This window comes from Acinetobacter sp. WC-743 (assembly GCF_000335555.1).
Taxonomy (GTDB): domain Bacteria; phylum Pseudomonadota; class Gammaproteobacteria; order Pseudomonadales; family Moraxellaceae; genus Acinetobacter; species Acinetobacter bereziniae.
Map to the genome: position 1 here is coordinate 1 of NZ_AMFQ01000075.1, position 57671 is coordinate 57671.

At 35.0% G+C, this 57671-nt stretch carries 55 protein-coding genes and 1 pseudogene (1 of these 56 running past the window's edge); 20 read left to right on the forward strand and 36 right to left on the reverse strand.

Going from position 1 to position 57671, the window contains the following annotated elements; all coding sequences use genetic code 11:
• Positions 1–196: 196 nt before the first annotated feature.
• Both ACINWC743_RS09680 and ACINWC743_RS09685 read left to right on the forward strand, forming a co-directional pair.
• The gene (locus tag ACINWC743_RS09680; RefSeq protein ID WP_009585344.1) at positions 197–967 is read left to right on the forward strand and encodes a hypothetical protein; all 771 of its coding nucleotides are present in this window, start codon (positions 197–199) and stop codon (positions 965–967) included.
• A 569-nt stretch (positions 968–1536) separates the two neighbouring features.
• Entirely contained in the window at positions 1537–1770 is a 234-nt protein-coding gene (locus ACINWC743_RS09685; RefSeq protein WP_004830796.1) for a DUF2171 domain-containing protein, read from the forward strand.
• Between the two features lie 149 nt (positions 1771–1919).
• Here ACINWC743_RS09685 and ACINWC743_RS09690 read toward each other — a convergent pair whose 3' ends face one another.
• Positions 1920–2885, reverse strand: coding sequence for a DMT family transporter (locus ACINWC743_RS09690; protein WP_009585315.1), 966 nt, complete (start codon positions 2883–2885; stop codon positions 1920–1922).
• Positions 2886–3033: 148 nt separating this feature from the next.
• Positions 3034–3804, reverse strand: coding sequence for an alpha/beta fold hydrolase (locus ACINWC743_RS09695; RefSeq protein ID WP_004830798.1), 771 nt, complete (start codon positions 3802–3804; stop codon positions 3034–3036).
• Positions 3805–4141: 337 nt separating this feature from the next.
• Here ACINWC743_RS09695 and ACINWC743_RS09700 point away from each other — a divergent pair, with 337 nt between their 5' ends.
• Complete coding sequence (locus tag ACINWC743_RS09700) at positions 4142–5347, forward strand: aromatic amino acid transaminase (RefSeq protein WP_009585333.1); 1206 nt, start codon at positions 4142–4144, stop codon at positions 5345–5347.
• A gap of 331 nt (positions 5348–5678) precedes the next feature.
• A complete protein-coding gene (locus ACINWC743_RS09705) occupies positions 5679–7247 on the forward strand; it encodes an ATP-binding cassette domain-containing protein (protein ID WP_009585323.1) in 1569 nt (522 codons plus the stop codon).
• Between the two features lie 143 nt (positions 7248–7390).
• Here the strand turns inward: ACINWC743_RS09705 and ACINWC743_RS09710 are convergent, their stop codons facing one another.
• The 7 genes from ACINWC743_RS09710 to ACINWC743_RS09740 form a co-directional block, all read right to left on the reverse strand.
• Entirely contained in the window at positions 7391–7816 is a 426-nt protein-coding gene (locus ACINWC743_RS09710; protein WP_009585309.1) for a VOC family protein, read from the reverse strand.
• 31 nt (positions 7817–7847) lie between these two features.
• A complete protein-coding gene (locus ACINWC743_RS09715; protein ID WP_009585296.1) occupies positions 7848–8594 on the reverse strand; it encodes a helix-turn-helix domain-containing protein in 747 nt (248 codons plus the stop codon).
• 531 nt (positions 8595–9125) lie between these two features.
• A complete protein-coding gene (locus ACINWC743_RS09720) occupies positions 9126–10385 on the reverse strand; it encodes a hypothetical protein (protein ID WP_009585348.1) in 1260 nt (419 codons plus the stop codon).
• Positions 10386–10423: 38 nt separating this feature from the next.
• Positions 10424–11368, reverse strand: a complete 945-nt coding sequence (locus ACINWC743_RS09725; protein ID WP_009585302.1) for a hypothetical protein — start codon at positions 11366–11368, stop codon at positions 10424–10426.
• Positions 11369–11524: 156 nt separating this feature from the next.
• Complete coding sequence (locus ACINWC743_RS09730; protein WP_228129105.1) at positions 11525–12850, reverse strand: serine hydrolase; 1326 nt, start codon at positions 12848–12850, stop codon at positions 11525–11527.
• A 1024-nt stretch (positions 12851–13874) separates the two neighbouring features.
• The gene (locus ACINWC743_RS09735; RefSeq protein ID WP_009585291.1) at positions 13875–14183 is read right to left on the reverse strand and encodes an I78 family peptidase inhibitor; all 309 of its coding nucleotides are present in this window, start codon (positions 14181–14183) and stop codon (positions 13875–13877) included.
• Positions 14184–14345: 162 nt separating this feature from the next.
• Entirely contained in the window at positions 14346–15455 is a 1110-nt protein-coding gene (locus ACINWC743_RS09740; RefSeq protein ID WP_005028868.1) for an S-(hydroxymethyl)glutathione dehydrogenase/class III alcohol dehydrogenase, read from the reverse strand.
• Positions 15456–15645: 190 nt separating this feature from the next.
• On the opposite strand from ACINWC743_RS09740, the gene ACINWC743_RS09745 reads away from it, so the two are divergent.
• Positions 15646–17124 carry a phospholipase D family protein gene (locus tag ACINWC743_RS09745; RefSeq protein ID WP_009585299.1) on the forward strand — a complete coding sequence of 493 codons (1479 nt, stop codon included), beginning with the start codon at positions 15646–15648 and terminating at the stop codon, positions 17122–17124.
• Between the two features lie 53 nt (positions 17125–17177).
• Here ACINWC743_RS09745 and ACINWC743_RS09750 read toward each other — a convergent pair whose 3' ends face one another.
• The gene (locus ACINWC743_RS09750; protein ID WP_009585335.1) at positions 17178–17828 is read right to left on the reverse strand and encodes a class I SAM-dependent methyltransferase; all 651 of its coding nucleotides are present in this window, start codon (positions 17826–17828) and stop codon (positions 17178–17180) included.
• A 200-nt stretch (positions 17829–18028) separates the two neighbouring features.
• A complete protein-coding gene (locus ACINWC743_RS09755) occupies positions 18029–19429 on the reverse strand; it encodes a PLP-dependent aminotransferase family protein (protein ID WP_009585316.1) in 1401 nt (466 codons plus the stop codon).
• Positions 19430–19585: 156 nt separating this feature from the next.
• On the opposite strand from ACINWC743_RS09755, the gene ACINWC743_RS09760 reads away from it, so the two are divergent.
• Complete coding sequence (locus ACINWC743_RS09760; protein ID WP_004830818.1) at positions 19586–20449, forward strand: DMT family transporter; 864 nt, start codon at positions 19586–19588, stop codon at positions 20447–20449.
• A 184-nt stretch (positions 20450–20633) separates the two neighbouring features.
• On the opposite strand, the gene ACINWC743_RS09765 is transcribed toward ACINWC743_RS09760, so the two are convergent.
• The 3 genes from ACINWC743_RS09765 to ACINWC743_RS09775 all read right to left on the reverse strand — a co-directional run bounded on the left by ACINWC743_RS09765 (position 20634) and on the right by ACINWC743_RS09775 (position 22591).
• Positions 20634–21224 (reverse strand): uracil-DNA glycosylase family protein, encoded by a 591-nt coding sequence (locus ACINWC743_RS09765; RefSeq protein ID WP_009585325.1) that lies wholly within the window; start codon positions 21222–21224, stop codon positions 20634–20636.
• Positions 21225–21286: 62 nt separating this feature from the next.
• Complete coding sequence (locus tag ACINWC743_RS09770) at positions 21287–21790, reverse strand: hypothetical protein (protein ID WP_009585358.1); 504 nt, start codon at positions 21788–21790, stop codon at positions 21287–21289.
• Between the two features lie 99 nt (positions 21791–21889).
• Positions 21890–22591 (reverse strand): hypothetical protein, encoded by a 702-nt coding sequence (locus ACINWC743_RS09775; RefSeq protein WP_035300883.1) that lies wholly within the window; start codon positions 22589–22591, stop codon positions 21890–21892.
• A gap of 331 nt (positions 22592–22922) precedes the next feature.
• Between ACINWC743_RS09775 and ACINWC743_RS09780 the strand changes: the two genes are divergently transcribed.
• A complete protein-coding gene (locus ACINWC743_RS09780; RefSeq protein ID WP_009585301.1) occupies positions 22923–23273 on the forward strand; it encodes a hypothetical protein in 351 nt (116 codons plus the stop codon).
• A gap of 13 nt (positions 23274–23286) precedes the next feature.
• On the opposite strand, the gene ACINWC743_RS09785 is transcribed toward ACINWC743_RS09780, so the two are convergent.
• From ACINWC743_RS09785 to ACINWC743_RS09805, 5 genes are all read right to left on the reverse strand, one after another.
• Entirely contained in the window at positions 23287–24012 is a 726-nt protein-coding gene (locus ACINWC743_RS09785) for an SGNH/GDSL hydrolase family protein (protein ID WP_009585311.1), read from the reverse strand.
• 203 nt (positions 24013–24215) lie between these two features.
• Positions 24216–24959 carry an SDR family oxidoreductase gene (locus ACINWC743_RS09790; RefSeq protein ID WP_009585328.1) on the reverse strand — a complete coding sequence of 248 codons (744 nt, stop codon included), beginning with the start codon at positions 24957–24959 and terminating at the stop codon, positions 24216–24218.
• Positions 24960–25000: 41 nt separating this feature from the next.
• Positions 25001–25699 (reverse strand): histidine phosphatase family protein, encoded by a 699-nt coding sequence (locus tag ACINWC743_RS09795; RefSeq protein ID WP_009585306.1) that lies wholly within the window; start codon positions 25697–25699, stop codon positions 25001–25003.
• Entirely contained in the window at positions 25696–26817 is a 1122-nt protein-coding gene (locus tag ACINWC743_RS09800; RefSeq protein WP_005028897.1) for a phosphotransferase family protein, read from the reverse strand. Before ACINWC743_RS09800 ends, ACINWC743_RS09795 begins: the two co-directional genes overlap by 4 nt.
• A gap of 132 nt (positions 26818–26949) precedes the next feature.
• Positions 26950–28188, reverse strand: a complete 1239-nt coding sequence (locus ACINWC743_RS09805) for an acyl-CoA dehydrogenase family protein (protein ID WP_009585334.1) — start codon at positions 28186–28188, stop codon at positions 26950–26952.
• A gap of 107 nt (positions 28189–28295) precedes the next feature.
• On the opposite strand from ACINWC743_RS09805, the gene ACINWC743_RS09810 reads away from it, so the two are divergent.
• Together ACINWC743_RS09810 and ACINWC743_RS09815 are read left to right on the forward strand one after the other, a co-directional pair.
• On the forward strand, positions 28296–29213 hold the full coding sequence (locus tag ACINWC743_RS09810; protein ID WP_009585340.1) for a LysR family transcriptional regulator: 918 nt from the start codon (positions 28296–28298) through the stop codon (positions 29211–29213).
• Between the two features lie 387 nt (positions 29214–29600).
• Positions 29601–30362, forward strand: coding sequence for a DUF805 domain-containing protein (locus ACINWC743_RS09815; RefSeq protein WP_009585332.1), 762 nt, complete (start codon positions 29601–29603; stop codon positions 30360–30362).
• Between the two features lie 423 nt (positions 30363–30785).
• Here the strand turns inward: ACINWC743_RS09815 and ACINWC743_RS24605 are convergent, their stop codons facing one another.
• From ACINWC743_RS24605 to ACINWC743_RS09840, 5 genes are all read right to left on the reverse strand, one after another.
• The gene (locus tag ACINWC743_RS24605) at positions 30786–30893 is read right to left on the reverse strand and encodes a DUF2474 domain-containing protein (RefSeq protein ID WP_085944238.1); all 108 of its coding nucleotides are present in this window, start codon (positions 30891–30893) and stop codon (positions 30786–30788) included.
• A gap of 101 nt (positions 30894–30994) precedes the next feature.
• Positions 30995–31999 carry a cytochrome d ubiquinol oxidase subunit II gene (gene cydB, locus ACINWC743_RS09820; RefSeq protein ID WP_004830849.1) on the reverse strand — a complete coding sequence of 335 codons (1005 nt, stop codon included), beginning with the start codon at positions 31997–31999 and terminating at the stop codon, positions 30995–30997.
• Entirely contained in the window at positions 31999–33435 is a 1437-nt protein-coding gene (locus ACINWC743_RS09825; protein WP_004830850.1) for a cytochrome ubiquinol oxidase subunit I, read from the reverse strand. The genes cydB and ACINWC743_RS09825 overlap by 1 nt, the downstream gene beginning before the upstream one ends.
• Before the next feature lie 283 nt (positions 33436–33718).
• A complete protein-coding gene (locus ACINWC743_RS09835; protein WP_009585349.1) occupies positions 33719–34156 on the reverse strand; it encodes a DUF2946 domain-containing protein in 438 nt (145 codons plus the stop codon).
• A 293-nt stretch (positions 34157–34449) separates the two neighbouring features.
• Entirely contained in the window at positions 34450–35427 is a 978-nt protein-coding gene (locus ACINWC743_RS09840; RefSeq protein ID WP_009585297.1) for a GlxA family transcriptional regulator, read from the reverse strand.
• 126 nt (positions 35428–35553) lie between these two features.
• Here ACINWC743_RS09840 and ACINWC743_RS09845 point away from each other — a divergent pair, with 126 nt between their 5' ends.
• Entirely contained in the window at positions 35554–37341 is a 1788-nt protein-coding gene (locus ACINWC743_RS09845) for an acyl-CoA dehydrogenase (RefSeq protein WP_009585313.1), read from the forward strand.
• 67 nt (positions 37342–37408) lie between these two features.
• Here ACINWC743_RS09845 and ACINWC743_RS09850 read toward each other — a convergent pair whose 3' ends face one another.
• Both ACINWC743_RS09850 and ACINWC743_RS09855 read right to left on the reverse strand, forming a co-directional pair.
• Positions 37409–38011, reverse strand: coding sequence for a nitroreductase family protein (locus tag ACINWC743_RS09850; protein ID WP_009585314.1), 603 nt, complete (start codon positions 38009–38011; stop codon positions 37409–37411).
• A 547-nt stretch (positions 38012–38558) separates the two neighbouring features.
• On the reverse strand, positions 38559–39050 hold the full coding sequence (locus ACINWC743_RS09855) for a hypothetical protein (protein ID WP_009585345.1): 492 nt from the start codon (positions 39048–39050) through the stop codon (positions 38559–38561).
• Positions 39051–39261: 211 nt separating this feature from the next.
• Here ACINWC743_RS09855 and ACINWC743_RS09860 point away from each other — a divergent pair, with 211 nt between their 5' ends.
• Complete coding sequence (locus tag ACINWC743_RS09860) at positions 39262–39402, forward strand: hypothetical protein (protein WP_009585336.1); 141 nt, start codon at positions 39262–39264, stop codon at positions 39400–39402.
• A gap of 228 nt (positions 39403–39630) precedes the next feature.
• Here ACINWC743_RS09860 and ACINWC743_RS09865 read toward each other — a convergent pair whose 3' ends face one another.
• Positions 39631–40095: a hypothetical protein gene (locus ACINWC743_RS09865; protein ID WP_009585288.1), complete on the reverse strand. Its 465-nt coding sequence runs from the start codon at positions 40093–40095 to the stop codon at positions 39631–39633.
• Positions 40096–40495: 400 nt separating this feature from the next.
• Here ACINWC743_RS09865 and ACINWC743_RS09870 point away from each other — a divergent pair, with 400 nt between their 5' ends.
• Positions 40496–40939: a BLUF domain-containing protein gene (locus tag ACINWC743_RS09870; RefSeq protein ID WP_004830862.1), complete on the forward strand. Its 444-nt coding sequence runs from the start codon at positions 40496–40498 to the stop codon at positions 40937–40939.
• A gap of 63 nt (positions 40940–41002) precedes the next feature.
• Here the strand turns inward: ACINWC743_RS09870 and ACINWC743_RS09875 are convergent, their stop codons facing one another.
• The gene (locus ACINWC743_RS09875; RefSeq protein ID WP_035300886.1) at positions 41003–41284 is read right to left on the reverse strand and encodes a hypothetical protein; all 282 of its coding nucleotides are present in this window, start codon (positions 41282–41284) and stop codon (positions 41003–41005) included.
• A gap of 235 nt (positions 41285–41519) precedes the next feature.
• Between ACINWC743_RS09875 and ACINWC743_RS24475 the strand changes: the two genes are divergently transcribed.
• Complete coding sequence (locus ACINWC743_RS24475; protein WP_004830864.1) at positions 41520–41666, forward strand: hypothetical protein; 147 nt, start codon at positions 41520–41522, stop codon at positions 41664–41666.
• Between the two features lie 122 nt (positions 41667–41788).
• On the opposite strand, the gene fumC is transcribed toward ACINWC743_RS24475, so the two are convergent.
• Both fumC and ACINWC743_RS09885 read right to left on the reverse strand, forming a co-directional pair.
• Positions 41789–43183: a class II fumarate hydratase gene (fumC, locus tag ACINWC743_RS09880; RefSeq protein ID WP_035300888.1), complete on the reverse strand. Its 1395-nt coding sequence runs from the start codon at positions 43181–43183 to the stop codon at positions 41789–41791.
• Positions 43184–43345: 162 nt separating this feature from the next.
• The gene (locus ACINWC743_RS09885) at positions 43346–44350 is read right to left on the reverse strand and encodes an NAD-dependent epimerase/dehydratase family protein (RefSeq protein ID WP_005028938.1); all 1005 of its coding nucleotides are present in this window, start codon (positions 44348–44350) and stop codon (positions 43346–43348) included.
• Between the two features lie 474 nt (positions 44351–44824).
• Here ACINWC743_RS09885 and ACINWC743_RS09890 point away from each other — a divergent pair, with 474 nt between their 5' ends.
• The 4 genes from ACINWC743_RS09890 to ACINWC743_RS23540 all read left to right on the forward strand — a co-directional run bounded on the left by ACINWC743_RS09890 (position 44825) and on the right by ACINWC743_RS23540 (position 48220).
• On the forward strand, positions 44825–45469 hold the full coding sequence (locus ACINWC743_RS09890; RefSeq protein WP_005028939.1) for an SOS response-associated peptidase: 645 nt from the start codon (positions 44825–44827) through the stop codon (positions 45467–45469).
• Positions 45470–45562: 93 nt separating this feature from the next.
• The gene (locus ACINWC743_RS09895; RefSeq protein ID WP_009585322.1) at positions 45563–46180 is read left to right on the forward strand and encodes a LexA family protein; all 618 of its coding nucleotides are present in this window, start codon (positions 45563–45565) and stop codon (positions 46178–46180) included.
• The gene (locus ACINWC743_RS09900; protein ID WP_009585351.1) at positions 46177–47472 is read left to right on the forward strand and encodes a Y-family DNA polymerase; all 1296 of its coding nucleotides are present in this window, start codon (positions 46177–46179) and stop codon (positions 47470–47472) included. Before ACINWC743_RS09895 ends, ACINWC743_RS09900 begins: the two co-directional genes overlap by 4 nt.
• A gap of 76 nt (positions 47473–47548) precedes the next feature.
• Positions 47549–48220 carry a hypothetical protein gene (locus ACINWC743_RS23540; RefSeq protein ID WP_009585292.1) on the forward strand — a complete coding sequence of 224 codons (672 nt, stop codon included), beginning with the start codon at positions 47549–47551 and terminating at the stop codon, positions 48218–48220.
• 139 nt (positions 48221–48359) lie between these two features.
• Here the strand turns inward: ACINWC743_RS23540 and ACINWC743_RS09910 are convergent, their stop codons facing one another.
• Positions 48360–48704: a hypothetical protein gene (locus tag ACINWC743_RS09910; RefSeq protein WP_085947558.1), complete on the reverse strand. Its 345-nt coding sequence runs from the start codon at positions 48702–48704 to the stop codon at positions 48360–48362.
• 473 nt (positions 48705–49177) lie between these two features.
• On the opposite strand from ACINWC743_RS09910, the gene ACINWC743_RS09915 reads away from it, so the two are divergent.
• Entirely contained in the window at positions 49178–49621 is a 444-nt protein-coding gene (locus ACINWC743_RS09915; protein ID WP_009585312.1) for a BLUF domain-containing protein, read from the forward strand.
• A 574-nt stretch (positions 49622–50195) separates the two neighbouring features.
• On the opposite strand, the pseudogene ACINWC743_RS24835 reads toward ACINWC743_RS09915, so the two are convergent.
• Positions 50196–50291 (reverse strand): annotated as a pseudogene (locus ACINWC743_RS24835) (IS5/IS1182 family transposase); the annotation flags it as partial.
• A 219-nt stretch (positions 50292–50510) separates the two neighbouring features.
• Between ACINWC743_RS24835 and ACINWC743_RS09925 the strand changes: the two are divergent.
• Together ACINWC743_RS09925 and ACINWC743_RS09930 are read left to right on the forward strand one after the other, a co-directional pair.
• Entirely contained in the window at positions 50511–50921 is a 411-nt protein-coding gene (locus ACINWC743_RS09925) for a hypothetical protein (RefSeq protein ID WP_009585308.1), read from the forward strand.
• Between the two features lie 352 nt (positions 50922–51273).
• Positions 51274–51753 carry a hypothetical protein gene (locus tag ACINWC743_RS09930; protein WP_009585304.1) on the forward strand — a complete coding sequence of 160 codons (480 nt, stop codon included), beginning with the start codon at positions 51274–51276 and terminating at the stop codon, positions 51751–51753.
• 130 nt (positions 51754–51883) lie between these two features.
• Here ACINWC743_RS09930 and ACINWC743_RS09935 read toward each other — a convergent pair whose 3' ends face one another.
• The 4 genes from ACINWC743_RS09935 to ACINWC743_RS25295 all read right to left on the reverse strand — a co-directional run.
• Positions 51884–52675: a TIGR02594 family protein gene (locus tag ACINWC743_RS09935; RefSeq protein ID WP_009585356.1), complete on the reverse strand. Its 792-nt coding sequence runs from the start codon at positions 52673–52675 to the stop codon at positions 51884–51886.
• Positions 52672–53043 (reverse strand): hypothetical protein, encoded by a 372-nt coding sequence (locus ACINWC743_RS09940; RefSeq protein WP_035300912.1) that lies wholly within the window; start codon positions 53041–53043, stop codon positions 52672–52674. The genes ACINWC743_RS09935 and ACINWC743_RS09940 overlap by 4 nt, the downstream gene beginning before the upstream one ends.
• Positions 53044–53106: 63 nt before the next feature.
• Positions 53107–53877 (reverse strand): hypothetical protein, encoded by a 771-nt coding sequence (locus ACINWC743_RS09945; RefSeq protein WP_009585305.1) that lies wholly within the window; start codon positions 53875–53877, stop codon positions 53107–53109.
• Between the two features lie 295 nt (positions 53878–54172).
• Positions 54173–57671 carry the 3' portion of a phage tail protein gene (locus ACINWC743_RS25295; RefSeq protein ID WP_035300891.1) on the reverse strand. The gene runs 2951 nt beyond the window's last position, so only the last 3499 of its 6450 coding nucleotides appear in the window; its start codon lies beyond the right edge, outside the window; the stop codon is at positions 54173–54175.

Sequence of the window (57671 nt, forward strand, 5' to 3'; positions counted from 1 at the left end):
CTGCGGTGTAAGTCTTCTGTTTCTTGCTCATGGTAAACTCCTGATGAGTGTCTATAGTTTACCAAGTTAAAACCTCCTGTTTTCTCAGCACACATCAGTCGATGTCAAAGTAAATGGAAAAATTTTAGAAAAGCCGAAAAATTATGAGTGGGAATTAAAAAATAGAATATTTAACCAGTGTTTAATGATCTCAGATGTGGATAGAAAAGAAGTATTTGATTTAGATCTCCTTGCTAAAAATGATTCAGAAGTTCAAGCATTTGTACAAAAATGGTGGTCAGATAAAATCAAAATTGAAGATGAAACTAAAATTGGAGATCCAAACCAGCTATACGTTCCAGTGAATGAATATCATAAAACAGATACAGCAGAGGGAGAAGTCACTTATTTAGTTGAGGATAATAGTGAGAAATTTAAAGCAGAATTATTAAAGTTATATGAGAGAAAAAACTTTAAATTATTCCCCATAGATTCATTGTATGAATCTCATAGATATGTCTTTTTTGCACCGATCGCAATGAGATATGAGCCTATTTATCAGATGGTTTATGATCCTGTTCTAAAGAAAAATGTTATGAGAATAGTTAAACTAGGATCAGTCATTGAAGGTTCTGCGAGTTTTGAGGCTGATACTCGACTTTTTAAACGAGAACCAGACTTATATCCTGTATATAAAAATAAAGATGCAGAATGGGGAAAATCTGTCGTTATATTTGCTGATGCCCCACCCTACATGGATGTGATAGCACATGAATTAAGTCATACCTTAGGCTTATTACATACATTTCACGATAATGAAATGAGATTTCATCAAGGTTTTACAGACAATGTTATGGATTATTCAAATACAGATGATAAACGTGTTTCAAGATTTAATACTTATCAAACAATTTTTAGAAAAATTCAAGCAGATCAAATTAAGACACATCTATTCACACCTTCCAAACTATTTAAAAAATCGTCTTAATAGAGTTAAAAAATCCATTTAGTACAAACTATTGAATACTCAATAGAATTGATAAGTTTATTATTTTATGACTGGTAGTTTAGTCATTTTATTGATTATCTACCAGTATCATCCAAATGTTCAACCTTTTAAGTGAAGTTTATAAGTTCATGTGATGACGTTTAAATTCGTGTCTAATTGATTTAGTAATTGAAGATTAAAAAATTAGCCCCCATGCTTAGCCTGTCGTTTGTTATCGTTCTTAGTCGTGTATCAGTACGTTATTTTATCAATTTATTTTCTTACTCACAGCAGAAGCACATTTTAATGATTCAATTCAAATGAAGTTTAGTTTTGTGAAAACTACGATAAAAGTGTTAAAAACTACAAAAAATAGTCAATAAAAACAATTAACTATCAAGAATTAAATACTGCAATCTTTTTTATTTCAAGACATTACCATGTAGCAATCTTAAAGCCTTAAGTAAATGTTTAGGTGGTCTTGTAGTGTTTCCTTTTCATTCCAAGACTCTCTAAGATCTTTAGGCTATGGTGAATACTCAAATCACATTTCAATAGGAAAGAATGAAATGACTTCTATCAATGTTGAGAGTATTAAAAATCATGCTGATGTTATCGCTGCGTGCGGAACTAAAGTTGGTGAGGTAGATCATCTGGTAGGTACAGATCAAATTAAGCTGACCAAACATGGAGATGGACACCATCATCTGATCCCAACCTCATGGGTGGGACAAATCCAAGATCAAAAAGTTATTCTGACCAAAGACTCTCAAGAAGTAAAAGATACTTGGATAGAGGTTTAGGAAAAAATCTATACCCGTTTTATTTTAATTTAAACTGAATCTAATGATTACGAACAGCCCTCTTTTGAGGGCTGTTCTATTGAAGAAACCAAATCATTTTTAAAACTTATTGTCCGACAATAATTCGATATCTTTTGATTTGGAAAATATCAATTTAATCCTATTCTATTTTGATTCGCTGATTTGTCCGTCGAATAGCGTGTGTCGTGCCAGTTTAAAGGTTTTTTATTGGTCATTAAAACACCAATAAAACTCATTGCGCCGCCGACCAACATTACTACTGTTATTGGTTCATTAAGAAGTAAAAATGCCAGTAGTACTGCAAATAAAGGCACTAAATTGTTAAAAATAATTGTTCTGGATGTACCTATTTTTGCAATGCCTTGTGCATACCATACAAATGCCAACACTGTACCTAAAGCGCCTAAATAAAGGACACTCAAATAAATACTGGCATGGAACGTAAAACTTTGCCATTGTCGAAGATACGGGATAAAGCTCATAGATAAGAAAAATAGCCCCCAAAGTGTTGAATAGGTTGTAATGATCAGTGGTGATAAACCCGCAATTTTTTTACAAAGCAATGTATATGCAACCCAACTGAGTACAGCACAACTCATCATTAATTCACCCGTTCCAAAAGAAGTGTTTAACTGAGAAAAAAGATGACCTTTGGTCACAACCAGTAAAGTTCCAAAAAATGCGAGAACCACACCAAAATAGTTAAATTTCGAGAGTTCTTCTTTAAAAAAAATTCGTGCTGCAATTATGGTCAATATCGGTGAGAGACTAACAAATAATGCGGTTCGCCCTGCTTGCATATGCGATAACGCACCAAAGAAAAAAATATTATAGGCAAATACCCCAGTGAGTCCCATACATGCAGTAAGTAAATGCTGTTTAAGGTTTATTGTCTTAAATGACCCTTCTACTTTTATCAAAATTATCATCAGTAAAATAGAGGCAACGATAAAACGCATCAACGCTGCGATTTGGACAGGCATTTCAAAGGCAATCACACGCCCTGCAATAAAAGTTCCACCCCATAGCATCGCTACACAGGTCAGTTTCAAATAAATGGTAAAATCCGCCCAGACGATTCTTTTTGTGTTCATGTGCAATGTTCAGTTCAAAATATGTATTTTTAAAATATTAGAACTAATAATACATCATGACATAATGAGCATTTACTCATAACACTAAGCACAATAATTCAAAAATATTGATTTATGAAGTGATGCGGAAATTCGAAATTTTATCTGATTATTTCTCTATAAAGGTAGAAATCAATTGATTTACTTCAGCGGGTTTTTCGGCATGCAACCAGTGACCAACCTGTTGAATGATTTCAACTTGGCTGTGGCTAAATTGTGATTCAATTGCATCAAAATGCTCTGGTTTTGAAATATAGGGAGAATTCCCACCTTTGATAAATAATGCTGGAACTGTATTTACCGACTGATTTTGCCAGTCCAAAATATCAGCATAATGGTTAAATAATGCGTGCACATTGAATAGCCACTTCCCTTTATTAAAAGATTTCAATAAAAATTGAATGACCATTTCTTCTTTTAAATATTGGCGCATAAGCTCAGTGGCTTCTTTTCGAGACTCTAATTGCGCATTTTCAACAGCAAATAATGCTTTAAAAATTTGATCATGGTGATTTTCTTGATATGCATAAGGTGTCATATCTAGCACCACCATCTTCAACATACGATCCTGTGCAAGATCCGCCAGTTTCATTGCAATTTTACCGCCCATGGAGTGCCCAACAACAACAAAAGTTTCAATCTTGAGATGGTCGAGTGTTTCCAAAACATCAGATGCCATGAGCGTATAATTCATTTCAACAGAGTGTTCAGAATGCCCGTGGTTACGCACATCGAGTTGCAATATATTAAATTTTTCTTGAAAGGCACGTGCAATAATCCCTAAATTACTTAAACTACCAAACAAGCCATGGATCAAAACAAGTGTTTGTTGATTTTCCGATGTAGATTGGGCTTGATCGTATTGATAATTGAGTAACATTAAGAATCTTCCAAAATTAAAATTGCTTTCACGCTATGATGACAAGAAGCTAAATCTAGGACAATAGTTTTATCATTCAGGTCACAATAATGCGACTTAAAGGCAAGCCATATTTTAAAATATTTTGTGCCTAGCATTAACCACCATATATTACTTATTTTCTACTTAGCTTCTGCTTTAATCGCAAATTCAGTCGTAAATATAGTCAAATAAGACTGAACTTCATCTAAAGTTGAATAAATAATAAAAAATAAACTTCATTCTGCTGTTGAGTCGGACTTCGAATTACCTATATTATCAAACACGAATATCTTCGTTTGATTTAGGACTTGAGACCATGTTTCAACATGTAGATCCTTATGCAGGTGATCCAATTCTTTCTTTAATGGAAGCCTTTGGTAAGGATGAACGGACACATAAAGTAAATTTAAGTATTGGTCTTTATTATAATGAGGACACGATTGTTCCTCAGTTAAATGCTGTAAAAGCAGCGTTGAAGAATATTGAACCAAGCAATGATAAGGTAAAGCTTTATTTACCAATGGATGGTTCAAAGTCTTATAACGAAGCGACCCAAAAATTAGTGTTAGGCGAAAACAGTCAAGCGCGTAAAGATGGTCGTGCTGTGACTATTCAGACACTGGGCGGTTCTGGTGCGCTCAAAGTGGGTGCTGATTTTCTCAAAAAATATTTCCCTGAATCTGATGTTTGGGTCAGCCAACCGACTTGGGAAAACCATATTGCAATTTTCAATGGCGCAGGAATCAATTCGCATTTCTATCGCTACTTTGATGCTGCAAGCAATGGTGTTGATATTGAGGGCATGTTGGAAGATTTAAAACAAATTCCAGCCAAAGGTATCGTTCTACTGCATCCATGTTGCCATAACCCAACTGGGGCAGATTTAACACCTGCTGAATGGGATCGTGTTATTGAAGTCTTAAAAGCACGTGATCTTATCCCCTTCCTTGATATTGCTTATCAAGGTTTTGGGCAAGGCTTAGAAGAAGATGCTTATGCTATTCGTGCTTTAGATCAATCTGGTTTAAATTTTATTGTCAGCAATTCATTCTCTAAAATTTTCTCACTGTACGGTGAGCGTATTGGTGGTTTGACATTCATATGTGATGATCAAGCAACAGCACAAAAAGTTTTAGGTCAGTTAAAAGCAACTGTACGTCGTATTTACTCAAGCCCACCTACAACTGGTGCGTTAGTTGTCGATAATGTATTGAACGACGCAACGCTGACTGAACAATGGCATGCAGAACTAAAAGAAATGCGTGAACGTATTATTCAAATGCGCGAACTGTTAAAAGCAAAATTATCTGCTGCTCTGCCTGATCGCAACTTTGATTATCTGACTGCCCAACAAGGTATGTTTAGTTATACAGGTTTAACTGCTGAACAAGTGGATATTTTGAAAGATCAATATGCCATTTACTTGGTTCGTAGCGGTCGTATGTGCGCTGCTGGTTTAAACTTGAAAAATATTGACTATGTGGCAAGCTCTGTTGCAGAAGTCATTAAGGCAACCTCTTGATTTAATAAAGAGTGGTTTGAATCTAAAAAAATCCCTGGTTGTTAAAAGCTAGGGATTTTTTAAGTTATCCAATATCATCCATAAACATGGATTGACATCTGGTTTGAATTTTATAAAATAGATATTCTCATCTCATCTTTTAAAGAGTAAAGCCAATGAAGTAAGTCATTTTCTCATCATTATTTTTAACTTTTGATGTGCAAAATAGATTTTACTCAAGGCAAAACTTATCTTTTGGTTCTGATACCACACTAACGATAAATAGAATAACCCTGTTATTTATAGCTTTATTTCATCCTATTTTGTGCATCCTCTATATGAGGGTTCTCCCATGCAACAGGCATGTATTATTTCAAATCTGAGTTTGGCATTCCCCACTCAAGATATGTTTAATCAATTGAATTTGGTGCTTTATTCAGGGCAAAGTTCAGCTTTGATTGGACGAAATGGTTTAGGTAAATCATTACTTTTTCAGATTTTGCATTTGCAACAATATTCAAATCTAGCGTATAGCGGTCAAATAACGTGGCATATCCAGCATGACTATTTAGCACAATTGCAACGGTTAGAAGCAGAAACCATTGCTCAAGGATTGGAGGTTGAATACTTACATCGTGCATTTCAACGGATTGAGGAAAATACTGCCAATTTTGAAGATTATGACTTGGTTGAGAATGCTTGGGATCTGCCACAAAAATGGCAACAGATTTTACATAACGCACAGTTACCGATGGATTTAAATTATCCAATTCAACAACTGAGTGAAGGACAAAAAACCAAATTAGCCTTGTGTCGTTTATTCTTAAAGCAAGATCATTATTTGCTGTTAGATGAACCGAGTAATCATTTAGATATTCAATCTAGACAATGGCTTATGGAGTCTATTTTGGCTCACCCTGCTGGTGTATGTCTGATCAGTCATGACCGTCAATTGCTTGATCAGGTTCAACATATTTATGCATTAACCGAATTGGGATTACAGCACATCCGTGGAAATTATACGGACTACATTCTACAACATCAGCAACAGATCAATGCTTTAACTCAGTCGATTCAACAAGATAAACGTGAATTAAAACAGTTAAAGCAACAACAACACGAAAGCTTAATGAAAGCCCAAAAACGGCAACGTAAAGGAGCACAGCTACGAGACTCAAACTCTCAAGCTAAAATTCTACTCGACTTTAAAAAGGAGCAAGCTGGACAAAGTTTTGGAAAATTACGCACGCAACAACTTCGTCAAATGGATGATTCACAACATGATTTACAAGATAAACAAAGCAAACTAGAGAAAATTAAGCCTCAAAGATTTGAATTTCAACTGCATAGCGCGCGTCAAGGTGAAATATTGAGAATCAATGATTTAAGATTGCCCTATACATCGACACAAAAAATCAAATTTTCATTGCATGCTGGTGAAAAAATTCAGCTTAAAGGTGCCAACGGTATTGGAAAATCAACCTTGTTAAAAATGATTGCTCATCATCAGACTCAGGAAATCTTTTTTAATGGTGCTTGTCTATATCTGGATCAAAACTTTAGTCTGTTAAATAATGATCTCACGGTGATTGAAAATTTAGCCATGTTTAACCCTCAAATTGCTGAAGTTGAGTGGCGAAAACTTTTGGGACAATTACGTATCCGTCGCGAGAAAGCCTTGTTGAAGTTGGGGCAATTAAGTGGTGGGGAAAAGCTTAAAGTCGCATTATTAGCCATCAGTCAAGCAGCCAATGGTGTTGATTTACTTTTATTGGATGAACCTGAAAATCACTTAGACATTGAATCTAGAATGCTACTTGCACAAGCCATTGAGCAATTTAAAGGTGCTGTCATTTTAGTTTCGCATGATGCATTCTTTGTTGAAGAATGCGGAATAAATGAGGCATATCTACTTCACTAGTGCTGCAAATGAATATTTCAAAGCAACATTAAAGTGTTTATCGCTCTATAGCAGGAAATGACAAATTCTCTGCCAATAAATTAAAGCATATTCGTTCTGGCTTATCCTGAGAGTTTGTCATTATGTTCATGCTTAAACATTGACTATTTTTGAGTTGCTTCAGCGAACCCGAGAATATAACCATTTGGATCTTTCAAATAAAATTCTTGCATTCCATACCACGCTGTTTTTAATTCAGTAAGTTCTAGATTTTTGCTTTTAAGCGCTAAATAAAATGCCTCTATGCCTTCAATTTCCATATAAAATGAAACAGATGCACCTATATTCAACCCTTTGGAAAATATAACATCATTTTTAAAAGTGTCTGAACGCTGAAACATAAATTCAATTTGATCTCTTTGTACCAAAGCATAAACATAAGCTTTGTTGTCCAAAAAACGAGTATCTATTCCATCTTGAGATTCTGCAACTGCCATGATTAATTTAAAACCCAAGTGATCGACATAAAAAGCCACAGTTTTTTGTATATCAGACACTTCAAAGTTTGGAGAGATTTTATGAATATTCATATTGATTGCACCTGCAAATTAAGATGATCAATTATGATTGTGATGTCACCTTAAATAATTGTATAAATCGGTCATTTTTGTTTTTACTTAATTCTTTCGGTGTAGTCCCTGTGTATTTTTTTATTTGTTTAATAAAATGTGCTTGATCATAATATTCACAATTCGGATTGAGATGATCACTGGTTATTTTCCTATATGCTGTATGGCAGCGTACAATGTTCAAAAATTCTTTTAGCGTGATCCCAAATGTTGTCTGAAAATATCTGTTGATTTGTCGACTGCTCCAGAAAACATGGTTAGAAATTTCAGCCACAGTTTTCACCTCTTGATCATAGACCATGCGAAATAATTTCAATTTTCTATGGTCAATTTGATTTAAATCATTAAATAAAATTTCTAAATCTTTTGATATTTGAACAACAAAATGTTCAAATTCATCTGAATGATATTGATCAAGCTGCCAAAAGTTTAAAGCTAAGTTAATGGATGTGTCTAAAATCGACTTTAATTGATCTTTGAAAACATATTCGATTGCCGGAAGTTTAAATCTAACCGCAAAAATCTGAGTGTTTTTTGAAATTCTTATCTCTTTTGGTGTGGTCCATATTCCTGTAAGTTTAACAAGCGTTAATTTCCTGTGACTAAACTCAGCAATTAAGTCGAAATAACCATCAGGCAAAATAGTATGCTGGGTGTCGATTTCTTCCGTTTCATAATACCAAAAGCACTTTATAAAATGATTTAAAAAACCCTTTGCTTCAATTTCCCGATATTTCAATTCAATACTCGGCTAAAGTTTGATAATCATAGAGAGTGAACAAACTAAATTTTACACTTCAAAGGAAAGGCGTCTGTATAAATTATGGTTTTCATTAGATCTCTTGCGTTAGTCAAAATTTGAGCAGCTGTGAGCTTTGTTATATAGTCAATCTGTTGAAAAATTCATCCAGTTGAATATTATTTCTCTTGATCAATAAAATTAAAGCGATCAATATATTGTTTGATGATATAAAGCTTGCACTGCCACGCTTTAGCTCTAAAGTTTAAATTGTTTTGCGTAGGCGATACTTTACTTTTCAGAGATGAAAAGTAACAAAAATCTTCCGTTGAGCGAGGGGTACATCCTAATACCCCCGCTCAACATGGCGACATCCATGTCGCCTCGTGATAGCAAGACTGTTTATGATTCAAAAGTACAAAATAAATGAATCATCCAAATCACTTGTATGAATAATCAGGCGGTTTGACTATATAAGGTATTGCATATAGCTAAATGACCCATAAACTTACTTTCGCAAGAGGTCTATTGTTAGGTACATTGAACTAAATAGCCACTTACTTGTGATTGATCACACCAAAATACATAACATATTCCACCACTTCCAAAATAAACCTCACCGTTTTCCATATCTGGAAGATCAGTATCAAGTTGCATCAGAAAATCCATTTTCTCATTGCACACTGGGCAAGTTAAAACTTGAGGACTTTGAATCCATGTAGGTTCGCCGCCTAATCTAAACAAGTTTTCTCTACCATTTGAACTACCCCAACTTTGATATAGCCATCTAGATGGAGTTTCTGAAAAGCAAATTTGAGTATGTTTAATCGCTAAATCGGGATAATTCTCGACAACTGTTGTATCACCAATTTTAGTCGGCTCTCCAAACTGGTCATGTTGATAGAATATTTCGCTATATTCATTTAATTCTCTAATGTGCATGCCGAGTTTAAGCCGTTCTAAACTTTTAATATTTAAACCTTTTGGAATCTCCTCAAATGTGACGAGATGAATAAATGGATTATGACTATCCTCTTGAATCAATCCACCAAATGCAAAGTGTTTATCGTTGGTTGTCAAACGCCAAGTCGGATGTTGTTTTTTATTGATATGGATAGGACGATCATCATGAAAATAATGTTCAGGAAATTTAAAATGAAATGTTAGGTTTGGACAATAGCTTTCAATTTTTCCATGCCTAAATGTAAATCCAACAGATTCTAGATCATCAATTAAATAGTCCTCTATATCCTCTCTTGCAAAAATATTATTTTTAACTGCAAATCGATAAGCAAAATTGAGCGTGTCTAAGTTCCGTGTTTCCATCAAACACCGATAGAGTTTTTGCTGATCCAATAGTGCTGTGGAATGACTTTTTATTTTCTCAATAAAAGGTTTTATATCGTCTGCAGCTAGATTTCTCCAAGGATATTCAGCATAAAAAGCAGATTCATTCGGTTTTAACTCAAAAATGAGGTCTAAATATGGATGCAGTAATTCTGGAAACTGTAAACTGGCATATTCAATGACTGCATCCGCATTTTCATTGTGCTGCTGTTTTAATCGATCAAGTGATAAAACGATCAATTTAGAAAAATCTGCTTTTTCAATATAACTAAGCGAATCATTAAATATTGTTGCTCCTTTCTCAAAATTTGTCATAAATAAAAGACAAAAAGTAGAAGCGGCTTGGTGATCATCAAGCAGCTCAAAAAGCCTTTCATAAAGATTTGGGGTCTTCCAACCCTGTTGTTTAAAAACATCTATTAAATTTTCAGCTTTTTCTTTCATTATTTCTGTTCATCTAAATCCAATAAAAAATTACTGCGTCATAATGGCGTCTTTTCTTTACACATTGCAAGACTTTGAGCTTCGCGTAAATATACCCAAAAAATATCACCTGAATGCTGGATAATTTGCGGATATTTGCCCAAACCACGTGGAAAAGTGATGTCTAAAATTTCGTTTGTGGCGAGTGAAAAAATCTTTTGTTTACCTTTCCATTCGTCATTTTGGAAAACAGGTGTAAGCATTAAATACTTTTGTGAACTACTCAATAAGCCATTTACACCACGCTTTTTCTGATCAATTGAATGCAAATCTCCACTATCAATCAAAGTTTCAACAACCTTTCCCATTAAATCAGTTTTGATAAAAGCATAATAATCCATTCCCCACTTGTTTATGGATACCAATTGCCCACCCGCGCTAAATATATATAATTCATTATCTTGTAACATGACTGTATCAATTTTAGGTGGATACTGCTTATCTTTGTGAGATGAGAATGTCTGTGCCTCTAATGTAATCCAACTTTTCCAATAAGCTTGATGATTTATAACATCTAAATCCAGTAGTGCTAAATATCTTGTATCGTGCCCCATGCCATCACTGTTAAAGCAAATGGGGAAAACAGAACAATCACTTATTGAGTTTTTCCAATACAAGTTAAATCGTTGAGGGAGCGTTTCAGTTTTGTCTATCTTAATCGGCGCGAATCTGTTTTTTTCATGTGAATATAATAACAGCTCATTTTTGTCTTTAATGATGCCGAGTTGATGATTTATACAAAACAAAATGGGTGAGTATTCAAGTTGATAATATTTCTCGCTGTAGCCTAGATCTATCGTTTTATATTTATCTTTAGACACATAGACGATTTGATATTTGTGATCTTCACTATACGACAAGAATGCAGATGTATATTCATCTATACAAATTGCAGAAAGTATAGGACCGACAAAAATATCTTTTTGAATTAGCTCTAGTTTCATAAGTTCAATTCAGTTCACTAAAATACAACTTGGATGACAACTTATATTAAATACTAAACTGCATTACAGATGTGCATCAAGTATAGGACAATTTGAGTGTTTGATTATTTCTAAACATTTATTTTCACAATCCAGTACATACATCATCTGATGTTATCATTTGTCCTTTTCATTGATGAGCTCAAAAGATAATTGATCAATATTTTTGTTTTTTGCATGAAACGCTGAAAGGCTGGATAAAACAATCACAGCAGTCTGATCTTTCACATTGATAACCATAGATGATGAATATCCACCTGTCCCGCCATTATGCCAAATTACATCCTTGCCATTAGGTGTTTTTAATAAGTGCCAAGCTAAACCAATTTTTAAATCTTTATTGATCTCAAAAGTCGGTGTACGTGTTAAAGCTAACGCCGTATTCTTGGCGTCAAAATGTGCACGAGCAAACTTTGCTAAATCTTCTGTGGTTGAGAGCATTCCACCTGCACCAAACAAAACGTCAAAGTCCCAATTCGGTATTATTTGACCCTCAGCATTCTGTCCTTTGACCAACTGATCAGCTAGATTATTTGAGTTTACAAATGAATTTTTCATTTGATATTGATCAAAAATTTTCTGCTGTAAAAGTGTTTGAAAACTAGCTCCTTGTGATTGTCCAAGTGTATAACCGAGTAATCCTGCACCTAAATTTGAATAAACATATTTTTTTTGTACTGTATTTTCAATTGCTAATGAATCTTGAAGATAATGTTCAATCTGACTTTTACCATAATCTTTATAAGGATTGCTTTGATTAGATAAATCTAGATTATCAGGTAAGCGTGGTAAGCCAGAAGTATGGTTGGCTAAGTCTTTAAATTTCAGTTGAATATCATTTTTAAATTTTAAAGCTGGATAAAACGAATTGATTTCATCCGTTAATTTAATTTGACCTTCATCAACCAGAGTAGCTAAAACAGTTGAGGTAAAGACTTTTGTAATTGATCCTATTTCAAATACTTTATTTTGATTTTCAATCTCTTGAAGCTTGTTATTGGTTTTAATTACACCATAATATTTGACTTTATCCTTATCAAGGATTGCAATCGAAAGCTGAGTATTATTCGGAAAATTTTGCGCATTGGTAAAGATGATGTTTGAAATCTCTTTAGGATACGTGTTCAGTGCATTAAAAGTATCGCTTTTTGTCTCTTTTTGTTGTTCATTCGGTTTAAAAAGAAGTCCACTGATGTGATTCTGATGATCGATCGAAATTTTCACAGTGAACTCCATTTTTTCAGACTTGGTTTTATAAAGTGCATAGTCACCTTGCTGCTCATTCAAAAACACTGTACTTTCAATTTTTCCTGCCTTGTTTTTTAATCCTGAAAAAAATTGTTTTGTTTTTTCAAGCGGCAGCGCTTGTTGCATTTCAGCAGAGAAATCATTAAAAATTTTCTCATACTGATCGGCATTAAAGTTGCTTATAAGCTTGTTCATGACCATTTTATAGTTTTCATTTTGTGCAAATACTGAGGTTGAAGCCATAATTAACAATAAGATTAAAATCAGTCTTTTCATAATGGGTAATAATAATTGTGAATGAGGAAAGATAATTTTTTACAGCACGGATGCAATTAAACTATAGCAAAGATAATTTTTCAATCAAGTATTATAAATGCATTTATAAAATATTTTTTATTCTATCTTAACGTCTTTAATAAATAGTGTTTTTATTTATATATTATTCACTTATTCTACAACATGATATTAATTTAAAATTATAGATTAAATCTATGTTATTTATTAAAGCGAGATATAAATGATGCACAATGAATAAAAATATGTTGTAGTATTTCAGACATAAAATGATAGGTATTTATCGGATATATCAGCTTTTTAATGGGAATTTCTAAACCAATCATATTTTGGCTATTATGTTCATCATATCTAAATAACTGATTTTTGGTCATCACTGAAATATTATTTACATCTATGTTTAGTCCTTGAATTTCATAATATTTCCATTCAGGAACAGCATCAACAATGATAAATTTTGACAGACAATTTTAGGGTGTGTTGACAAATTCTCATTATTTTGAAATGCGCCTGTCGCATCAAGTGCTTGAACAAGTAGTCGTATACCAGAACCTTCACTAAATATACCAATTATTTTATTATTTTTATCGAAATTTAATGTTTTTAAGTGGGTTAGAACACCTCGATCTAACTCATTCGATGTTACAAAAATTTGAGTCTGGTGACATAGAAAAGTAATTTTTTGATTTAAATTCCAAATCGCTTGTAATAAAAGTTGATCAAGTTTGGTTTGCGGTTTTAAATGAATTGTTTTAAATCCTTTTCATACAATTAAACATGAAAAAGAGAATGATCAGCTATAGATAAAATGAACCTATTGATCATTTTTCTATGAAAGAGATCTATTATTTTACACATAAATAAAGATCGAATAAATCAAAATTTATTCAATCTTTACCGGAACTTAATGATTTAAAGGTATAAATTAGCCACAACTTGCTTGGGTAATTTTTTTAGTCACTGGGTCAACAGTAACCGTTACGCGTTCTACACGATAATCCATTGTCACACCTTGATTTGGAGCAACTTTACGAACTATCGTGGCTTGTGTAAGTTGTTTAATTTTGGCTTCAGACATATCATTTTGACCAATCAATTGCGTCGCACGTTCAGCAATACAAGTGGTTTGCATATTTTGTGCTGATTGGTCTTGCGCAGCATTGGTTTGAATTGAAGAACATGCAGAAATTGCTAAACTTGCAATACCCAAACCGATAATAGCAACATTTTTCATAAAGTGACCCACTCTGAATTTTTTGAATTAAAGCCATAACATAACAAAAAATGATAAGCTTAGAATATTTTTATATAAAACTCATACATTTATCATGCAAATAAAAACCAGTAATACATGATGCATTACTGGTTGTTTAAATTCTAAACCAATATTGGGCTTTTAGAAGTTAATTACGGTGCGAATTGATTTTCCTTCATGCATTAAATCAAATGCTTCATTGATATTTTCCAAGCCCATTGTATGTGTGACAAATGGTGCAAGTTGAATATCACCTTTCATTGCATCTTCAACCATACCTGGCAATTGGCTACGCCCTTTGACGCCACCGAACGCAGTACCTTTCCATGTACGCCCAGTCACCAATTGGAACGGACGAGTAGAAATTTCTTGACCTGCACCCGCAACACCAATAATTACAGATTGTCCCCAACCACGATGTGCGCACTCTAGTGCAGAACGCATAACATTGACATTGCCAATACATTCAAAAGAGTGGTCTACTCCCCATCCGGTCATTTCAACAATCACCTCTTGGATAGGTCTGTCATAATCTTTAGGATTAACAAAGTCTGTTGCACCAAACTCTTCAGCCAGTTTGAATTTTTCAGGGTTGGTATCCACCACGATAATACGCCCAGCTTTTGCTTGACGAGCGCCTTGAACAACAGCAAGACCAATACCACCTAAACCAAACACAGCAACGGAATCACCTGGCTGCACTTTTGCAGTGTTGTGTACTGCGCCAATGCCTGTTGTTACACCACAACCCAATAAACAAACCTGTTCAGGATTTGCCTCTGGGTTGATTTTAGCTAAGGACACTTCTGCAACTACCGTATATTCACTGAAAGTTGAGCATCCCATATAATGATAAATCGGCTCGCCATTATATGAAAAACGTGTCGTTCCATCAGGCATCACACCTTTACCTTGAGTCGCACGAACCGATGTACATAAGTTAGTTTTACCAGATTTACAGAATAAGCATTCACCACATTCTGCAGTATATAATGGAATCACGTGATCGCCCGGTTTTACCGAAGTCACACCTTCACCAACTTCAATCACAATCCCTGCGCCTTCATGCCCTAATACAGCTGGAAAAATACCTTCTGGATCATCACCAGATAAAGTAAAAGCATCTGTATGACATACGCCAGTATGCGTGATTTTCACCAAGACTTCGCCTTTTTGTGGTGGAGCGACATCTATTTCCACTATTTTTAAAGGTTGCCCTGGACCAAATGCAACCGCAGCACGTGATTTCATCGCTAAATTTCCTTTTGGTTTGGTTTTTTAACAGTTGGACTACAGTAACCTTTTTTACTTTACAGATTCAACCATTAACTTGATGATATGATTTAGTAAAATCTAAGTACTCATTGTAAAAATGAATAATTCAAAGACCTCCTTCGTCTTCATTATGCTGGCTTTTTCAATTACTGGATGTCGTCTTCCTATGAATCAATCACAACAAGAACAACAGAGTCAGGTATATCAAGATCATTGGATCACAGAACCACAAGCAAAAAAAATGCTAACGCAAGGTTTGACTGCATATCTTGCGATGAATGATGCCTTTCAAAGCATTGCTTCGCGCATACATTTAATTCGAAAAGCAAAATATACACTTGATTTACAATACTATATTTGGGCTGATGATTTTATTGGTAATCTCATGCTCCATGAATTACTCAAGGCAGCTGATCGTGGTGTAAAAGTCCGATTATTGATTGATGATCAAAATGGAACCAAAATAGATCGACAATTAAGCGCACTACTGACTCATCCCAATATCTCAATCAAACTCTACAATCCCTATAAGTTCAGACATTTTCGCGTGATGGACTATATATTTAGAGCGCAACGAATTAATCATCGTATGCACAATAAATTGATTATTGCTGATGGTGCTATTGCCGTGACTGGCGGACGAAATATCAGCAGTGAATATTTTGATGCCAGTGAATCTTTTCAATTTACAGATATGGATGTGTTGTTTTTTGGTCAATCCGTTAATCGTGCCAACGAAGTCTTTACTGAATTTTGGAATTTTGAGCTGAGCTATCCAATTGAGCAATTTATTTCAAAAGGCTCCACACAGGATTTAATTGATTTAAGAAAAAGTTTTGAAAAACTTGAACAAGCTGAGCACTCTACAGATGAAAAAGTAAATTTAGAACAGAAAGAACTAGCCAATGAGCTGAATCAAAACAAAATCAATTGGGCTTATGCTGATTTCTTAGCAGATTCACCAAAGAAAAGTCTGGGAAAAGCACAAGGCAATGAATTGATTTCTCATCAAATTCATCAACATTTGGGTGATCCAAAACAAGAAATGGATTTGATTGCTGCATATTTTGTTCCGACGCAAAATGGATCAGATTTTATCAGTCAATTTCCAAAGCAAAATGTCAATGTCAGAATTTTAACCAATTCTTTTGTCGCAAATGATGTGGCTTTGGTACACGCTTTTTATCAAAAATATCGCGTTGATCTATTAAAAAATGGCGCCAAACTCTATGAATTTAAACCTTATATAGAACGGAAACGCCGTACATGGTATGAGGTGGTTACAGGCAACATTATTCCTAAAAAGGGTAAGAATAAGTCCAGTCTACATGCGAAATTTATCAATATCGATGACAAAGTCTTTATTGGTTCTTTTAACTTAGACCCTCGATCATTCAACATCAACACTGAGGTGGGTCTTGTACTCAAGTCAGATCCTTTACAAGAACAAATTTCTGATCTATTAGATCGAACCTTACTGACTGTTGCCTATGAGCTCCAATTGAATTCTCAAGGGGAACTGATTTGGCTGGACTACCAAGGCGATGGTAAAGTAATCAAACATCATGTGGACCCTGAAACGACAAGATTCCAAAGATTTATGATGTATAGTGTGTCCTACCTTCCTCTTGAGTGGATGATGTAAGTTTAATGTAATGACATATTCAGTACCAATCAAGATATCTATCTTTGTGGATTTTACAAATAGCATTCAAATAAACAAAGCCCATTAATCTCTTTGACTAATTCAATATCTGTATATCCAGCCTGTTTTATACATTGAAAATGCTCATGTTTGGACATATACAGCTCATTGTTCTGCATTGCCTCTTCGGCAAAAATATGATCACAAACTAAATAAATTGCATCATACTTTAATAGTTTTTTAATTTGTTGATGAAACTGACTTGCATATTCTTTATGGCGTAATTCATGTAAAGCTTGATGGATAATCACTGCATCAAATTTACCCAATGAATCATTCCAATCATCTTGCTTAAAATCCTGAATCACATATTCTGCTCTAGCTAACTCATCAGATGATAGCTTACTTTTAGAAAGCTCATGCATAGGTTCTGAAAAGTCTAAAGCGGTATAGAAAATATCTGGACACTGACTCAACAAATGCTTTGCAAAGAAACCCGGACCTGAACCAATTTCCAGCACACAAAAGCTTGACTCATCTTGATCTTTAAATTGCTTTTCTTTGTATAAGTTCTGAATAAGATTGACATAATAATCAAAAAACTCATATCGCCATGGTCGTTTCTGATTCACTTCTTCAGCCCATTGCAACGCATCTTGTGGATTTCTTAAATCAATTGGACTAGGTACATCCTGAATATTCATTGTCCTTTTTCCGTAAAAACAATCAGCAATTGCGTGTTATTTAGGCATATTTTTAAACGATAGGGAAAATGATTCGATAAAAGTTTGTAATTGTTCTTATCCAAAAATATTTTTGATGATTTTTAGAATATATCGTTTTACTGCAAAACTACTTTTTTGATTGCTATAAATTCAACATATTCATTACATCGTATATTGTATCAAGAATTCTCTATTGAACTGTTTTGTAGCTGTTGAATAGCGGTCTGTAAAATATCAAAAACCTTTTTATCAATACATTGTGCCACATTAAACCGCATGAATTGTTCACTTTGTTCTGCTTGGCTAAAGGAATTTCCGGGTGCCAAAATTAGACCATGCTTTAAACACAGTTTACTCAACTCGGCAGCTTGCACACCTTGAGGTAAAGTACACCATAAAAAAATTCCTGCTGTTGGAATAACCCATGGTTTTATTCCCAATGTCTTTAACTTTTGAATTGTTTCATTGCTCAATTTTAGTAATTGTTTCTTTAACCAATCTAGGTGTCGAGGATAACTACTATCCATCAATGCTTGATAAATGATTTCAGCATTTAAATGGCTCGGACTGAAATTTGTCGCGATTCTTAGATCAATCAAATCATCTATAAGTTTAGGATCAGCGATGATATAACCACAACGAACGGCTGCTGAAAGTGTTTTAGTAAAACTTCCTATTTGAATGACATGCTGAAAACCTGCTAAAGATGCATAACGGGGTGCTGGAATACATTCAAAATCAGCAAAAATTTCGTCTTCAATAATCATTAAGTCTGTTTGTTCAACCAGTTTTGAAATTTGATAAACAGTTTGTAATGAAATTGTCGCACCTGTTGGGTTGTGGATTCCAGAATTTGTCAGATAAATTTTTGGTTTTAAGCTTAGCGCTTGCTCAAATTTTGCTAGATCTGGTCCATTTTCGGTAAAAGGAATTGAAATAGCTTGAAGGTGATGTGCCTTGATGAGTGCACGAAAATTAAAATAACAAGGATCATCAATTAAAATCACATCCCCTGCGACCAGTAAGTGTCGAAAAATTAGATCAATTGACTGTGTAGCTGAGTCAGTAATAAGAATTTGATTAAGTTGAAATTTTATTTGATATTGCTCTTTCTTTCGCGCAATCAGTTTTCGCAATTCAATATGACCATGGGGTGTTGCATAATCAATGAGCATTACGGCTTCTGATTTTGCAGCTGTTTTTAAAGCTTTACGTATGGTTTGCTCTGGCATCCAACTGATTGGCAACCAGCCACATCCTGGTTTAAGCACCTCATTTTTTGCTTCAAGTGATTGCCTTGAAATCCATAGAGGGTCAATTTCACGCTGATAATGCATTTCAGCCTCTATAACAGGCATTGGCTCTGATTTACCTCGTACGTAATAACCAGAACCTACTCGTGACTCTAAAACACCTTCCGCAATCAGTCTTGCATACGCTTCCACGATGGTGGAAACCGAACAGTGTAATTGTTTGGCAAGTTGCCTTACAGAAGGCAAACGGGAACCTGCAATTAAACTTTTATTTGAAATTTGGTTGTTAATGAGTTGAATCGTTTGTTCTATTTTAGTTTTTTTCACAAAAATTTTCCCCTAACCCATCAACACTCAAAGCTAAATATCCCTCATTGTACTGCTTTTACTTCCATAACAGTTATTTAAAATTGTATTGGACTGTATATGTGTTTATTCAATAAATCGGCATTTAATCAGTATAAATTTATTGAGTGATTTATCATGGATAAAACAAATCTCGGTTGGATTAATGGTTTTATTGGCGTTGCAATATTTGCAGGTTCGCTACCTGCAACACGAGTCGCAGTGATGGGATTTAGCCCAGAATTTCTTACCACAGCCCGTGCAGCGATTGCAGGAATAATTGGCTTGCTCTGTCTGTTACTTTTACGTCAAACCAAACCCAATTTTGCTCAATTTAAATCTTTAATGATTGTTGCTTGCGGGGTAGTGATTGGATTTCCATTATTTACAGCACTGGCATTACAAACCGTATCTTCAGCACATGCCATCGTTTTTGTTGGATTACTCCCCCTATCGACCGCAATATTTGCAGTATTACGAGGCAATGAAAAACCTGCATTACAATTCTGGCTATTTGCGCTGTTGGGAAGTGCCATTGTGATTGGCTTTATGTTTTATGAGAATCGCAATCTAAGCTTCAGTTTAGGTGATCTATATATGCTTGCATCCATTATTGTATGTGGATTGGGCTATGCTGAAGGTGGAAAACTCTCTAGAGAACTGGGAGGATGGCAAGTCATATGCTGGGCTTTGGTGGTATCTTTACCTTTAATGCTTATTGGAAGCTTTTATTATTTGCCACAAAGTTTTGAGAATATTCATTGGTCAGAAACACTTGGATTAATCTATGTTTCACTATTCAGTATGCTAATCGGCTTTATATTTTGGTACAAAGGCTTAGCTCTTGGTGGAATTGCATCAGTGGGTCAAATTCAACTGGTACAACCATTTATTGGGCTAATACTCTCAGCCTTTTTATTGGGTGAACATGTAAGCTTGGCAATGGTTTTGGTTTGTTTTGCTGTAGTATTGTGTGTAGCGATGGCAAAAAAATTCGCGTAACTATTTTACTTTTTTATTAGTGTTTAAGTCGATTGATTTTCCTCAATCGACTTAAAACTTATGTTTATCATGGGTAATTGATAAGCGTTTTGATCAATTCCATTTAAGAATTAGATTGTTTATAAGCCTTGCAGAATAATCCATACTCTAAATATTGATTTTAAAATTAACCTATTATACTTTCTTAAAGTAAGCCTATTTCTTTAAATAAGCATTTATATGCTTCAGCTTTTTTGTCCAACGCTAAAGGATAAGCTCTTGATGAAGACGGCATTCGGTATAAATTTAATTCTCTTTCTAAGTATCGTGCTTTTGAAGATTGTCCGATCTGAGGTTTTTCAGTTCCTTCAGGCATTGATAACATCAAAGTATCTGTTGCTTTATCGCCTGTGGTCATAATACTTTTACATTCAGGAATATTTTCCAAAAGTTGAGATAAATCTGTTGGTGTTTCGATCTGTAGGAACTTATCCGAAGCATTGCCTTTTAAACGAATAACTTGATAAGCTGTATCAAAAATTGCAATGCCTTTTTCCATTAAAAAACTGCGGATCACAGCTTCTTTAAAGTTTTTGTTGGGCAAATCTAAAAAGTGATCTTTATTCTCAAAAAAAATCAAACCAAAAATCCGCCACATATCATTTTGATAGTTCGGATAGTAAAAATCCATTTTCCAACGTTCTTTTGGCGGTGGAAAGCTACCGAGCATCAATAGCTTTGCATTTGAAGGTAGAAAAGGTTTAAGTGGATGGGTTTCTATTGTTAATTCAGACATTTATAAATAAGAAATAATTTAAGGATTCTGCTGTGATTTTAACATTATTACTTGCTCAGCCCCTAATTATATACGTCATCACATTGCTTTAAAAACATCTCAAATTTAAACAATTCAGGATCCTGCTTACTCCCCAAAATTTGAATTACTTTGAATCCTTCTGCCTGTTTAAAAACGCGACTTGAACCTATGTCATCGTTACAAGCACCCCATTTAAGCGTAGATTGGATTTCATCAGAGTGAAACCTAGGGATAAACTGTATTGAATCATCATCAATTTCAATATAAGTAATCAAATTTCGCCCTTCTATTCGAATCTTCTTTAATTCAACATATTTATTGATCCTATAAGGTAGATCTTGATTGGCTTGTTTTAAAAATACTTGACGCAGATAGTCATCAAAAGCCTGATTATCTACAATTTTATAATCTTGGTTGATAATACCCGCATTTAATAATAAAGCTTCAAGAGCCTCTATTGACTCAAATTCCGTTTTTGAACCATCGGCACCAGCATAAACATTTACACTTAACAGTAGTGCAATTAGGAGTAAAAACAATCTCATATGTATCTATCTTTGTTAAATAAAGCAACTTTATCAATTGTTATAGTTATCCGATAAAACCACCCGTAGGTGGTTTAAATACAAAATATACAATAAAGCTCAATAACCATTCGCTTTTAACTTAACTTTGAAAGGCTCTGATTGAGCTTCTACCGCTTCTTTTAGTTCAGGCGTAATTTCAGCACCCATTTCTTCTAACATTAACAATGCAAATTCAGAAGCACTTTCAGCAAAATCTTGATTATTGATCAATGTCTTAGATAATTTTATATTCTTTGGGAAATCTGGAAAAAATTCATTAAAATCCTTTTTATCTTCAATCCCTAGATAAATAAATCTTCTCCAGTCATTGGTTTTAAGATCACGAACAAAGATAACATCTGCTTGGGTCTGCATATTTTTTTTAAACATTTCATCTTGCGATCGCATTGGAACCACACAAACTTCCCCAACGCTAGAGATATAGTTTAACTTTGGTTTTAGCAATGAAAAATCAATATTTTTATAAGAATCATCTTTAGCTAAATCCTGTTGAATTTTTACATCTTCTCTATATTTAGCATCACTGATCCACTCACCAGATGAAAAGGTTTGTCCTTGATGATTTGGCTTTAGTTTACGATCATATTCAATCTGATCATAATAATGAATGATGTCATCAAGTGTGCCATTTTTTAAGATTTCAATTTCTTTATCACCTTGCTGCTTAAAAATTTCATAGCTTTTTTCGCATTGTAAATTTTCTGCAAAGGTAAGACTTGATGCTAAAGTTGTTATAGCAATCATCATTAATTTTTTCATGAAATATCCCCTCTGTCTTTTGGGGAATACCATACGCATAATTAACTCAAAAATAAACTTTTGCTTAGAAATTTCTTCACGAATGATGCTTTTGAGTGAAATTTAACCTCAAATAAATCAAATCAATTTAGCTCGTCATGTCCTCATAATATGAAATTTCCAATAATATAGTCAAAAAACTTGAATTTGTAACTTTTTCAAGTTATGGTAATAAAAATCATTGCACAAATTGGTAAATTATTTAATAGTTAAGTTTTTAAAGAATTGTCGAAAGACTAGTTAACTGAATATTTATCAATAATTTCTTATTCACATTAAAAATCAATCTATTATGAACAGTAAACTCATTACCACATTATTGATGATCTTCGTTCTTTCCGCTTGTAGCAAAGAGCCTGATCAAAATATGTCTAAGCAAACAGATCGTCCTACGGTGACTGCACAATTTGAACAATCAGATGAAATGATTAGTAAATATCTTGATCAGTTGGATGATCCAAATACCACATTAGATGATAAAAAAAGAATCGTATGTGTAGATTATCCTAAGGAATACAAAACAAATTATATGCCGAGTTTACTCAAATTGAATCCAGAAAATTACACACAAGCCAAATTGCTATCCGATTTGGACATCGCTTTGAGTTATTACAAGGAAAAAGAAAATATTCAATGCCCTTAATATTTTTGATTTTTTAATCAATCATTGATTTAAATTTGCTAAAAATACGCTGTGAAATCTCTTTTGCCCAAAGTTGATAGATGTCTTGACTTGGATGAAATCCATCACTCGCCATTTGCAAATTTAAGGCTTTAAAATGGGCTAAATCAAAATGAATCAACTGGTAATTTTTATTATTTTCAATAAATTGGGCTAATTTTTCATTCATCTTGCTTGAGTATTTTCCAAACAACCACGCCAATGGATTTGGCAAAGCTGGAAATAAATTCATTGGCGGTACACCAGTGACCAAAATCAATTGTGGTGTAAATTTGGACTCAATGGTGGCATAAAACTGTTTTTGCTGTTGTATCCATTTTTTCGGGGAACGTAGTTTTGTCACATCATTGACGCCAACAGATGTAATCACAACATCAAATTGTTGGTTTGGTAATTGCTTGGTTCTCTGCAAAACTTGCAAAGTGGTATCCCTTGTTTTAGCTTCAAGTCGATAAGTCACTTCGAAATTTGTACAAACTTCCTTTAAAATTGAACCCAATAATGCTTGTTGCTGATTTTCAACACCAACACCTGCTGCGGCAGAATCGCCTAAAATCAAAATCGATAAAGCTTGACCAGTACCCAAAACACCACTTCGCAGCCCTTGAGCTTCAGGTAATCTTGGTGTGTTTTTCTTGACTCGATAACCCTGAATAAGTAAAGCAGGCACCAGTACAAATGTTGAAAATTTCAAAAACATAACAATACCCATAAAATTCAATAGATTGAATATCCATCATCGCCAAAGGCAATTTATGCTGTCTTAGTTCTTGCATAGGTTTAAAAGTAAATTAAAGTAGTCCAGTTCAGATGAATACTAGTTTTCTTTTAACGATAAACTCAAAAGACCCTAATGGGTCTTTTGAGTAATAAATGCTAATCACAGTTTAAAAGTAAAATGAATCAACCTAATTTATTCACCAATTTTAATGGTAATACTTTCATTGCGAGTCCTATAGGTAACCACGGCCATTGTGGAACATAAGCTTTAACAGGTTGTTTCTCAATCGCTTTAACCAATAAATGTGAGCCTGTTTCCACATCGACTTCAAAAGGTAGTTTTTTTGCACCTTCGTTGATTTCAGTACGAATATAACCTGGAAAAATCGTAGAGACTTTGATTTGGGTATCAATTAATTCAGCACGAATGCCTTCTGCCAAGGCAGCCACTCCTGCTTTGCTGGCACCATAAGCAGTCAAGTGTTTAGGCATGCCGCGGAGAGCGCTCATTGAAGAAATCACCACCAAATGCCCGAATTTCTGTTCACGAAAAATCTCGACTGCTGCCTCACACTGTGCCAAAGCTGAAATAAAATTAGTTTCAACAGTCGCTCGGTTAATTTCAAACTTGCCATTTCCAATACGTCGTCCTTCACCAACACCAGCATTGACAATGATTCGGTCTAAGCTTCCAAAGTCTTGTTTAAACTCACGAAAGACTTGGAATACCTGTTGATAATTGGTCACGTCCAAGACTTTCGTGATGACTTTGACGCCATATTTTGATTCCAATTCCTGCTTTAAACTGTCAAGTCTTTCTAAACGCCGTGCGCAGATTGCTAAATTATAGCCTTTTTGTGCAAATTCCCGTGCCATTCCTGCACCGATTCCTGAACTTGCGCCAGTAATTAAAATCGTTTTTGCCATGATAAATTCCTTGAATAATTTTTATATTTCTCAGTGTGGTCTTAAATCCATGTCAATAACTGTGGATCTTCAACCTTAATAAAATGATGTTCATTTAAACTGAGCAATTGCGGTTCGTTCCCGACCAAACGTAATGTCGTCAGGCTGGTATTGGCAATTGCCCAATTGAGTGCGAATGTTTTGTTTGGATTCAATTCCAAAAGTTTGCCCGCAACAACTGATATTACTCCACCAGAGGTAAAAACAATTGCATAACGAGGTTTGGTTTTGGCTAAATCATCACATAGATTTTGCAATGCACCTTCGACTCGATTCTTAAAATCTGGCCAGGATTCGTCATATTCATGATGATATTCACCACCCGTCCAACGATTGATTGCCCCTTCAAAAATCTTGGCTAAATAAGCACGAGGACTTTTTTCTTTAGCCACATCTTGTTTAAGCAAATGAGGTTCATTAAAACGCGGGTCATATTGAGCAAAAACCTGTTGATGATTAAACTCATTCCAATTGTAGTCAGTGACAACGGTAACATCTGGAAAACTTTCAGCTAAAGCAAAATGCGCTGTTTGTTGATGCCTTTGCATAGAGCCTGCAATCACATAAGGCACTTCTTTCAAAATTTTATCGAAATATTGACCCAATACCTTTGCCTGTAATTCACCATTTGGGGAGAGTTTATCGTAACTTTCAGCGCCAAATGATGCTTGCCCGTGACGTACCAAATAGATTGTGGTCATTTCCCTAAAATTTCCTTAAACTTTTCAATATATTTCTGTGCAACTTCATTGGCTTCAATTTTCTGCATACCAATCAACTTTAAAGCACGAATATGTAAAGCATGGATCACAATCCAAAAATCTTTAAATGCTGGATTATCCGTTTGCTTATGGTAATAACGATAGTAAATTTGCTGTGCAATGACTGCTAAACGGAAAATACCAAAGACTTCATAGAAAGCCCAATTTTCGGGTTTTAGACCTGTTTTTTCTAAATAATATTCAACCACTTCCTTTCGGCTAAACATACCTTTAAGGTGAGTGGGTTGTCTGCGAGTAGACTTAAAGATTTGATTGTCTGTATCTTCAACCCAATATGCCAATGCAGAACCTAAGTCCATAAGAGGATCGCCAATGGTAGCCATTTCCCAATCCAGTACACCAATCACCTGTGTCGGATGCTGAGGGTCAAGAATGACATTATCAAAACGCCAATCATTATGAATCACACAACTGGTCGAATCAGCAGGGATATTTTCATTTAACCACTTACGAACAAATTTAAAGCTTGGTACATTGATGGTATGTGCTTTTTCATAACGTCCATCCCACCCTTCAACCTGACGACGACAGTAACCATCACCTTTACCCAGCTTTTCCAACTCAGTACCTTTAAAAGGAACTTGATGTAATTCAATCAGCTTATCAAGAACATTGATACATAGCTCTCGAACCTGTTGTTCATTAAAATCAAGTTCAGGCGGAAGTTTGGCACGAGGAATGATTCCTTCAATGCGTTTCATCACATAGAAATCGCATCCAATTACTGATTCATCTTGGCAAAGTGCAACCATTTCAGGCAAGACTGGGTAATAAGCTGCAAGCCATTTCTGTACATGATACTCACGTGCCATATCATGTGCAGATTTCGCTTTTGTTCCTTTAGGTGGACGACGCAAAATTAAATCTGCATTGCTATATTTTAAGCGATAGGTCCAATTCGAAGCACCACCAGAATACTGCGTAACTTCGACTGGACCGATAATTTCAGAGCCATTCTCGATCAACCAATTGCCAACTGCACGAATGTCAAGTTCTTCACCTTCACGTACTTTTCCACCAACATCAATAACTGACATGCTTTTTCCCTGAATTTTTTCTGTTTTAAATCAAAAAAACTTTGAACCGTAAGCTAAGTTTGATTTTATATACTGACCGTTTTATGTATAACATCTTTAAGATAAAACAGTCAGCATTCAATCATTAAACTGTTACTTTTTCTTTGAAGCATATCCTCGTTTTTTTAATTCTAATTTTGCAATCATTCCTTTATGAACTTCATCAGGTCCATCTGCTAAACGTAAGCTTCGTGCTTGTGCAAAAAAGCCAGTTAAAGGGGTATCGCGAGAAACGCCCATTCCCCCATGAATTTGGATCGCCATGTCCACCACTTTTTCAAGGACTGAGGGAGCAACCACTTTAATTGCAGAAATTTCAGTAAGTGCTGCCATATTACCTTGAGTATCCATTTTGTAGGCTGCGTACAACGTTAATAGCCGAGCTTGATCAATCGCTACTCGCGCTTCTGCAACACGTTCTAAATTTCCACCCAGCTTCAAAATTTCTTTACCAAAAGCACTGCGGCTCATACCTCGATCAATCATTAATTCAAGGGATTTTTCTGCAGCGCCAATACAACGCATACAATGATGAATACGACCAGGACCTAAACGACCTTGTGCAATTTCGAAACCTTGTCCCGCTCCGCCAATAAAATGACTCACAGGCACACGGACATTATTGAAACTAATTTCACCGTGACCATGTGGTGCATCATAGTCACCAAATACAGGTAACATACGTTCTATCTTTACACCTTGTGTATCTACTGGGACCAGAACCATTGAGTGTTGATGATGACGGTCTTTATTTACATCAGGCGTATGCGCCATAAAGATAATAATTTTGGCATTCGGATCGCCTAAACCTGAAGACCACCATTTACGACCATTTAAGACAATTTCATCTCCATCCACCACAGCTGTTGCCTGCATATTGGTTGCATCAGAGGAAGCAACAGCAGGTTCTGTCATACAAAATACTGAACGAATTTTGCCTTCTAATAGAGGTTGAAGCCATTGTTGTTTTTGCTGCTCTGAACCATAGCGCCAAAGCACTTCCATATTGCCACTATCTGGAGCATTACAATTAAATACTGTTGGTGCAAGTAAACTACGTCCAGACAGTTCAGCAATATGGGCATATTCCTGCACTGACAAGCCTGCCCCTAGTTCAGGATCTGGCAGAAACATGTTCCAAAGCCCTGCTTTTTTTGCTTTATTTTTAAGAACTTCTAATTGTGCTGGCCATTGCCACGTTGTCCAGTCACTGCCTTGGTTAAGGTGATGAACTTCATTCCAAAATTCAGTTTCTACAGGTTCAATTTCATTTTCAATAAACGCCTTGGTTCGTTCGATATATTCTTTTGCACGTGCTGAAAGCTCAAACATTTTTTATCTCCCTGTAAAATCTTTTGATCAATATTTGGATAACGATCTTTACTTTACATTAGCTGAAAATTTATTATGAACCAAATGATTTAATTCAATATCAGACTATGAATATGATTCATAATAATACGCATCTAGACCTATCAATTTTCAATCATGTTGATATTAATTTATATCCACTTTTTATCGCCATCTATGAGCAGAAAAGTATTTCTAAAGCCGCAAAAGTCTTGTTTATTACACAATCCGCTGCAAGTCATGCCTTACAAAGATTACGGCAACATTTGCAAGATGATTTATTTGTACGCGTGGGCAGTAAAATGTTACCTACACCTTTTGCTGAACAGATCTATCCCACTGTGCAGAATGCATTATTTTCTTTTCAAGATATTTCTAAACAAAAACAAATATTTGATCCTAATTCAATACAAACACTGAGGGTTGCTGTACATGATGAAATTGAACCGATAATTTTGCCCCGCTTATTTCAACATTTTCAAAAATTGAACTTAAACATCCAATTTTTAAGTACGAAATTAGATCGTAAAAATGTTGTTGTAGATTTGGCTACACAGCAAGTTGATTTTGTGATTGATTTAGAACAAAACTATGGTGAAAAAATTAATTATCAAAACTTAGTTCAAGATCAGTTTGTGATGTGTAGCCAACATAAGCAAATGAATCGTAAGCTTTATTTTTCATCACCGCATATTGGAGTGTCTTCACGCCGTACAGGTGTGCTCTTGGAAGATATATATTTGAATAAAGAACAGTATAATCGACAAATCTTTTTACGCTGTCAGCATTACTCAACTGCATTGCAAGTTTTAGCACAATATCCTGAAGCGATTTTAACAATTCCAAAACAGATTTTGTCGCATCTGAATATTGAAGATTGTATTCATATTTTTGATATTCCAGTTGATTTACCTGTTTTAAATATGGGTATATATTGGCATCAAGCTTTAAGTGAAAATTCTAGACATACTTTTTTAAGAGATGAAATTTTTAAAATTTTTGCTTAGGCTATTTTAGTAATGAAAATTTTATATAAACATCATTAAGACTTAGCCCATACTCATTAAGTCATGATCTCGTTCATTTTAGTTATTCCATTATTTTTGGTCCTTAACATAAATTTAAATCATTCATGGATGTTGAGTTGTTTGCTCACATCAAAATTTATTGTTGAGAATGTGCATCTTTAATTAATTTGAATTCGCCAGATTAAAAACTAAGTATTTTTAGTCGTTTATCCAGTTTAATACGATTAATATTATATCTAAAATGCTTAGGCTATTTAGATCAATATGATTGGCATTGCTTATTTACCCTTGTTTATATTTTTGTTTTTGACTAAAATAGCGCCGAAAATTTAAACATTCTTAATAAAAACAACGTATAGGAAACTTATGAATCCTCTTGAAACGCAGACTTCAATGTCTCAACTCCACCCTGCTTCGTTTACCCCCAATAAAGATAACCCATTTTCACCTAAAGGGCGTTTTGGTCGCCTGTCTTATCTTGCTTGGTTATTTATTATCAGTATGCTCTACACATGTGTACTGTTTATTATTGCTGGTATCGCTGTTGTCGCGCTCATGCAAACAGGAAGTCAGAATCCAGCTGCTTTATTGCAATCTGGCTTAGGCTATTTTGTTATTTTCCTCGCTGTTGTTGTGGTTATTGCTTTTACCGTAGTCAATATTTGTATCGCGATCCGACGTATCCATGACTTAAATAAAAGCGGCTGGCTATGGTTATTATTTTTAATTCCTCTTGTGAATATTTTCTTTGGTATATATGTGATGTGCGCCAAAGGTACTGAGGGCAATAATAACTATGGTCCGCAACGACAAACCGAACAAACAGAAAAGTTACTCGGTAGCTTATATGCTGTTTTCTTAGCTATTTTTATTGTGGCATATGGTTCGATTGCAGTATGGATGATTTCAATGCAAGGCAGCATGCCACAAAGCATGGATAGTATGGAAATGACTGAGCATGATACGTCTAACTTAGAACAAGAACTTGCGCAAGCAGCTCAAGAGCTCGAACAAACAAGTGATGAGATCGAACAATCAGCACATGATTCTGAACAAAGCACTGAAGCAGCAAATCAAACTGAAAATGAAGATACTCATTCCAACACACAAGAAGTCAATCAAAGATAATGCTTCCTGAGTATTTAAAAGAGGTCTAATCAAGACCTCTTTTTTATTGAGCAATCATAATCATTATTTCAATTTTTCAGATTGGTTAATTAAAGAAAATTTAGCTTGATTTTCACGGCGTCTTACTCAACGAAAAAATTTGTCATCATTTATCTAAACAAAAAGAACAAAGCATTGATTGGTTTGTAGCGCATGAGTGATACATCACCTACGCAAATCTATTTAAACTTTAGATATAAAGCGTGGCAATGGAAAGTTCATATCATTCAACAATAGCTTTACTGCATAGATTTTATTGATCAATAGAAATTATAATTTACGCTATGAGTTTTTCAATGGCTTAACGATATGAAAAAGATCTATTGATTTAAATAAAAAATGAGGAATAAATTCCTCATTTTCATTTGTTCTAAAAATTAAAATTTAATATGCCCATTGAATCAACATTCTAAAAAAACCTGCAATGATAGCTAACGTTAAAAAACCACCAAGCCATAACAAAATAAACCACTGTGTTTGAGAAAGTTTCAAAATTCACGACCTCGCTACTGACAATGTATCTGGTTTCAATCAACCCAACGATCAATTTAAATCGCTGACTCTTCTATCTTCTAAAAGGTTTACTGCATGAATCAGTGATAACCCTCATCCCCAATACGCACTTTGTCTCTAAACACCCAATATGAAAGCCCGGTATAGATCAAAATAATGGGGATTAAGATTAAAGCACCAATTAAGGCAAACAATTGACTGCTTTGTGGCGCTGCAGCATCCCAAATCGTGATAGATGGCGGAATAACATAGGGCCATAGACTGATGATAAATCCAGTATAAGCAAGGAATACCAAAGCTAAGGTGTAGATAAAAGGGCTGAGTTCATTATGTTGTTTACATGCACGTAAAATCAGAACAGTAAAGATCACCACCAAAATTGGTACAGGGCTGAAATACATCAATTGAGGCTGACTAAACCAACGTGCGGCAATTTCAGGATGTGCCATTGGTGTATAAATACTGACAGCGCCAAAAATGAGTAATAATGCAATCACTAACTTCGGCATGAGTTGATACATACGATGTTGCAAATCAAGCTCAGTTTTAAAAATCAACCATGCGCAACCCAAAGCAGCATACAGTACAACCACACCAAACCCAGTAAAAATCGTGAACGGCGTCAACCAATCTAATCCACCACCTGCATACATATGATTTTCAACTTTAATCCCTTGAATATAGGCACCTAAAATCATACCTTGGAAAAAACTGGCAAGAATTGAGCCACCGATGAAAGCCTTGTCCCATAAATGTTTGGTTCTATTGGCTTTGAAACGAAATTCGAAAGCCACGCCACGGAAAATTAAAGCCACCACCATCAAGATAATTGGCATATAAAGTGCGGATAATACTGTGGCATAGACCATCGGGAATGCAGCATATAAACCCGCCCCACCCAAAACCATCCATGTTTCATTACCATCCCAGACAGGGGCAACCGTATTCATCATCACATCACGTTCTTGTTGATCCTTGAAAAATGGGAACAGAATTCCAATACCCAAATCAAAACCATCCAGAACCACATAAATAAATACACCAATGGCAATAATGACAATCCAAATCAGAGATAAATCAATCATTATTTAGGCTCCTGTTCGTTTGAATCAACACTTTCATCTACACTGGTCAGTGGTCGTTTCGATGCAAGAATTACAGCTTCTTCACTATGTGCTTGACCTTCAGGTGTTGAATAAATAAATTGCGGACCTTTATGCATCAGTTTCAACATATAGTAGATGCCAATTCCAAAAACAACACAGTAAACCACTACAAAAATAATCAGTGTTAGACCGACTTGTTCAGCAGATACAGGTGATAAAGCATCTTTCGTGCGCATCACGCCATACACAACCCACGGCTGACGACCAACTTCAGTGGTGAACCAACCTGCAAGCAAGGCAATAAAACCCGATGGTCCCATCACAAAAGCAAAACGATGTAGCCATTTGTTTTCGTATAGCTTACCGCCCTTGCGTAAGAACAAAGCAAATGCTGCAAGTAAAATCATCAGCATCCCTAGCCCAACCATGATTCGGAAGCTCCAAAACACGATGGTCGAATTAGGACGGTCTTCAGGTGCGAATTCTTTTAAGCCTTTGACTTCACCATCCATCGTATGGGTCATGATCAGACTACCCAAATTTGGAATACCGACTGCATATTTAGTTTCTTCAGCCTGCATATCAGGAATCCCGAATAAATATAAAGGCATACCTTCACCTTTATTGGTTTCCCAATGTCCTTCAATCGCCGCAAGTTTAGCAGGTTGATGCTTCAAGGTATTTAGACCATGGTTATCACCGATTAAAACTTGCAATGGCGCAAGGATTAAAATCATCCACATTGCCATAGAAAAAGAGGTTTTGACCAAAGCATCACGGCGACCTTTGAGTAAATGCCATGCAGCGGTCGCAGCAACCAACAATGCTGAAACTAGGAATGCGGCAGCTGCCATATGTGCTAAGCGATATGGAAATGAAGGATTAAAGACAATGGCGAACCAATCTTGTGGAACGATAATGCCATTTTCAATCGTGAAACCTTGTGGCGTTTGCATCCAACTGTTTGAGGATAAAATCCAAAACATTGAAATACAGGTACCCACCGCAACCATTGCAGTTGCAAAAAAATGCGCCCGTGGACCTACACGTCCCCAACCAAACAACATGATTCCAAGAAAACCAGCTTCAAGGAAAAATGCACTGAGCACCTCATAAGCCAATAAAGGACCTGTGACAGAACCTGCAACACGGGAAAACTCACTCCAGTTGGTTCCAAACTGATAGCTCATGACAACGCCTGATACGACGCCCATCCCAAAAGCCACAGCGAAAATTTTCACCCAAAATTTAAATAAATCTTGGTATACAGGATTTTTTGTCTTGAGCCAACGCCATTCTAAAACAGCCAAGAAACTTGCCAATCCGATTGAAATTGCAGGGAAAATAATATGAAAAGACACTGTAAAGGCAAACTGTATACGTGCCAATTCTAAAGCTGTTAATCCTAAATTCATGACATCACCTTATGCATAGATAAAGGTTGAGTATTGAATGCTTCTCGCAATATTTTTTGTTTTGCCAGATCAGCATACGCCTGAAATTTAGCCATAGTCTGTTGCTTTATGTTTTCATTCTGAACGATTAACCCTAAAAATTGCATGCAAGGGATCGTTTCCTGCCATTTGAGGAAAATTGAATACATCATGGTGATTCTCTACATCATAAATTCGAAATAGCATCCGATTGTTTTACATGCTTAAAATTAAACATTTCAAAACAATGGATGGAAGAATATGTTTATGTATAGCGTATCGGTGGGGCTCGCCCTTGAGGAATAAGAAATAAACGCTGTAATTCAAAATAGACATGTTGGAAGGCTTCAACATAAGCCAACAAGCGTATTTGTATACGCACCAATATTTCTTTTACGCCAATTTCAGGTGGCATCACCAAATTACCATAGACCACACAATATTGGCATTGATGGTTCATATCATGATGATCATGACCTGAAGATGTTGCCTGTTGTGTTTGATCTAAGTGTAAATAGTGATGAATAAAGCTGGATTCTTGCTCATGATGACTATGTGCATGTGTTGGACGTAACAAAAATTGAGTGATGTCTTCACAGACCGGAGCAATTTGATATTGTTCAGGCAAGAGCGGCTGTAAAAAAACCGCAAGCTGTAAAAATACTGTTGCAAATGCTAGCAACAAACCACTGCGTCTTAACACAATTGATTGCTCATATTGACAGAGATACGAAAAAGGAAAATGTCACTTGATGCAGTCATTCTTAATCTGTGGTCAATAATGACTGAATAAAAACCAAGCACATTACTCAACTTTTCTTATATTACTATAGTACATTTATTTTGTTATTCAAAGCTTCTTTAGCACTATTTTAGTAATACTTTGCACTTTTTTTCATTTAGATTTTCTATATAAATCATCACTCGAATAGATACATTGATCAATTTATAAACTACATTGGATAAATAATAGTAAGACTTCCTATAAAGCAGATTTTAGCAACGGCTAAAACGACGGCGATACTCCAGTGGTGTCAATCCTGTCTTCTTTCTAAATAATCGTCTAAAGGAACTTGGATCAAGATAACCAACACTTTGCATAATCATGTCAATGGATTGTTCTGTTTCCTCTAAACGCTTTTGCGCGGCTTCAATACGAATCGCCTGAATATAACTATTCGGTGGTACACCTAAAGCTGTTTTAAAACGGCGAATCAAGGTCCTCAAAGTCACATTAAACTGCTGTGCTAAAAAAGCGATGCTGATCGGCTCTGCAAAATTAACTTCTATCCATTGTTGTATACGCTGCACCAATTCATCATGATGAAGATTAGAAATTTGTAGAATTGAATAAGACAGTTGACTACTACGACGATAATCAATCACAAAAGACTTCGCTGTTTGAATCGCAATTTCAAAACCATAAAAATGTTCAATCAAATGCAAGCCCATATCAAACCATGCCAATCCTCCACCAGCACAATAAATATGTTCAGAGCGAGTAATTAATTGCTCAGTCTTTAAATTAACATTTGGATAACGGCGATCAAATAAATCTTTAAAGCCCCAATGTGTTGTAGCTAGACGTTGATCTAAAATCCCAGCCTCTGCTAAAAAGAAATTACCCGTACACATACCGACAATCATCCACTGTTGTTGGTTTGCATATCGAATAAAGTCTATTACTCCTTGCTGTTGGCTAACAATCTGTTCAATAGAAGCCCCTATCGTCGGAACAACGATGACATCCGTAGCTTGAACCGCATGAAAGGCGATGTCAGTCTGAATCTGTATACCGTTTATACATTGAATAGCATCTCCGTTTAAACTGGCAATTTGGACTTGAAAGAGTCTCTGAACATCTTGGTTCTGAATACGATTCCAACTGGCTCCAGTCATTGAAAATAAATCAACAATACAGGTCAAAGCTGAAGCCAAAGCACCATCAAACCCAACCACGGTGATTTTAATCATGACTAAAAATACTGTAAGAATAATAATGTCATTTATAGCACTGATGATGTCATTTTTGACAAGTCTTATGTTGATATTTTTTGATTAAGCTCGTTTCAAAATAAAAGTATTTAAAAAGGAATTTTTATGTCGTCATTGATTCATGCTAAAGATCTCAACTTTTTGCTCTATCAAGTTTTCGAAGCAGAACAGTTAACTGAATTAAACCGCTACAAAGAACATGATAAAACCACCTTTGACAGCATATTAAATACAGCACAAGGTATCGCAACAGACTATTTTGTCCCGCATAATGCCAAAGCCGATCAAAATGAGCCTATTTTTGATGGCGCGAATGTCAAAACAATTCCTGAAGTTAAAATTGCATGGCAACAATATGCTGCTTCAGGTTTATTGTCCGCGCAGCATGATTATGAGCATGGTGGGATGCAACTTCCCACTCTAATACATATGGCATGTCATTCATTTTTTATGTCCGCCAACCCTTCTACAGCAGCATATCCATTTCTCACTGCTGCCGCAGCAAACCTGATTCAAGCCTTTGCTGCACCTCAACACAAACAAATCTTTTTACCCGCAATGTTTGATGGTCGATTTGCTGGAACAATGGCACTCACGGAACCAAATGTCGGTTCTTCATTGGGTGATTTGACCACCAAAGCGATTCCGCAAGCAGATGGTAACTATCTGATCAAAGGTCAGAAAATGTTTATTTCTGGTGGTGATCAAGATATTACTGAAAATATTGTTCATTTGGTTTTAGCAAGAATTCAAGGTGCGCCGCAAGGCGTTAAAGGAATTTCACTGTTTATTGTGCCAAAGTTTAAAACACATTTAGATGGTTCTGTAGCAGAATCGAATGATGTCCATTTGAGTGGTTTATTACATAAAATGGGCTATAGAGGGACAACTTCGACTGTGCTTAGCTTTGGTGAAAATGATCAATGCCAAGGTTATCTTATTGGACAAGCTGGTGATGGCTTAAAATACATGTTCAAAATGATGAATGAAGCACGCGTTGGTGTAGGTCTGGGTGCAGCGATGATTGGTTATCGTGGCTATTTAGAATCTTTGAACTATGCAAAAAATCGACCTCAAGGTCGATTGGCTGAGGAAAAGGACCCATCCAGCAAACCTGTCAATATTATTGAGCATAGTGATGTAAAACGAATGTTATTGGCACAAAAATCTTATGTAGAAGGAGGATTGGCTTTATGCTTATTTGCTGCACGTTTGATTGATGAACATCAGGCAGCGGACAATACAGACAGTGCGATTCTTTTAGACTTGATTACACCAGTCGTGAAGTCATTCTCCTCCGCCTATGGTCCAAAAGCCAATGATTTAGCAATACAAGTGCTTGGCGGTGCTGGATATACAAAAGACTATCCTGTCGAGCAATGCTACCGTGATAATCGCCTCAATCCGATTCATGAAGGTACCTATGGCATTCAGTCCTTGGACTTATTGGGGCGTAAACTATGGCAACATGATCAACAAGGCTTAAAATTACTGTTGCAACGTATTCATCAAACGCTTGATGAAGTCAGTGATGATGCTACCCGCGAAATTGCTACTATATTCTGTAAGCATTTAGCCACGATTGAAAAAACCACCAATATACTCGGCGCTGCACTTAGACAAGGCAAAACCAAACAAGCCCTTGCCAACTCAGCACTCTATCTCGATATGTTTGGAAAGTTACTGGTTGCTTGGTTATGGCTTGAGATGGTCAATAAAGCAGTAAAAGCGTTTAAAGAATCAACGCATCAAGAGGATATAGATTTTTTAGCTGGAAAAATTCAAGCAGCACGTTATTTTATAATGTGGGAACTTCCTGAAATTGAACATCAAGCCAAACTTCTAATCAGCTTCGATGAGACATGTTCAATGATGCAAAATGAGTGGTTTTAAATTCAAAACAGTTCAATGAAAGCACCTTAACTGCAAAGTTAAGGTGCTTTTTTAATAGGTATTTAAGTTATTTAAACACTTTAAAACGCACAGCATCATCCATATATGTTTTTTCTGACGCATCAGCTTCAATTGAACCAAACACCAACTGCGCACGAAGTTTCCAATTTTTAGGAATATCCCATTCAGCATGAACTTGCTCATCTACAATAGGATTATAATGTTGTAAAGAAGCACCTAAGCCATCACTATTTAAAGCGGTCCATGTTGCAAACTGTGCAATCGCGGTAGAATGTTCTGCCCATACTGGAAAGTTATCGGCATAAGAAGGAAATTGCGCTTGCAAATCTTTCACGACATCTTGGTCTTCAAAGAATAATACTGTTCCAAACCCTGCAATAAAACTATCCATTTTTACTTCAGTTTTTAATGCACTTGCTTCATCTTTAGCATAAGTTTTGAGTTGGGCTTTGACAAAATTCCAAAATTTTTCATGTTCAGCATTAAACAAAATCACCGCTCGAGAAGATTGCGAGTTAAAAGACGATGGACTTTGTTTGATTGCTTGTTGAATGAGATCAGAAAGATATTCTGGAGATTGATTGACATGACGTCCAATCGCATAAATGGTACGGCGTTTATGAATTAAATCTAAAAAAACATTCGACATGAATTAAAATCCTTGGATATATCCTCGGGAAAATCCGATAGCACTAAAAATATTGTGAAGATATTTTAAAAAATCATTAATTTCAATGAATTGATAAAATCTGAAGTATTACAACATAAATAAGTGGCTTAAGAATATCTGATTTCAATATAAACTTTGAATAAAAACAAATCATCAACATTAACTACTCTTCGATCACACACCAATGTTTTCTTAATGGATCCATTTGATTTTTATCAGAACAACATGTTTGCTATTTATACAATTTTTCATCTTTATTACACATAAGTATCTTATTTTTGAATAGCGTCCTTATAATCTTCTGCAATCAAAAGTTCTAAGCTTTTATACTGCTTTAAAAAATCAATGAGTTATAAATGAAAGTCTTAAATTTAATGGGTCTACTCAGTTCAATCTTTATTCTATTTTTTATTATCTATTCATTATAGCCACTTAATATAATCAGACCCTGAAATGACACCGTTATAAGTTCAACAAGAACAGTAATGACTGCCCTTGTGAACGATGATGTACTTTCGAGATTTAATTAAAAATGTGCATTTAATACCTTTGCAGATACAGTGTTTTTCCAAAGCTCACGTAATGTCGGCAAATAAAATTTTTCACCAAGATCAACCAACTCAGCATCAATCAAGGCATGTGTTTCATGCATAAATAAATAATCTAGCTCAACCGTAGATAATTGCTGCTGTTGTTTGGCAAATTCTTTACGCTTGGCTTGTGCTTGTTTAAGCAGTTGATCAGCAAAATTCTTGGTTTTATATTGACTGATTGCCTGTAATCGTAGTTCGATCACGCCCCAACCTGTCAATAGTTTTTTAAAGGTTTCAAAGTCTTCACTGGTCGATTCCCATGTCATTTTTTCTAGATCTTCATCTTCTGGGAGTACAGGAAGTAAAATTTCCATCACACTAGGAAAAATCTTTTTGAAATTTAAAATAAATTTAACAGGATGTTCACCAGGATAATCTTTAAACTGAACATGTTTCTGGGCATCTGTTAAATAAATAGACAACATTAAAAAATCCTTAGTTAAGACACTGTTTCAAATGATTTATTCATAAAATATAAAATACAAATAAGTAAAGAACAGCAAAAAATGCAATCTCACAATTATAACAGTATATTCAATTCTAATTTAAGTATTAAAAACTCTTTTAGGCATTTTGGATGATTAAAAAACCACTGAGTATGATGATTTTTTAATCCACCCGATTGAAATTTTTTGCATGGGGTATGCTCTGACACCGCTTGGTCAATCGCTGAAAGCGCCTTTTAATGCCTTATATGATTGGACTGTAGAAAACATGGAAATGATTCGAACGTATCAGTCTGATTATGACAGTAATGATAAATCAGTCATTAAATGAGAATCACTAAATGAGAATGAAGAATGTGATTAGATCTATGATGAAAAAAAAAGCTGAATTAACAAATCGAGTATTCAGTCCATTCATCATCAGTACAAATTAAACCAAGCAGTTTTTGATTTGATCGTTTTAATATATCAAACTAATGCTTAAATCATAAAATCTCATGGATGCTAAATCGCTAAATGAATCACTGCGATTAAATTATTCACATTAAATATCAGTAATTTAAAAACACTCTCTATAATTTATTGTAAATCTTTTTAAAAAATCACCATCGGCATTGTTGAGTTGATAAATAAAATTGCCACGTGTCGTTTTTTTAAAAACTTCTGACTCAAGTAAGTCATCTTTTTTACACATATTTTGCTTAATCAAACGCTGATATTTTTGATCATCAAATTTTTTTGTTAAATCCTCTGTAGACTTAATATCTTTCATATCAGATTCAATCCACAATCCATCGCTAATCAGCATAATTCGAGAAACAACAAAGTCGCGTTCTGATTGATCCGTGGCAATGTTCTTAAAATTGTGATTAATTGCTTTGACCAACATGTTGTAAACATTGAGATCAATGATATTAAATTGCTCATCTACTGCCCCACTTTGCAAAAAAGGTTGGTCTAATGGGCTTTGAGCATTTAATTCAGCACATATTGATAGGCTGAGTAAGAAAAATAAATAACGCATTGTTTGTTCTCATTATTTAAGTCGTTGTTTAAACCATTATTCTATTCATATAGAGTTCATCTATAGAATATTTATAACACATGCTAAAGAAATGATGAATCTATTTGTATCAAACCGCCATCATGAATTTTGGCTCAGTCTTAGCCCACTATTCCAACTAATTTACTGCGTTTTTTTTATTAAAGAACATCTGTATAGTATCCCTGACCATTGAAGAGAGTGGTCAACACGACAATAAAGAAAGTGGATACTGACCTGCAGGAAGCAGGTCTATTTTTTCCATTTACAAGAAAATTAACATTAATTTCATCTGAAAATTCCTTGATATTTACATAAAAATATATGATTAAGCGTGTTTTATGTAACAATCAAAGCTCCCTCCTTAAAAAGAGAATCAAAGATGGAGTCTGTTCGACTTTTATATGTTAGTAAAATTGCTAGAGTAGATTCAGGTTTAAAGCAAAATTTAATCAATATCTTAGACGAAGCAATTGATTTTAATTATCGTAATGGAGTCACTGGTGTGCTCTATTATGGACATGGATATTTCGTCCAATGTTTAGAGGGAAATAAAAACATCATTGATGATTTATTTTATAATCGAATTGTCAAAGATGAACGGCATATCAATTGTGAAATCTTATATTATGCAGAAAATCAGACATGCTTATTTTCACAATGGACGATGAAATTTTCCCCAATCAATAAAAAGATTTCAGAATTTTTTATGCAGTATCATTTAGAAGCGTTCAATCCTTACTTACTCACTGACGAAACAACAGAAAAATTTATATCTATTTTGGCTTGTGAACCTGAATATCATGTCAACGAGTTTGTTGCATAAGCCTCCTTTGTGACAGAACCACCACATGATTTTTAATCATAGAGGTGGTTTTTCAGACTGAATTTAAATTGTTTTCTCTTGATCTATTCGAAGTTGCCGCTGTCTTTCCTCTTCATTAATGCGTTCAAGACGCTTTGCCCAATATTGGAAGGCATATTGATATTTGGCAAAAAAAGCTAAAAACATAAAGGTTAAAGCAGGTTTTAAAACAATTTGTTCTGCTTCACCCGTTACCCTGTCATAAATACTTTGACCTAAAGATAAAAAAGTTAGAACCATAAACATAAAAAAGCTTAATCTTAAAAAATTATCGAAACTTTTTCCTTTAAACATTTTATCAAACATAATTAAGAATACATCTCATTATCATATAAATTATAAGTATAAAATATTTAAGGACTTTTACAAGCTCTATAGATTTACGGCGTAGGATTTCTCAAAATTTTCTTTAAATTTAACTTGCTACGTAAAGTTTCATATACTTACGTGCCTCACGCTTCAACTACATTTTTTCACACAACAAATAGAATAATGCTTCATGATAAAAAATAAGCACTTAATTAATTTGAGGTTAATGAATATGTCAATCGATAACAATCATTCTCCAACTGAAGAAAGAATTGAGAAAGCACAAGAAAAGCGTCGTATTCCGAAATATATTTTATTTATAGTTGCATTATTTTTAATCGCAATTATTGTCTATATGCTCTCTACATGGCGAGGTTAAGCGGATAAGCATTGTTTTTAAATTTCTAAACGACTAACTCAACATAGTCATACGCTATTCAACATTGATATTTATTGTATAAAAAAGGGCTAAAATTTTTAGCCCTTTTCTAAATTTTTCAGCTACTTAACGTTTGGATGTACCATTTTTTCAGGTTGAACCACTTCGTCAAATTGTTCTGGAGTGACAAAGCCTAGCTCTACAGCGACTTCTTTTAAGGTTTTATCTTCTTTATAAGCAGTTTTCGCTACTTTTGCTGCATTTTCATAACCAATGACAGGATTCAGTGCAGTCACCAGCATCAACGAGTTATGTAAAAAATAATCAATTTTTTCACGATTTGGTTCAATGCCTACTGCACAATGCTCATCAAAACTATTACAAGCATCACCAAGCAACTGCACAGATTGAACAAGATTATATGCAATAACAGGCATATACACATTTAACTCAAAATTACCTGCCGCACCTGCAAAATTGATCGTTGTATCATTCCCCATCACTTGTGCAACCACCATCGTCATTGCTTCACACTGCGTAGGATTCACTTTGCCTGGCATGATACTTGAGCCTGGTTCATTTTCAGGAATACGCAGCTCACCTAAACCACAACGAGGACCACTCGCCAACCAGCGGATATCATTGGCAATTTTATTAAGACTCGCAGCTAAAGTTTTTAAAGCGCCTGACGCGAATACAGCTGCATCACGCCCTGCAAGTGCTTCAAACTTATTAGGGTTGGTGATAAATGGAAGACCAGTTAATTTAGCTAATTCTTCAGCAGCTTTTTCGGCATAGTCAGGATGAGCATTTAAACCTGTTCCTACGGCTGTACCACCTAACGGCAACTCATATAGCCAAATCAAAGCTTGCTGTAAGCGCTTTAGTCCATGATCCAGTTGCGACACATAACCACTGAACTCCTGCCCAAGTGTCAGTGGTGTAGCATCTTGTAAGTGTGTACGACCGATTTTGACAATATCATTAAATTCTTCAGATTTACGATGCAATGTGTCACGTAAACGTTTGACTGCTGGAATGAGTAATTCATTGATTTGTAATGCAGCAGCCACATGGATCGCTGTTGGAAATGAATCATTGGTAGATTGGGCACGATTGACATGATCATTAGGATGAACAGGTTTTTGTGAACCTAAAGGATTACCAAGTTTTTGATTGGCAATATTGGCAATCACCTCATTACAGTTCATATTGCTTTGTGTACCAGAACCCGTTTGCCAAACTACTAAAGGAAATTGACTATCCCAATTTCCAGCAATCACTTCGTCAGCTGCTTCTACGATATATTGGGATAATTCTTGCGGAATTTGATTGAGGCTCGCATTGGTAATCGCTGCGGCTTTTTTAACAAGTCCCATTGCTTTAATCATAGGACGAGGCATATGTTCGGTGCCGATCTTAAAGTTTTCTACACTGCGTTGAGTTTGTGCTCCCCACATCGCCTCACTAGGAACTTCAACTTCACCCATTGTGTCGTGCTCAATACGTGTCTGCATTTTCAACCTCTTAATCGTCCGAATTTAATTTTCAAGTGACAGCTTATAATGTGATCATCTTTATGCAATGAATACAAGCCATTACCCCAGCGAAATCCTATGCTAAACAAATAGGCAATCAATGTAAATGATAATTATTTACAACTATGCATTTTCTACACATCAACAATTATTCAAGGTATTTTGGTAAAAACGCCATTCATCTTGAATCATTTGTTTAAGTGAGCGCTTTGCCTCCCACTTTAAAACATCTAACGCTTTATGGCTATTCGAAGCCACTTGATCAAGTTCATGTATTTGGTAAACCGCATCAATTTGATGAATTTGCTGTGCAGTTACATCCTCGATCGTATTGATTAAATCTTGAATCGAACTTACAGTCCCTGAAATATCAAAACTTTCACAGACATTGTTCTGCTCTTGTAGCCAATAGATACTGGACTGGATCGCATCACAAACATCAAGTACATGTACAAAACTACGCTCAGTGGTTTTATCTTGGGTATTGGCGTGACGGTGAACTTCAATCAAATCTCGCTGTTGTGCAGCGACCTGCAATGCTAATGGCACAATATTTTTCGGTAGTGGAGTAACAAACTCCCCCAATACACCATGTTCAAAAGCACCAACCACGTTGGATACCCTAAGCGTTGCAATTTTCCATTCCTGATCCGTTCTAAAGGTGTCCTTGATGATTTCTTCAATCATCTGTTGAGATTTAATATAAGGATTCGGATAAGAATAATTAAAAGCAATTTCTTCGTTTAAATCTAAACTCGATTGTGCATAAACCATAAGGCTAGAAAGATGAACCAGACTTCTGACCCCTGTGCGTTGCATTGCTCGCAATAAACTCATAATACAACTGACATTGTCATTATAATATTCAAGAGGTTTCAGATTAGATTCTTCAATGGATTTGAACCCTGCACAATGTACAACGGTATCTATTGAATATTGTTCAAATACTTTATTTAGTGCAGGAGTATTACGAATATCAATTTTGACAAATGGGATATACATTCCTGTAATAAATTCTAAACGCTCTAAACACTGCAGATTTGCATTGGCTAGATTATCAACAATGACGACCTCTTGCCTTTGAGCTAGCAAACTTAAAACCACATGCGAGCCTATAAAGCCTAAACCACCAGTCACTAAAATCATTGTATAGATACTCCTTTTAAAAATCAATTACTTGCATAATTTCGGTGTTTATTTGGTGCGTTCATTAATTTATCCACTAGCCAGAAAAACTAAAACCAACTTAAATATCCTTAACTTATTAACCTACATGATCATTAATTTAATCTTACCGCCTTACAAATATAGTGTGTGTTGCAGTTCAGTTATGGTTGGAAATATAAAATCCACATTTCATCCACTTTTACAAAAAATACCTTATATTGGAAAAATAGCCGTAGACCAATACTTTTATTTTTGTGATAATTCTCCTTTTAGATTAAATAAAAAAACATATAAAAACAAAGGTTTATTAAATTAAAAAAGTTTAGTAAAACTTGATATCAAGTTTGGTCAAAGTAATATTTTGCAAATTAAACAAATCCACAGTGAATTCTATAGATATAAGGGATATTGTATTTATACATAACATTCCGTTTTTCATATCGAGAATAAAAAATGTGCTCTAACTATGAAATTCCTAAACGAAGTGCCCTCACCCGACTTGATGTCGAGGTTGGTCCGTTAGATTTGGAATTAAAACCGCATATTTACCCAGGGTATCATGCACCAATTATCATGAAAGATTTTGATTTGGATTTCGGTAAGTTTGGGCTTTTGCCCGCTTGGGCTAAAGATTTTAAATTCAGTTCTTATACTTATAATGCAAGAACTGAAACTGTCGCTGAAAAACCGAGTTTCAGACACGCATGGAAGTACAGTAAATTTTGCTTGGTACCCGTCCAAGAATTTTATGAACCTAAGTACATAGATGGCAAAGCACACTGGTACACAATAAAGCGTGAAGATAATCAGCCTTTTACAGTTGCTGCTATTTATGATGATGCTGTAATTAAAGACTCAAAAGTCAGATCGTTTTCGATGCTTACGATCAATGCAGATCATCACCAATTCATGAAGCAATTTCACGCTCCGACAGATGAGAAGCGTTCAATCATTGTTATCCCAGAAAAATATCGCAAAGACTGGCTCAATGCCGACAATGAACATGCTCACGAATATTTCTTTGAGCTTACAGACGAATATGTAACATTTTCACGTGACCATTCATCTGAATCAGTCAAACAAAATGACCTCTTCTAATTTAGTATTGATTATCCACAGCATTTAAATTTGAAATTTCATTTATTACATTTTAAAATCTTGATTACGTAACATATTCAAGTGGTGTAATTTATGAACATTAACCTAGATGTCAGCTCATCAAAAGCAAGACTTATGAGTCTAAAGAATGTAAATCTAGACCACTTGAAAGGTTCTAAAATCATTGATATTAGAGAGCATTCTTTAAAATCTCAGCATATTCCTGACATATCAAAAATCTCATCATTTCAAGCAATAACTAATGCTTCAATCCCCTTAGTTTTAAACAAAATTGCTGCCGGTTTTCCCTCCCCAGCCGAAGATTATATTGATAAAACTGTCGATATGAATGATCTATTGATCTCAAACAAAGATGCAACTTTTATTGTCCAGGTTGAGTCTCTTTCAATGAAAGATGTGGGAATTGAAGTTAACGATTACTTAATTGTTGATAGAAGCATTCGCTCTCAACATTATGATGTTGTCGTTGCATTCATTGATAATGAATTTACTGTTAAAAGATTGATGATTACACAACAAATGTCACATCATGAATTGTTTGATATTTTTCAGAAGCAATATGATTTTAAAGATTTACCAGCCGTTTGGCTCAAACCTGAAAACATTGAGTATCAGCCAATACTTCCTCGATCAGAACAAGAATTGGTAATTTGGGGTGTTGTCACCAAAGTTATTAAGAACTTCAAATGAAACATGAAGAAAAGATATTTGCACTTATTGATATCAATAATTGCTATGTCTCGTGTGAACGTTTCTTTAATCCAAAGTTAAACAATGTCCCAGTCATAGTTTTATCTAATAACGATGGGTGTGCAGTTGCCCGAAGCAATGAAGCCAAGCAAATGGGAATTAAGATGGGGGTTCCTTTATTCCAGATTAAAGATGTTGTACAGAAAAATCATGTTCAAGTACTTTCGAGCAACTATGCAATATATGCGGAAATGTCACGCCGATTTCATTCGATACTTGCAAGTTATGTGGCTCCACACGAACAAGAAATTTATAGCATAGATGAATGCTTTCTAGATCTTACAAGCTTTAAACATAACTATGATTTGGTGGAATACTGCCAAGGTATGCGAGAACGTATTCAGGAGTGGATCGGTTTGCCTGTTTCAATTGGTATAGGAAGATCAAAGACAGAAGCAAAAATCGCCAATAATATGGCAAAGAAAGGGAAAAGATTTAACGGAGTGTGCGATCTAGCAACCATGGACCCGAAACATCGAGATTACTTTTGGTCGCTTGTTGAGGTTAGTGAAGTATGGGGTGTAGGGAGAAAGCAGAATAAAAAACTTAATGAAATGGGGATTAAAACGGTACTGGATTTATCTAATGCGAACCCACCAATCATGGGTAAGATGTTCACAGTATGCATGCAGAGAACCGTTTTAGAGCTTCAAGGTATCTCTTGTATGCAAATTGATGATCAACCCAAGCCTAAACAACAGATTGTTGCAAGCAGATCATTTGGCGTCAAAATCACAGAGCTGCAGGACTTGAAAGAAGCAATGTCGAAATATGTTCAAGATGCCGTAGGTCGATTGAGAAAGGAAAAACTATTATGTGGTGTGATTACAGCCTTTGTTCAATCAAATCCTTTTGACACTTCTGTGCCGTATTACAGCAAAGCTCAAACATACAAATTTTCAGAACCTACTGATTGTGTTCTTGATCTTGTGGAAGTCGCTTACTTGTTATTAGAGAAGATTTATAAGCCGGGCATCAAGTACAAAAAGTGTGGTGTGTTTTATTCAGAGCTAATTCAGAAAACAAGCCATATACCTGACTTGCTTTCAGACCATCAAACTAGAATTACGAATGAAAGCTTGATGAAAGCTTATGAAGATATTCAAAGTAAATTTGGCAAAGCCAAGATCTCTGTTGGTCCCTGTTATTTCAAAGATAGAAAATGGTCAATGAGTCGAGATATGTTGTCTAAGAATTATTTTACGAAGAATGGGATGATAAAAGTTAAATGATGTTGAGTGTGGATGGGTTGTTGACTGTGAGTGACTAGTAAACCAAAATACAAAAAATCCATACTGGTACTTACTTATGAAATTTAAAAAAGAAATTTTTCAAATTTTAATTGCTATTCTTATAGTAGCAGGTTTGTTTACCTCATTTTCTTGGATTTGCATTCACTACCAAAATCCATCTGATTCAGCAAAAGAAACCCTAAGTATTGCAGTATCATTTATGGGTGTGCTTGCAACTATTTTTGCTGCTTTAATTGCAGTTCTATTATTTAATGACTGGAGAGAACAGCATAATAAGCAAGTCTCAAACTCAATAGGTCTAAAAAATTTAGAAACTTTCAATGAATTTGAAAAGAAAATTTTAGAACTTAGGAGTCATATGTCTGATTTTGAAAATATTTTAGATGACTATCAATATTATGTGGAGTTTACCGACTTATATAGAGATGGGAATATTACTTCTTATCAAAACATTTTAAGCAAGAAAAATGAAATAGATATAAGTTTTCATGTTTTACTCATTAATATTAAAAACTATATAACGATTACTGAGAGCAATCTACTCAAAAATAAAGCTGATTCATACCTACAGGCTTTTATAAATGCTAACAAATATGATTTAACTATAGACTCTCCTAGAGATTTTTTTAACAAAACTGAAACTCAAGTAAACAGATATAACGAATTAAAAGATTTGATTAAAAATGAATTAATTGAGCCACTAATTCGAAATTTGAAAGTAAAATAAGAGCCTGGGTTAAAATTATTAATTCATTTAAAAATTTAATACATTTAACACTGTGGTAGTTAAATCCTCACATCTTTCAAAGCGCTACACTCATTGTATTTGGCAAGAGTATCAATAATCCTAATTGTCATATGCTAATTTAAGTAGATTTATAAAAAATATCTAAGCCTAACGTTGATTCCCTAAAGGGATCAAAGAGAATTTTTTCATTGCACTCAACAGCTTTTTCTAAAAATTTTATTATTTTTGAAATTTCATTTATGGAAACTGGATAAATATCGATTAGCCTCTTAAACTCATTGATTAATTGATTTAGCTGTCTGTCACTAAATAAATCGTAGTCTACATAAGAAAGTTCAGAAATAAGTGGGAGTGTTCCTTCATCAGAAATTGAAACTAAAATATCTGCAAAATTTTTTGGAATCTGATAGGCGGATAGAGACTGTTGACCGTCTTTAACTGGATTAATTGTCCAAATATGAATTAAATACATAGTTAGAATTTTGCCTATAGCTTTTAATTTTCATGCTTTTATATCAATATTTTATTTTGTATACAACATAATGATGATTATGCAAATTTACCCTCACTTAGAGGGCCTCGCTTCCATCAATCTTTCTGCATCAGATGCGTGTCTATCAGCTTTTTCTGCAACTACTTTTTATTCAGTTATGCGCGTTTAGAATAAGGCATTGTTAGCAAAGAAATTATGTCTAAATTTAAATAGGTGATTGAAGCAATGAATTGATTTTCATTAAACCCAACCATTTTGCTGTGTTTTTAATCAAATTTAAATGGGATATACTGAATTTGACCATTGGAGAGAGTGGTCAATTACAATAAAGAAATACAAGATTTGCCTGTATCCTACTGGCATTATTTTTAATAATTTTAGTCATATACAATAGTTTAAATTACCTGTATAAAGAAATTCCTTCACTTAAGCTGAGCTTCCTAATGGAATCTGTAAGATTGTTGTATGTAAGTAAATTAGTTAATCAAGATTCCAACATAAAAAATACCTTAATGAGTATTCTTAACGAGGCTATTGATTTCAATTACAAGCACGAAGTTAAAGGTGTTTTATACTATGGTCATGGATACTTTGTTCAATGTTTGGAAGGTAAAAAATCTGTTATTGATAACTTGTTTTACAATAAGATTTTAAAAGATAGTCGCCATGTAAATTGTGAGATACTTTATTATATTCAATGTGATATTAACTTTTTCAGCCAATGGAGTATGAAATTTTTACCTGTTAATAAGAAAATTACAGAATTTTTTATGACAAACCATTTAGATGAATTTAATCCATATCTCTTAACTGCTGAGACTACAGTAGATTTTGTTTCGTTATTAGCTGGCGAACCAGAGATAGATATAAATGAATATTCTGAATAAGATTTAACTTATAAAGTGCTCATTCCGAGGGCTATATATATTCGAAAATCTAACTCGGAGTTTTAGTTGAGAAAAAATTATTCTGAATGAATTTATTTTTCTCAAGCTGTTGAATGCAACATATTAATTTTGCATTTTTGACACTTTATTTTATAAAACAATATTATGCTGTATCTATGAATAATAAATTTTATCATTATCATTGATACTTACCACCGTAAACACAAATTTTTTATATTTTATTTTTTGATTGATTGAGACATTATCAAGCTCATCCCACAACTCAAAGAAAAAAAATTCAGATGTTTCTGAGTAGATCCAAACCGAAAATTCATTTTTATCCTTTGTAAAAGAATTGAAGATTATATCTTTTTTCTTAACAATTTTATGTAATTTAAATTCCGCATCCTGTAGAACCAATTGATATATATTCAAAAGATACTGCCTTTTAGATTCAAAACACAATATACACCATTTAAACATTTAATACAGCTTAATTATATTAATTTATTATTTATGATAAATTTCAATGACTTAGATTTTTAAAATTTTTACTTTCTCTTCTTTTATTTTGATTATACCAGATGGAAATATTGCCTCGGTTAATTAAGACTCGATTATAGAAAGATCAACTGGTTATAAGGTAGATTTTATAGGTAAGTTTATTAATATTAGACTTATATTGCTTAATATGAATTCTATGCTAGGTTTGTGCAAAGAAGCCTAAAATACCTGAAATTAGGTATATGAAAAAAATTACCTTTTGTTATATTGATAATGCTTTTTAGATTTTTATCATCATTAAAGCTAATTTTATATTTATAGAGCCCTGAATCCATTTCAAACGGGATACATCCGAAAAACCTTACGACAACTACTGGAAAATATTATGCAAAACAAAGATTTAAAACCTATTGGATCTCTATTATCAGAAAATAATAATGCCTATTATGTAGAAGTATGTAGAGATGAAAAACATGAAGACTTATTGAATTCTTCATTATCTGCCATTCAACATACTGTTGATTGGCAGGTAATAAAAGGCAGTAATAAATTTATTAAATGTGATTCAGATACTGTTAACAATACACATGTTATGGAGTATTTATTAAATGATGATGGGAATTTATGGTACTCATACAAACTAAAAGTCAAAGTTAATAAACCTGGTGTTTATTATTTTACAGATGCTACAAATGATAAATATAAATTATCAGTTGAGTTAGAATCGTTTGAGCATGCTTTGAGTTATAACTCAAAACACCCCCAAATTGTTTTGGTAGAATATATAGAATATTGATGAAAAATCAAATATGACAAAACATCAGACTTAAATTTTTTATTATTTATATCTATTTCAAATACATTAAAAATTCAATTGTACTTGATGGACAAAATGCTAATTAGCCCTCACTAAGAGGGCCACGCCTCCTTTCTGCATCAGCCGCCTGTCTAACAGTTGATAGTGTTTTAGCTTCACTTCTCCATTTCTTTAGAAATCATAAAAAGGCGGGGAGGAAATTCCTTAAAATCATGATTTTCCGACTTATCAGTACAATATTCTACATAGTAGCGTAGTCTCATTAGGAAGGTTAGAATACAAGAAAGGATAAAAAATTTCCTTAGAGCCTTATAAAAGTTTGAGTGAGTTCATGTTTGATATCAATGATGATTTAAGAAAAATTGAAAATACTAATTTTTTTTCTAAAATGGGAATTAACAATATCGATGATGATAGAGTTATTTTAATAGAAAATTTAGGTAAAGCTTTTTTAAGTCATCCAGACGAGGACTTTCAGGAAAAATTTAACAAACTTAGATGGTTACCATCAAGTATTTCTCAAGAAGACCCATTTTACAAAAAACAAAAGAATACCTCAGAATTATTGAACTTGAGAAAATGTATTAATAAGAAAATTTTAAATGCAACAAGAGACATGAATAAGGAGTTGTTCATAATACCTCCACATGATTTTAGTCTTGCAGCTCGTGATTCAATTTGTTTCTGTTTCAGACAGTTAATGACTGAAAGATATTTACAATTAGGTCAAAAATGGGAGTTTATTGCTGAGTTATATTATTTAGGCCATTATCCTATTGGATATATTGACAATAAAATTGTAGCTATTTAAGCCTTATTCTTTATAAATCCATTACAAAGACAAACTTGAATAAGCATAAAAACAATGAAATATATAATTTTAGAACTTTGGTCATGTGTGGTATGAGGTTTGGCCAAAGTAATATTTTGCAAATAATGTTTTAGGCTTCATTCAATTTGGTAGAAGTTACCCCACTCAACACTGGCAACTTATACCGCGACTCGGCTGGTCTATTGGTTTTACCATACCAGCGGAATTCCTGAAAATCTGACTCATTATATAGTGCATAACAAACCATATTTGACTGATTGCCGCCAATACAAACCAGCTTACCAGTTTTGCTATCACGACCTGCTACAAAGCAAACATGACCGCCACCGCTGCGAGTTTTTATCGCTACACAACCATAAGCAGGTTTTGCTAGCTTTGCTCCATAATTCACATAATCTAATGCACGGTACCAGTGCTTTGGATATGCAATACCTGCAGTCTTAAGACACCACGCCACAAAAGTACCACACCAAGGTGTTTCATCTTCTTGCCACCAAGCACCAAGCGATTTTAGCCATTTTAGGATTGTTGGGTTATGAGCTGTTTTGCTTGTATTTTCTTTTAAGCCTAGATGCTTCTTGGCTTCAATCATCCAAGTTAAATCATTTGTAGTGGATACTGCTGTCGAGATCAGTGTATTGACACCTGTTAAATTCAACTGTGGTTCATGCAACTCAGGCTGTTTTTTCAAACGTGCTAAAATCATAGCAACACCAACAAAAGCGCCGACGTATTCTTTCCAATTTTCAGGAATTGAGTTTTTAATTTCCTGAGGAATCAGATTCCAAATCATTAAAAAGTGCTCAGAGAATAAGCTTAAGGCAAAAAAAATGGCGCTTAATGCGCCGATCTGTACTGATTTAAGTTTGTATGACTGTTTCCAGTTATCGATTAGTTTCATTTAAATATTGCTCCGAATGCTTCTTTAATTTCTGTGATAATTTCATTGAATGATTTGCCTTTAAGAAGCTGTACGGATTGATAAGCAATACCAATACAGAGCATTCCAAAAATAGCAAAAATCAACATCACAAAACCTTGTGCCATATGTGTGTAATGAGTTAAGTCATAGTATTCAATGAAAGCTGAGCCACCATACAAACTGATAGCTACGCTAAAAGTGAACTTCATAATGACACCCATCGTGATTTTGATGCGACCTTGAGTATCTACATCTCCACTTAAAGTAAGTGCAAAAATAGCCCCAATAACGGCTGCAACAATTTTAAAAAGCCATGGTAGACCTTTGATAGAAATTGGATCGTTCAATGTAATTCCTCTATTTTTTGGCAATAAAAAAGCACCCAACTGGGTGCCTGTTATTTTTGATGTTCAATAATTTGTGACGTCTAGAAATAGCACAGTTGCTACTGTTGTTTGTCTAACATATTCTCCTCGTAAGCTTGAAGCTTCCCATTCCGAAATATCATCACTCATCTGACTTCTACTATTTGTAATCAGCTTATTGGTAAAAGTCGTAGTATTTGTTCTGGAAAAGTATGACATGCGTTCTATCCATAACTGTAAAAATTGACCACCAGTTGGTGGACCAATCCAGTCCCCACGATATTGCCAGCTATAATCACGTTGCGCTGATAATGTCGCAATGGTTTTATTGCTTGGTACAGTTACAGTTTGACCTGTATTTACCGCATTAATTCCGACAGCTACCATTTTCATATACTTAAGATTACTATCAAACACACATGCGCCTGATTGTTCATTAAATACTTGTCTTCCATATTTTTTTCCTGACGACAAGCCAGAAACAAACACATAAGCGTTAAGACCTGTTAGTGCAGACACATTTGGTGCGTAGATTAGTATAGAAAGCGTCCCCCCGTTGCGTATAGTTCCAAGTAAAAATACGTCACTACTGTTTCCTGTAAGTGCTACACATGGATTTCCTAAACTTAGGGGCAATGCTAAATCATACTTAAAAAGCAACCCATTAATTAGCGAAAACCACGCGTTCTTTACACCAGTAGATTGCTGTGTAAATGACGATAGCGGTATCTTATTAGCAAGGGCAAGATTAAAGTAGTCACCACTAATTCTAAGTACGTTGTCACTTTCAGTTCTCAACTCAAAGCCATATCCCATAGTTAATATACTCCGTACATTACAGGATAGTTAATATTCGTATATGTGATAATATTATCTTTAATAACAATGCTTTCCTGTCTACTTGACATATTCCATGACGACACTGTCGTATTATTAAAGGCAAATATAAAAAGACTACCTCCTGCCATATCTGCACTGGATACTGTAACGCTACCTGAAACATCCGAGTTACCATTTGGATTTATCATACCTATTACACGCGTAAGCTTATCTGTAACCTCGAAAGTTAGCAGTCCTGTTTCTTCATCAAAACACTGGAATCCATATGGCATTAAGACCACCACCCATCACGCATAATCAATCTACCATTGGGTGCATATACCTCGCGCACCGCCCCAGTCTGAACCGCTTTTGCTCCATCAGGTGAAGTTGACTCCCAACGTCCAAAATTAGCAGTCAAAGACGTTAAGCTTTCAGCATAAATCTTACTTGCAGAAACATAACCAATGTTAGCGTTATCAAGGTAAAGTCCAGCTGGAACGACTGTCCCATTCGGTAATGTCACCGGTCCTGCTTGGTAATTAAAAGCATACTTGGCTTCATTACCTACCGATGCCGGTGCCGCAATTGCAAACTGATCAGCACGAATAATAAACAGACTCTTTCCCGAACCCTCGTTAATCAATCCAATACCAGCAACATAACCATTAACATCTGTTTTCACAGTGTATTGAGCTTTGATACCGTTAATTGACTGCAACGATTGTTGAACTAATGCAGTGTTAGCTGTTGTGTTATCTTGCCAAGGAACAGGTGCTGCATCTCCATTGTTCCGCTGTACTTCACAAGCTTGCGCTCTTGACATGAACTGATACGCTTCCCAACCACATTCCTGTTGCCTAAATACCACAGCCATTGTCATTGCGTTTGAGGGAGCTTGGACATTTTGGTAAAGCCGATGCATGTCACTTAGCATCTGTGCTGTATTTCCACCAGAGCTTACAAGAATAGATTTATCAGGTTGAGCTGTATAAGAATCTGTTATATATGCACCATTCTTGTCATAGAAATATGCAAATAAGACTGTCTTACATCTATGATTCTGAACATAGCCACTAATCTGATAAAACTTACCTCCTGTGACTGGAATACTTTGATAGAGTTCCGTGTATCCAACAACACCAGTTTGATCTCCAGCTACGTGCATAGAACTATTCATACTAGGCTTATACCAAGCTTCATAATTTGGATAGTTCACATTCCCCTCTTTTACAAGGTTAATGTCATAGCCATAAATATAACTAGAGTTTTGCCAACCATTTGTATTCCCCATAGAGAAGTCAGGGTTAATAAGTAAGTTACCTGACCCAGTTGGTATACCAGCAACAGTTGTACCCACCTGTGTAATAGCCTGTGAGTTTGCTTCAACCCTTCCGTTAATTTGAGTCACTGCAGCATCCAGATTAGTGGTTGCCGTAGCTGTTGCATTCAACTTATTGTTGATTGAAAGTGGCACTAGACTCGCATCATAACCTCTAGGTTCAATGTACTCATCACCTTCCCACCTTCCTGTAGTTACAAGTTTTGGTTCTCCAGTAAACTGGTTACAAGTCAACTCATACCATGTACCACCACGCAGGAATACAAACTCTTGACTGGAGTGAGTCAATTGCCCTAAAAACATTGCTGGCGACTGATTGCTCTGTGTCCAAAGATAACTGAAATTTACGACTTGTCTTTCAATATCTTGTGCGCCCCAACCAGATGCTCTTGCTTTCCAATGTAATGAAAGTGCAAAAGTTCCACCGCCATGACTTGACCAAGGAGCACTGAAAGCACCAAGTGGCATCTCAAAAGCTATCTCACTGATCCCTTTAGATGCTACAGGAATCAGTACAGGGTAGTATGTATTAAGGTCTAAAGCTGAAAGATCAAGTGCGAACTTTCTACCATTCAGCGCAAGTTCAGCCTTAGCTTCAACTTGAGTGAGAGCGGAACCTTGTGAGCTAATTGAGTTACCTTGCTGCTCAACTGTAGTCTTCAATGAATTAAGAGCATTGGCATCAGCCTTACCATCAATGGCACTTTGTAATCCAGTGACAGCAGAAGCATTTGCTTTAATCTCATTATCATGCCTTGTGACAGTCGCATCTAACTTGGTGACAGCAGTTGCGTTGGCATTAATCAGACGTTGATCATATGAACCGCCATATTCAGATGGAACACCATTGATGAAAGTAAATACCTTAGACCAAACATCATTGGCAGTATTCGATGTAAACATAGCATTTACAGATGAATACTGTGGCGCACCTTTCATAGTCATGACAATGGGCAGATTGTTTCCATACCAATTAACAAGATAGTCATCAGCTAGCCCCCACTGACTTTTTAGCACACTTCTGACATCAACAACCTGAGATGCATTGCTATACGAAAAGCTGCCAAGATGGTCTGCTCCCACAATAGCAATGAACGTACCATAAGCCAAAGAATCTAAGAAGTTCTTCATATCAACATAGATTTGATATGAAGCTTCACCTGTATCAACACCATAAGTATCGTAATGCTTTGTATTCACATGGTCACCATATCCATTAAATACATAGATATTTAGTCCACGACTTAGGTTAGCCAATTTCTCATTTTTAGAGTTAAACAAACCGTAATGTAATGCAGGATTAAAACCATTCCTAATGGTTGTTAAGGTATAGTTTTTTGTAAACCCAACTTGTGCAGTTACAGATGTGATTGCCTGACCTTGTGAAGTAAGCGAATTACCCTGCTGTTCAACAGTTGACTTCAATGAATTCAATGCAGATGAATCTGCCTTATTGTTTACTGAAGTTCTTAAATCAGTGATCGCCTCTGCGTTAGCATTTGTTTTATCACCAATTGTCGTAACTTTAGCATCCAATGTTTGAACAGCACGTGCTGTTGCAAAATCATTGTCAGAAACACTCCAGTCCGTTGGAATATTGCCCTTTTCAACAATCGGTCTACGAATTTTATATGTCCCAAGACAGCCTGCAAATCCAAGATGAAATGCAAGTCCCCCAGACTCATGGAACTTACGAGTGTGATAGAATCTGTACCATTTGTCGTATCTCAACTCTTGCCCTTTTACCAATTGTGTTGGTAAGTAAGACATTGAATCTTTCCAATACACATCAGGCGATTTTACAACAGAGCCAGTAGTAATCATGAAATCAAACGAAATGATCACATCATCATTTTCATTACAGTTTGCTTGTACATCTCCGAATTGATAAATGTCCCAGAAGTTTGTATACCAATTGTGGTTATTTTCCTCAACAACAATGGTTAACTCTTTCTTATCCTCGCTAATGCTCGGGATAATTCCCGTACCTCCAGTTCCAGCTCCTATCCATGTCTCAGCATCACGAACCAAGTTTCTTGAACCAACAGCAATATTATCAACTTTAGCCTCAACCTTTGTAATCGCTTGACCTTGTGATGAAATCGTATTGCCCTGTTGCTCAACTGCAGTCTTCAACTGATTGACGGCAGAAGTATCAGCTTTGCCTGCAATTGAGTTTTCAAGAGCAGTCAGCGCTTGTCCTTGTGATTTAACATTGCCATCGATGGTCTCTACTTTAGAGTCAAGCGCTGTTAATGCTGAAGCATCAGCTTTGCCCACTAAAGTATTTTGTAATCCAGTGATGAGACTACTTTGAGAATTAATCTGATCACCAATAGTCACTACATCATTTTTAAGATTTTGTACGACCGATGCATCAGCCTTATCAGCGACCGTATTTTGTAATCCAGTGATAATACTGCTTTGGCTTTTAACTTGATCCCCAATA

Coding starts and splice junctions, on each gene's coding strand:
- ACINWC743_RS09805 (WP_009585334.1), bottom strand. CDS start 28,188: ATGTTTGAGCTTTCAGCACGTGCAAAAGAATATATCGAACGAACCAAG.
- ACINWC743_RS09865 (WP_009585288.1), bottom strand. CDS start 40,095: ATGCGTTATTTATTTTTCTTACTCAGCCTATCAATATGTGCTGAATTA.
- ACINWC743_RS09795 (WP_009585306.1), bottom strand. CDS start 25,699: ATGACCACAATCTATTTGGTACGTCACGGGCAAGCATCATTTGGCGCT.
- ACINWC743_RS09740 (WP_005028868.1), bottom strand. CDS start 15,455: ATGAAATCACGTGCTGCGGTTGCATTTGGTCCAGGGCAACCTTTAAAA.
- ACINWC743_RS09930 (WP_009585304.1), top strand. CDS start 51,274: ATGTTTGATATCAATGATGATTTAAGAAAAATTGAAAATACTAATTTT.
- ACINWC743_RS09685 (WP_004830796.1), top strand. CDS start 1,537: ATGACTTCTATCAATGTTGAGAGTATTAAAAATCATGCTGATGTTATC.
- ACINWC743_RS09720 (WP_009585348.1), bottom strand. CDS start 10,385: ATGAAAGAAAAAGCTGAAAATTTAATAGATGTTTTTAAACAACAGGGT.
- ACINWC743_RS09800 (WP_005028897.1), bottom strand. CDS start 26,817: ATGTCAGTTATTGATGTTGGTGGAAAAGTACGTGAAGGTGAAGAACTT.
- ACINWC743_RS09710 (WP_009585309.1), bottom strand. CDS start 7,816: ATGAATATTCATAAAATCTCTCCAAACTTTGAAGTGTCTGATATACAA.
- ACINWC743_RS09925 (WP_009585308.1), top strand. CDS start 50,511: ATGCAAAACAAAGATTTAAAACCTATTGGATCTCTATTATCAGAAAAT.
- ACINWC743_RS09690 (WP_009585315.1), bottom strand. CDS start 2,885: ATGAACACAAAAAGAATCGTCTGGGCGGATTTTACCATTTATTTGAAA.
- ACINWC743_RS09770 (WP_009585358.1), bottom strand. CDS start 21,790: ATGAGATTGTTTTTACTCCTAATTGCACTACTGTTAAGTGTAAATGTT.
- ACINWC743_RS09790 (WP_009585328.1), bottom strand. CDS start 24,959: ATGGCAAAAACGATTTTAATTACTGGCGCAAGTTCAGGAATCGGTGCA.
- ACINWC743_RS09765 (WP_009585325.1), bottom strand. CDS start 21,224: ATGTCTGAATTAACAATAGAAACCCATCCACTTAAACCTTTTCTACCT.
- ACINWC743_RS09845 (WP_009585313.1), top strand. CDS start 35,554: ATGTCGTCATTGATTCATGCTAAAGATCTCAACTTTTTGCTCTATCAA.
- ACINWC743_RS09695 (WP_004830798.1), bottom strand. CDS start 3,804: ATGTTACTCAATTATCAATACGATCAAGCCCAATCTACATCGGAAAAT.
- ACINWC743_RS09750 (WP_009585335.1), bottom strand. CDS start 17,828: ATGAATATTCAGGATGTACCTAGTCCAATTGATTTAAGAAATCCACAA.
- ACINWC743_RS09850 (WP_009585314.1), bottom strand. CDS start 38,011: ATGTCGAATGTTTTTTTAGATTTAATTCATAAACGCCGTACCATTTAT.
- ACINWC743_RS09935 (WP_009585356.1), bottom strand. CDS start 52,675: ATGAAACTAATCGATAACTGGAAACAGTCATACAAACTTAAATCAGTA.
- ACINWC743_RS09815 (WP_009585332.1), top strand. CDS start 29,601: ATGAATCCTCTTGAAACGCAGACTTCAATGTCTCAACTCCACCCTGCT.
- ACINWC743_RS09700 (WP_009585333.1), top strand. CDS start 4,142: ATGTTTCAACATGTAGATCCTTATGCAGGTGATCCAATTCTTTCTTTA.
- fumC (WP_035300888.1), bottom strand. CDS start 43,183: ATGCAGACACGTATTGAGCACGACACAATGGGTGAAGTTGAAGTTCCT.
- ACINWC743_RS09735 (WP_009585291.1), bottom strand. CDS start 14,183: ATGAAAAATGTTGCTATTATCGGTTTGGGTATTGCAAGTTTAGCAATT.
- ACINWC743_RS09840 (WP_009585297.1), bottom strand. CDS start 35,427: ATGATTAAAATCACCGTGGTTGGGTTTGATGGTGCTTTGGCTTCAGCT.
- ACINWC743_RS09890 (WP_005028939.1), top strand. CDS start 44,825: ATGTGCTCTAACTATGAAATTCCTAAACGAAGTGCCCTCACCCGACTT.
- ACINWC743_RS24475 (WP_004830864.1), top strand. CDS start 41,520: ATGTCAATCGATAACAATCATTCTCCAACTGAAGAAAGAATTGAGAAA.
- ACINWC743_RS09915 (WP_009585312.1), top strand. CDS start 49,178: ATGGAATCTGTAAGATTGTTGTATGTAAGTAAATTAGTTAATCAAGAT.
- ACINWC743_RS09945 (WP_009585305.1), bottom strand. CDS start 53,877: ATGGGATATGGCTTTGAGTTGAGAACTGAAAGTGACAACGTACTTAGA.
- ACINWC743_RS09885 (WP_005028938.1), bottom strand. CDS start 44,350: ATGATTTTAGTGACTGGTGGTTTAGGCTTTATAGGCTCGCATGTGGTT.
- ACINWC743_RS09825 (WP_004830850.1), bottom strand. CDS start 33,435: ATGAATTTAGGATTAACAGCTTTAGAATTGGCACGTATACAGTTTGCC.
- ACINWC743_RS09900 (WP_009585351.1), top strand. CDS start 46,177: ATGAAACATGAAGAAAAGATATTTGCACTTATTGATATCAATAATTGC.
- ACINWC743_RS09810 (WP_009585340.1), top strand. CDS start 28,296: ATGAATATGATTCATAATAATACGCATCTAGACCTATCAATTTTCAAT.
- ACINWC743_RS09760 (WP_004830818.1), top strand. CDS start 19,586: ATGGATAAAACAAATCTCGGTTGGATTAATGGTTTTATTGGCGTTGCA.
- ACINWC743_RS09870 (WP_004830862.1), top strand. CDS start 40,496: ATGGAGTCTGTTCGACTTTTATATGTTAGTAAAATTGCTAGAGTAGAT.
- ACINWC743_RS09745 (WP_009585299.1), top strand. CDS start 15,646: ATGAATCAATCACAACAAGAACAACAGAGTCAGGTATATCAAGATCAT.
- ACINWC743_RS09725 (WP_009585302.1), bottom strand. CDS start 11,368: ATGAAACTAGAGCTAATTCAAAAAGATATTTTTGTCGGTCCTATACTT.
- ACINWC743_RS09895 (WP_009585322.1), top strand. CDS start 45,563: ATGAACATTAACCTAGATGTCAGCTCATCAAAAGCAAGACTTATGAGT.
- ACINWC743_RS09855 (WP_009585345.1), bottom strand. CDS start 39,050: ATGTTGTCTATTTATTTAACAGATGCCCAGAAACATGTTCAGTTTAAA.
- ACINWC743_RS09780 (WP_009585301.1), top strand. CDS start 22,923: ATGAACAGTAAACTCATTACCACATTATTGATGATCTTCGTTCTTTCC.
- ACINWC743_RS09785 (WP_009585311.1), bottom strand. CDS start 24,012: ATGTTTTTGAAATTTTCAACATTTGTACTGGTGCCTGCTTTACTTATT.
- ACINWC743_RS09705 (WP_009585323.1), top strand. CDS start 5,679: ATGCAACAGGCATGTATTATTTCAAATCTGAGTTTGGCATTCCCCACT.
- ACINWC743_RS23540 (WP_009585292.1), top strand. CDS start 47,549: ATGAAATTTAAAAAAGAAATTTTTCAAATTTTAATTGCTATTCTTATA.
- ACINWC743_RS09860 (WP_009585336.1), top strand. CDS start 39,262: ATGGGGTATGCTCTGACACCGCTTGGTCAATCGCTGAAAGCGCCTTTT.
- cydB (WP_004830849.1), bottom strand. CDS start 31,999: ATGATTGATTTATCTCTGATTTGGATTGTCATTATTGCCATTGGTGTA.
- ACINWC743_RS09730 (WP_228129105.1), bottom strand. CDS start 12,850: ATGAACAAGCTTATAAGCAACTTTAATGCCGATCAGTATGAGAAAATT.
- ACINWC743_RS09875 (WP_035300886.1), bottom strand. CDS start 41,284: ATGTTTGATAAAATGTTTAAAGGAAAAAGTTTCGATAATTTTTTAAGA.
- ACINWC743_RS09775 (WP_035300883.1), bottom strand. CDS start 22,591: ATGAAAAAATTAATGATGATTGCTATAACAACTTTAGCATCAAGTCTT.